Below are 41,688 nucleotides of genomic sequence, written 5' to 3'. Positions count from 1 at the left end.
TGGAGACTAGCGGGATCGAACCGCTGACCTCCTGCGTGCAAGGCAGGCGCTCTCCCAGCTGAGCTAAGCCCCCGTGTAACAATATATGGATGATAAAAATGATGCGGGTGAGAGGACTTGAACCTCCACGTCCGAAGACACTAGATCCTGATTCTAGCGCGTCTGCCAATTCCGCCACACCCGCGTTGTAAAAGTCGGGAAGACAGGATTCGAACCTGCGACCCCTTGGTCCCAAACCAAGTGCTCTACCAAGCTGAGCTACTTCCCGCTAAGTTGTTTTGACTGCCTTCAAAAAAATAAAACGGTATAACCGCTTAATGAAAATGGAGCGGAAGACGGGATTCGAACCCGCGACCCCCACCTTGGCAAGGTGATGTTCTACCACTGAACTACTTCCGCAATATGTAGATTGAATTTTAGAAATGGTGGAGAATGACGGGCTCGAACCGCCGACCCTCTGCTTGTAAGGCAGATGCTCTCCCAGCTGAGCTAATTCTCCGTTCACCGGATGATGAATACTAATACATCATAATATATCACTCGTTACAATGTCAACACTATCTTAACATTTTAAAGTGTAAAAAGGGAAAGCAGGTGAAAACACTCAATATGATTGAGGTTTTCGCCTGCTTTTGGGAGCTAATGTATTTATACAAAAATGTATAACATAATCAATGGTGCTTCTGGAGAGTCGTGTCTTACATTAAATAAAGGATAGGATCAACCGGTAAACTCTTTGTGCCAACGATTGTGAGTATTCCTGTCAACGCAATTGCAGTAATGAAACTCATTGCTCTTTTCATAATATCTCCCCCACCTCTTTGTGATGGTTTAATTGTACTACGAATATTCTGACTTCATCAAAAGTTTTCATATATGAAAATCAATATGTCTATTGTTTTCTTTTTACTTATGAAGATTCTTATAGTATGTTTAATATCAAATCGACATCAGAGGTGAGGGAAATGTCCAATCAGTCCATAGGTATGCTGATCAGGGAATTCAGACAGTCACGGAACCTTACAATGAAGGAAGTATGTGACAACGACTTGTCAATCGCCCAGTTGTCCAAATTCGAACGCGGCGTCAGCGAAATCACCATCAACAAATTGCTGATGATACTGGATAAATTGAATATCACCGTTGAAGAATTCTTCCACGCCGAAAAAGAATTTGAACTGAGCGAATTTGAACAACTTATACTGGATATGAAGGAACACTACATAAATCGTGACGTCGATAAAATTCTTGCACTCAGAGACGGTCAGTCCAGGAAATATGAAGAAAGAAACATCAAATTCTTCGAATTGAATGCGATCATGCTCTCTGCCCTGATCAAAGACCTCGACGAAGATCAATATGACTGGGAGGACCGGGAGCCCAAATTGATCGATCATCTGATGGAAGTGGATATATGGTGCAATTATGAAATCGTGCTTTTTGCCAATTCAATTTCCCTGTTCACCGTTGAGGCACTGGTCATGCTGACCAACGAGATGATCAACAATACACAATATTATCATGTGATCGGAAAGCACCGGACGATCACCATACAAACATTGACGAATGTGATACTGATTCTTCTGGAGAAAGGTGAAACCTTCCACAGTAAAATGTTTCACGATACTCTGGAAGAGCTCTTGGAAATAGACCAGTATATGCTTTATGAAAAAAACGTTTCAAAATATCTTAATGGCTTCCATCACTTTTCCACAGGGGAGGAAGCCCGTGGCATCCAGTTAATGGAGGAATCCATCCAAACATTCGATATTCTGGACCGGAAACAGCTTGCCGATAATTTTCGGGCCCATCTCAACAATCTTCAAATGCAAAAATGAGCGAAGGGTCCCTTCGCTCATTTTCATTTTAAATATCCTCGACCGGGTCCATCCATTCCACTTCACCAGCGGTCAGCGCGAGATGGACCAGTTCGCTGTCTTTCTTGGCGCCGTGCCAGTGGACGACATCCTTATCGATGTTGATGACATCCCCGGCCTTGATCGTCTGCAGCGCTTTGCCCTCTTCCTGATACCAGCCTTCACCATGGGTGACAAGCAGCACCTGCCCGATTTCATGGGAATGCCACTTCGTCCTGCCGCCTGGTTTGAATGTCACATTGGCAATCGGTGTATTCAACGGCGCATCTTCATTGAATAACACATTAAAATACACTTCCCCAGTGAAGTTATCCGTCCTCTGTTCACCCTGCGGAAAGATTTTTTCAGAAGCCATCCGACCTCTCCCCTTTCATTTAAGTGTCATCTCCAAAATACCACGTTTAATGCGGTCATTGAAATGAATGACACCACTATTCCCTGATCTGTCCCGATCCTTCGACGATATATTTATAGCTTGTGAGTGCTTCCAGGCCCATCGGCCCTCTGGCATGAAGCTTCTGGGTGCTGATGCCGATCTCGCCACCAAAGCCGAACATCTCGCCGTCCGAGAATCGTGTGGATGCATTGACGTAGACAGCCGCGGAATCCACTTCATTAAGGAAATCCTGTACGACCTGGTAATCCGTCGCTATGATTGCATCGGAGTGACCGGTTGAATATTTGTCGATATGAACGATCGCTTCTTCATATCCATCCACGACTTTGACCGCGATATCGTACCCGAGGTATTCATCGGTATAATCCGACTCTCCCGCAGCGACTGCATTTCCGATGAGACTGCAAGTCCTTGCATCACCGTGTATCGTGACACCCGCTTCTTCCAGCGCAGCAGCAAACATCGGGAGGACGTCCTCTGCAACACTTTCATCCACAAGCAGGGTTTCCAGCGCGTTGCACACCGACACCCTGTGGGTCTTCGCGTTGACGATCAGTGAAGCGGCCATTTCCATATCAGCGGATTCATGGACATACATATGACAGTTCCCCGTGCCAGTCTCTATCACCGGCACAGTCGCCTGTTTCAGCACAGCCTGGATCAATCCCGCACCGCCCCTCGGTATCAGGCAGTCCACCCCTTCATTGAACTGCATGAACTGGGTGGCGAGCGCCCTGGACGGATCTGTGATCAGCTGGATGCTTTCCTCGGGCACGTTGGTTTCCGCGAGTCCCGCCTGCAGCACTTCAACGATTGCGGCATTGCTGTTCAGCGCCTCTTTACCACCCCTTAAGATGACGGCGTTCCCCGCCTTCAGGCAAAGCCCCGAAGCATCGGCCGTCACATTCGGACGCGATTCGTAAATGATGCCGATGACCCCGAGAGGCACTCTTTTCTTGCTGATTTTAAGCCCGACATCATTGACCCACTGACCGTCACTTTTTGAAGTCGGATCTTCCAGTCCCGCCATCTTCTTCAAGCCTTCCTGCATGCCTTCAAGCCTGTCGGGATTCAAGGTCAGCCTCTCGATCAACGCATCCGACAATCCATTCTCTTTGCCGTTTTTGATATCTTCAGCGTTCGCTTTCAATATCTTCTCATGATTATCCTCAATTGCTGCACTCATTGCATACAGCGCCTCATTCTTATCACCTGCAGGCAGGTTCCTCAATACCTTCGCAGAATTTTTGGCGTTTTGTCCCATTTTCTGAAGAATACTTTGCTCTGCCATCATTGTTTCAGTCATATCATTCATCCCCCTGTATCATTAATTCCACAGATTCTTTTTTGAATAAAGTTCCGACGTCCGCACCTTCCAGTATGTCAAAGACGATTGTTGGATCTTTCGCTGAAGCGATCATCATGCTCTTACCGTTGTCCATCATACGTTTTGCCGCACCGAGCTTCGTTTCCATCCCGCCTGTAGAAAAGACAGAGCCGGCACCGCCTGCCATGTTTAATATTTCATCATCGATTTCCCCCACGAAAGGAATCAGCTTCGCATCCGCTTCCGTATGAGGGTTGGCATCAAACAGCCCGTCTATGTCGCTGAGTATAATCAACAGATCAGCATCCACGACTTCCGAAACCACAGCTGAGAGCGTATCATTCTCACCGAATTTTGAACAGTGGCCGGATTCATCGACATACACCGCATCATTCTCGTTGATGATCGGCATGATATTATTTTTGAGCAGCGAGTTTATCGCCGTCTTACAGTTCGCATATGAACTCGGATAATTGACGATGTCACGCGTCATAAGTATTTGACCCACATGCTGGTCATAATGCTGGAAGAACCGGCTGTATAGATTGATGAGTTCACCCTGGCCCATTGAAGCAAGCGCCTGCTTTTCGGCGATATCTTCAGGGTACTCATCAAGGTTCATCATGCTCGCCCCGACACCGACGGCACCGGATGCCACCAGTATGACATCACACCCCTGCTGCCGAAGGGTCGCACAAACGAATGCAAGGCGGTCCATCTTATGATAGTCGATTTCGCTTATGGATTTCATGATGGAGTTCGTTCCAATCTTAATCACGACACGATTTACATCTTTTAAAATATCACGATTCATATTCCCCACTCCTGACTTACATAATGATTGTAATTATACATGAACTCGCATATAAATAAACCCCTAAAGAGAATGAATACGTTTTCATGCATAAAAAGTGCAAAACCTGATTCTTCGGGCTTTGCACTTCCACTTCATATCATCTTTGTTTCATGTAAGGGAACAACAGGACATCGCGTATGCTCGCTGAATCCGTGAGCAGCATGACCAGTCTGTCCACACCGATTCCGAGCCCGCCTGTCGGCGGCATACCGTATTCCAGCGCTTCTATGAAGTCCTCATCCATATCATGGGCTTCATCATTACCCGCTTCTTTTTCCGCCACCTGGGATTCAAATCGGTTTCTCTGATCAATCGGGTCGTTCAACTCGGTGAACGCATTCGCATGTTCGCGTCCGACGATGAACAGCTCGAAACGGTCCGTGAATCTCGGATCATCTGCATTCTGTTTGGCAAGCGGGGATATTTCAATTGGATGACCGTACACGAAGGTCGGCTGAATCAGCGTTTCTTCAATTTTCTGTTCGAAGAATTCATTTAATATATGACCATACTTCATTGTGTCCTTCACTTCAATACCATGCGCTTTGGCAAGGGCATGGGCCTCTTCATCGGATTTGACCTCATAAAAATTGACACCTGTCGCTTCTTTGACCATATCCACCATGTGCACGCGTTTCCAGCCGGTGCCAAGGTGGATGTCTTCACCGCCGTACTGTACCGTCGTACTGCCGGTGACTTTTTCTGCAATGTATGCGATCAGTTCTTCAGTCAAGTCCATGATGTCATTGTAATCCGCATAAGCTTCATACAGTTCAATCATCGTGAACTCAGGGTTGTGCCGTGTTGATATACCTTCATTTCTGAAGACCCGGCCGATTTCATAAACCTTCTCCATACCACCGACGATCAGCCGCTTTAAATGCAGCTCTATCGCAATACGCATGAAAAGGTCGACATCGAGTGCATTATGGTGCGTGATGAACGGTTTTGCCTGGGCGCCGCCGGCAATCATATGCATCATCGGTGTCTCGACCTCAAGGAAACCGTGGTCATTCAAGTAATTCCGCATCTCCTGTATGATTCTGCTGCGCTTGATGAAAGTCTCCTTCGAATCTTCACTGGTGATCAAGTCCAGGTAACGTTTACGGTAGCGCTCCTCGATATCCTTCAGTCCGTGATATTTATCAGGCAGCGGGCGGAGTGCTTTCGTCAAAAGTTTGAAGTCCTGCACTTTGATCGACAGCTCACCGGTGTTCGTTTTGAACATGACACCTCTGACACCGATGATATCGCCGAGATCGGCCTCTTTCCATAAATTATCGAAATCCTCATCACCGATCTGGTCTTTCCTGACATAGATCTGGATTTGGCCGTTTATATCCTGGAGGTGTGCAAAGCCCGCCTTCCCTTTGCCCCGCTTCGTCATCAGGCGCCCTGCGACCACCGTCTCGGATTCACCTTCTTTTTCTTCAAGCTCATCTTTTGTATATTGGTCCCAGTCTATTTTGAGCTCGTCTGAATATGATGTACGTTCAAATTTTTCACCAAAAGGATCGATGCCGAGATCAATCAATTGCTGCATCTTTTCTCTTCTGACACTCACCTGGTCATTCATTTCTTCTGTCAACACTGAACACTCCTTAGTTTTTTTGAACTGCTGATTCTTCCTGCCGTTCTTTCAATTCCACGATGAAGTCATCTGCAATTCTTATGACTTCCTCTCTTGTCATCGCCTGGTTGATCGCTTTACGGACATGTCCGTTGCCTTTGATGCCCTTTAAATACCATGAAGCATGCTTGCGCATCTCCATTACAGCAATCTTTTCACCTTTCAGATGAATCAGCCGATCCATATGAAGCTTCATCACTTCAATCTTGCTTTCGTAATCCGGCTCATCAATCAGTTCGCCGGTCTCCAGGTAATGGACGGTCCTGTAAATGATCCAGGGGTTGCCGAGGGCGGCCCGTCCGATCATCACGGCATCGACACCCGTTTCCTCAAGCATCGCCCGGGCAAGTTCCGGACTGCTGACATCGCCGTTCCCAATGACGGGGATATCCACTGCTTCCTTGACCTGTCTGATGATTTTCCAGTCGGCTTCACCTTCATACATCTGCACTCTTGTACGGCCGTGCATGCTGATCGCCGCTGCACCGGCACGCTCAGCCATCCTGGCATTTTCAACGGCATAGATGTGGTCGTCATCCCACCCGGTCCTCATCTTGACGGTGACCGGCTTTGATACGCTGCCGGTGACCGCTTTGACCATCTCATAAATCTTTTCAGGATCGAGCAGCCATCTCGCCCCTGCTTCGCATCGTATGATTTTTGAGACGGGGCATCCCATATTGATGTCTATTATATCCGCATTCGTATTCTGATCCACATACTTCGCCGCTTCGACCAGTGTATCCTTCTCTCCACCGAATATCTGAAGGGACATGGGCCGTTCATTTTCATCAATATACAGCATCTTCATCGTTCTTTCATTGCCCGCAAGAAGCGCTTTGTCACTGATCATTTCAGCACATACCAGGCCGGCGCCGAATTCCTTCACCGTCAGCCTGAATGCAGCATTGCTCACACCGGCCATCGGGGCAAGAACGACACGGTTACTGATTTCCACATCACCTATTTTAAAGATGTCAGTCACCCCGCTCCAGATCTTCCTTCAGCTCGACGACAGTCTTTCCGAGTTTCGGATGTTTCACATGCGGTGCGATTTCAGCAAGGGGCTCCAGCACAAAACTGCGCTTCTGCATCTCTTTATGCGGAATCGAGAGGTCATCCAGTTCGATTTCCAGATCCTCATAAAGCAGAATATCGATGTCAATGATTCTCGGCCCCCACACTTCTTCCCTGATGCGTCCGAGAGAATGCTCAATGCCGAGAACCGTCTCAAGCAGGGTGAGCGGTGACATGCGTGTATCGATTTCAACACACATATTCAGGAATTCAGGCTGGTCCGTTTTCCCATAAGGTGCAGTTTCCAGAACCGATGATCGTTTCGTCACTTCAATTTCATCAAAACTGTTCAAGGCGTCGATTGCACTTTCCAGATTTTCTTCCCGGTCACCCAGGTTGCTGCCCATGCCAAGATAAACATTTGCCATCAAAATTCCCGCTTTCTGTTTATTGTGATGCTCACATCTTCATAGTGTCCGTCGATAGGCGGACTCGGTTTGGTCACTGTAACATCCATCTCTAATATTTTATCATACCGGTCAAACAAGGCCATTGAAACTTTCCCGGCCAGGTGCTCGATCAGATTGACCGGTTCGCTCTTGACGATCTGCTCTATAAGTTCGTATGCTTCCCCGTAATGCACTGTACCGTTCAAATTATCGTCCTCTGAAGCCGTCCTCAAGTCCAGATACATCGTGACATCGATGATGAAAAACTGCCCGAGCACACGCTCCGCTTCGAGGGCACCGTGGTATGCATATACTTTGATTCCATTTATTTTGATATTATCCATCCATATCTTCCCGTAGTCTGACATAGGCATCCGCCAGCTGGCGGTTGATGCCGATATTATGGACCCGTACGGCCTTCACACCTTTTTCAAGGCCGTAAATCGTGGTTGCAGCGGTCGCTGTGTCCCTCTCCCCGGCCTGCGAGTCACCATCAATCAGTTCTTTGATCATCCGCTTACGGCTGGTCGCAAGTAAAACCGGATAGCCCACGGCGACAAGCTCGTCGAGCCGCCGCATGACCTCAAGCTCTTCCCTGCGCGTCTTGGCAAAACCGATCCCCGGATCAAGCCATATATTTTCCTTTTTAACGCCATGTGATAATGCAAGCGCTGCGGATTCCGTAAGCTCTTCAATCATATCCCCGACCACATCATCATATTTTTCATGATGATTATTATGCATCAGGAAAATAGGCACATTAAATTCAGCTGCCACATCAAGAATGGCTTCATCATATGTACCCCGCCACTGGTCATTGATCATCGTTGCACCTGCCGCGATTGCCTCCCTTGCCACATTCGAACGGAACGTATCCACGGATATATCAACGCCCAAACCCCTGATTGCCTCAATGACAGGCTTCACTCGTCTGATTTCTTCCTCTTCCGTGACTTCCGAATGCCCCGGGCGCGTGGAATAACCGCCGACATCTATGATGTCCACACCCTCTTCGACCATTTCATGTGCGCGTTCAACCGCGCTTCCGGCATCATGATATTTGCCGCCATCACTGAATGAGTCCGGCGTGATGTTCAGTATTCCCATGATTTTAAGTTTTTCCATGACACATACCTCTTATATTTAGAATTTGAACAGACACATTATAACACGTTTGTGATCAACGATTCCACACTTCAAAATACGGTGATCCGGGGAAATTGCGGACATCAGGAAAGAGTAAATAAAAAATGACTGCGGGTAAGCTGCCGGGCAGCTTATTCACAGTCATTCCTGTTTGGTTTTACAGATTAATCATCGAAGTTGAACAATGCGGTGGATAGATATCTTTCGCCGTTTGAAGGCAGGACGACAATGACATTTTTACCTTTACCGAGTGCTTTCGCTAAATCGAGGCCGACTTTAACTGCAGCCCCGGAAGATATACCGCCGAGTATGCCCTCTTTTGCTGCCAGTTCACGGCCGGTTTCCATCGCTTCTTCATTCGTGACCGTCGCAACTTCGTCATAGATTTCCGTGTTCAATGTTTTCGGCACAAAGCCTGCGCCGATTCCCTGAATCTTGTGCGGCCCTGGATCTTTCCCGCTCAAAATCGCGGAATCCGTCGGTTCAACCGCCACGATCTTCACATCAGGGTGATGTGCCTTCAGTACACGGCCTGCACCTGAGACTGTGCCGCCCGTACCTATGCCGGAGATGAAGCCGTCTATGGAAAGTCCTTCCATCTGATTGACCAATTCAACACCGGTCGTTTTTTCATGGATCTCAGGGTTCGCCATGTTTTCGAACTGCTGCGGCATGAAATAACCTTCTTTTTCCGCCAGTTCGCCCGCTTTTTTAATGGCACCCTTCATGCCGTCGGCACCGGGTGTGAGAACAAGTTCCGCCCCGTATGCACGCAGCAGGTTACGTCTCTCTTTACTCATTGTATCAGGCATGACGAGGGTCGCTTTATAACCTTTGCTTGCAGCAACCATTGCAAGGCCGATACCGGTGTTGCCGCTTGTCGGTTCGACGATTGAAGTATCTTTGTCAAGCTTCCCCTCTTTTTCTGCCGCTTCGATCATCGCCAGTGCAATTCTGTCTTTTACGGAACTGCCCGGGTTCATGAATTCCAATTTCGCATATACATCTGCGCTGTTTTCATCAGTGAGGCTGTTCAGTTTTACAAGAGGTGTGTTGCCGATCGTTTCTGAAATGTTGTTATAGACTTTGCTCAAAGAAAGCCCTCCCTTTTCCTAGTTTGTCACTATGAATATAGCACGCAAACCGCTGCATTACAATAAATTAGTGCGTAATCAGTTCTTTCAGCTCTTCTTTGTCAATCCATACTTTGTTGCGGCAGAAATGGCAGTCTGCTTCAGCTCCGCCGTCTTCCTGGATCATTGACATGATTTCCGAGGGATCAAGTGCCGCGATGGCGTTCAGGAACCGCTCTTTCGAACAGCTGCATTCGAAGGAAACCGGCATTTCACCGAGCTCTCTCCAGTTCTTTTCCCCAATCGCTTCATCTATAATCTCGCGCGGGGACAGCCCCTTGTCAATCTGCTGGGATACGGGTGACATTTCCTTCGCCCGTGCGTCAAGGAACTCAAACGTCTCATCCCCCGCTTCCGGGAGGACCTGGATGATGAAGCCGCCTGCAGCTTTGATTGTATTATCCGGGTTGACCAGCACGCCGAGCCCCACGATGGAAGGCACCTGCTCACTCGCATAGAAATAGTAGGAAAAATCTTCGGCAATTTCACCAGATACTATTTCAGTGGAACCTGTGAAATGCTCTTTTAAACCTATATCTTTTACAACCCTCAGGGCCCCCTCAGTGCCGACTGCCCGTTTCACATCAAGCTTGCCTGAACTGTTCAGGTCAAAATGGACATGCGGATTGCCCAGATAGCCCCGGACCGTACCATCCGCATTGCTGTCGACCACGATTGCCCCGATCGGTCCGCCGCCTTCAATGGTGGCTGTCACCTTTTCTTCGTTCTTCAGCATTGAACCCATCAATACCGCTGCGGTCATGGCACGACCGAGCGCCGCTGCTGCCGTAGGATATGCACCGTGGCGGCTCACCGCTTCATTGATCGTTTCAGTCGTATCCACTGCCAATATACGGATTTCATCGTTCAATCCCAATCCTCTTACCAAATGATCACTCATCTTATTCCTCCTGAATCATCAAAAGTCGCCTCGCGGCGACTTTTGATGTACTTATTTTCTCTCTTATCTCCTGTTATCGTCATCCTGCTCTTCTGCATGTCTTCTCTGTTCACCAAGACGCCCGTCATCTTCACGGTCTGCCGGTTCATTGACCATGTCCGGACGTTCTTCCGGACTGCGGTCGGAATCTTCAGAAGAGCTTTCTTTATCTTCTGCTTCTTTTTTCACTTCTTCAAATGATTTGCCGATTTTCCCTTGTCCGCCGGAATCTTCAAGGCTGGAATCATCCGTATGATCTTCGTATTCCCTCACCGGCAGTTTGCCGTCGTAGAATAAACCTTCAATTTGTCCCCGGTCCAGAGTTTCGACTTCAAGCAGTGTTTCTGCAATCAAGACAAGCTGTTCCTTATGGTCGGTCAGTATCTGACGGCAGCGCTCATATTGCGTTTTGACGATGTTCTGCATTTCCTGATCGATTTCATAAGCAATCTTATCAGAATAGTTTGGATCTCCCTGCATGCTTTTACCCAGGAACACCTGGCCGTTCGATTCACCGAACTGCAACGGGCCGAGCTTGTCACTCATACCGTATTCCGTAACCATGCTACGCGCAATGCTTGTTGAACGCTGGAAGTCATTATGGGCACCCGTCGACACTTCACCGAAGTTGATCTCTTCGGAGACACGTCCGCCAAGCAGGCCGACGATTTTATCTTCGAGCTCGGGCTTGGTCATGAAGTAACGGTCTTCCTTAGGAAGCATGACAGCGTAGCCGCCTGCCTGCCCGCGGGGAACGATGGTGACTTTGTGGACCATGTCCGCATCATCCAGCACCATGCCGATGATGGTATGGCCGGCTTCATGGAATGCCACGATATTCCTCTCTTTTTCGGAAATCACTTTACTCTTCTTGGCAGGGCCTGCAATGACCCTGTCCGTCGCTTCATCAACGTCACGCATGTCGATCTTCGTCTTATTATATCTTGCTGCAACGAGCGCCGCTTCATTAAGCAGGTTTTCAAGGTCCGCTCCGGTGAAGCCCGGCGTACGCTGTGCAATTGACTTCAAGTCGACTGTATCATCCAGAGGCTTATTGCGTGAGTGGACTTTAAGCACTGCTTCACGCCCTTTGACATCCGGGCGGCCAACCTGGATCTGCCTGTCGAAACGTCCGGGACGCAGGAGCGCAGGGTCTAAAATATCCGCTCTGTTTGTTGCAGCAATCATGATGATGCCTTCGTTTTCACCGAACCCATCCATTTCGACGAGCAGCTGGTTCAAAGTCTGTTCACGCTCGTCATGACCGCCGCCTACACCGGCGCCACGCTGGCGTCCGACTGCGTCGATTTCATCGATGAAAATGATGCATGGCGCGTTCTTTTTTGCGTTTTCAAAAAGATCACGCACACGGGATGCACCGACACCGACGAACATTTCCACGAAGTCGGAACCACTGATTGAGAAGAACGGCACGCCCGCTTCCCCTGCAACGGCTCTTGCGATCAGCGTTTTACCCGTACCCGGAGGCCCCACCAAAAGCACACCTTTGGGAATACGCGCACCGATCTTGTCGAAACGCCGGTGATCTTTCAGGAAGTCCACGACTTCTATCAATTCCTGTTTCTCTTCGTCTGCACCGGCGACATCGTCAAAGCGGACCTTTTTCTTATTCTGGTCATAGAGCTTCGCTTTGGATTTGCCGAAGTTCATCATCTTGCCGCCGCCTCCGCCGCCACCCTGGGCCTGGCTCATCAGGAACAGGAAGAGGAACAGTATGAGCAGCAACGGAATGAATGTAAACAGCATCGTCGTCCATGGACTCTGCTGGTCAGCAGGCTCAACTGCGAAGTTCAGACCGTCCTGAGCCCGTGCCGTATCCAGGATGCTGTCGAGATCGTCCACACTGTTATATGGAATGACGGAGGTGAATGATTCCGCCTCTTCCTGGGTGCTCAGACGCCCCTCGATCAAATAGACATTCCTGTCCGGCTGGATAAGTAATTCTTCAACGTTGCCGGCTTCAAGTTGTTCTAAAAATTCATTGTACTGCAGCTCTTCTTCAAGGCCGCCAGTACCATTAAATTGTGAGAAAATACCAAACATGATGACAACTAATACAAGGATTAGTATCATATTACGACCTGTATTCTTCGGCATTCGTAATCCTCCATTTCTAATACACTAAAAAAAATAATATCATAATATCTTCAATTAATTCCACTTATATGTTCTATGAATAAAACTCCGGTTTAAGCAGCCCGATATAAGGCAGATTCCGGTATTTCTCATCAAAATCCAGGCCGTATCCCACGACGAAACCATCAGGAATTTCCGTTCCTATGTACTTGACGTCGACGTGCAGTTTCCTGTTCACCGGCTTATCCAGCAATGTGACGATCTCAATCGATGCAGCATTACGATATTTGATCAGATCGATGATTGAATTCAGCGTCGTTCCGGTCTCGATGATATCCTCGACGATCAGTACATGCCTGCCGTCGACCGATCCGGAGAGGTCTTTCAGGATCTGGACCTCCCCCGTCGATTTTGTACCCACGTAACTTGATACATCCATGAAGTCTATTTCCAGATGTGTATCTATCTTCTTGATCAGGTCCCCCATGAATAAAACGGAGCCTTTCAGGAGACCGACCATGATCGGTGTTTTTCCTTCGTAATCTTTTGTGAGCGTCTCGCCCAGGCGTGTCACAATCTGTTCAATATCTTCCTCCGATAAAACCACTTCACTGATATCATTCTTCAAACTCATGAGTTTTCTCCTTTGAAATAATTAAGCCATTATAATTTTCTCGTGTTTCAATTATATTATATATCGTGCCCAGTGCAATGATTTCATTGTCTTCATCAACGATCACAGGGATTTGCTCCCGGTCCTCCCGCGGGACCTTGTTATCGATGAAGATCCTCGACAGCTTCTTCCTGCCGGTATGCTTAAGCCTCATCACATCACCTTCCGCCCTCGAGCGTACGGTGAGGGGCAACATCTCTACCGGCAGGTCGACTTCGATCCGGTGATCGTTGAAGCGGTATGATCCGTTTTGGCTGATTAAAAACCCTTCATCCATTGATTTTACATGTTTTTCATCAACATTATCCACAAACAGCTCATCATACCTCACTTTGATGACTTTATCTCCAATATATAAATCACTTTGAGGTGTGTCACTGTGAATGACACCGAGCAGCTCTTCGATGAATTTCCTCCCCGGCTGGACACCGTGGAGATCGAGCCACTGCTGCACGATGAATACTTGAATGACGTGAGGCTCGTCATTCAATGCACCCCTTCCAAGCACCATACCTTCGGACCGGTTTATGAACTCGCCGGCCCTCGTGCGCGCCAGGGCCTTCAGCTCATCCATATCTTCTGCGACCCGATCAAGACTCCCTTCATGGAGGTGCGGACTGTTTCTGATCACCGGCATGAGATGGTGCCGTATATAGTTTCGGGTATAGTCATCCCCTGCATTCGTCTCGTCCTCGAAGTAATGCACGTGTTGCTTTTCCTGATAATCATCTATCATTGCACGGGATAAACCGGCAAGCGGCCTGGCCACCGGCAGGCCCTCGACCATGCCGGCCCTTTTTATACCGAGCGCAGCATTGAGGTGCCTGCCCGTCAGCAGCTGATGAAGAATCGTTTCATGGTGATCATCCCTGTGATGGGCCGTCAGAAGGACGGCTGCACCATGCGCCAGGCACTCCGTCTTGAAAAAATGGTAGCGCAGGGCCCTTGCTTTTGCCTGGGAAAAATCCGCAGCCATGGAAAGATGCTTCACTTCCACCGTATGGCCGTGCCGGGCACCGAGATCTTTTATGTATTTTTCTTCATCTGCAGCCTCAGGCCTGAGGCCGTGATTGACATGCAGCAAAATCAGCTTATCGAACGTATGTGAATAACCGGTCCGCAGCATATGATATAACACCATGGAATCGATCCCGCCCGACACTGCCAGCGCAATCATGTCGGATGGTGCCCATGTCACATGCATCAATTTTTCATTCTTCCCTGCCATTTCAGCCCCCAAATTTTTTACATAAAATAAAATAAGACGATTACTAGTAATCGTCTTGATTTTTTATTTGCGCCCTCCCCCGCCGCGACGGGATTCTGTCTGTCTTTTGATCGTGGAAAGCCGGTCTTCACTGTCTTTAAGGAAAGATGAAAGTTTCTCCTCAAAATCTTTTGGTGACGCTTCTTTGCGAGGTCTTGGTTTAGGTTTGTTCTCTTTTGCCTTTTTTATGGAAAGGCTGATTTTACCGTCATCACCGATGGACAGTACTTTGACCTCCACCTCCTGGCCGACACTCAAATGATCATTGATATCTTCTACATACTGATCGGCCACTTCACTGATGTGCACCAATCCGTTCTTCCTGTCCGGCAATTCGACGAACGCACCGAAATGTTTGATACCTGTAACTTTCCCTGTGATTTTACTGCCCACTTCTAATGACATGTTTAATTAATATCCTCCCAATTACTGTTATCTCTATACATGATACTATAAAATTGAAAAATAATCATTACATATGTAATGATTATTCTCCCGTTCCATTTTCACTTGCAACACTTTCGTCATCTTCGTCACTCGAGAGATTGAAAATGATCTCCCCCTCTTCGGACAAGAAGAACTCACTGCGCGCTATGCGCATGATGTAGTCATCATCGTTCAACTGCTTGATTTTCTGTTCCAGGTCCCGGACTTCGGTGATTTTATTTTCAAGGATCTCTTCGTTTGAGACCACTTCGTCTTTTAAAAGTGAATTTTGATGGTGTTGATGCAGGGCCATGACCAGCAGGATACCCGCAACCATCAGCATGAGACTGCTGAAAAGCAGCGTTCTTCTTCTGCTGACGCGCTGCTCACCCGTCAGCACCTTTTTCTCCGTTTCTTTTTTCCTGGTGTAGCTGTTGAGTAATTTTATAACTTTTCTGTTCACAGCACCACGTCCATTCCTCATCATCAGCTCTCACTTTTAAAATACACTATTTTCAGAATGATTTCTACAGAAATTCGTTGATTCCCTCTTCTTTTTCCTCTTTTTCGGTCCTTTCTTCGCTGATGACCCTGTACATCCTTCCCGCTTCTTCTTTTCTGGCGTGCGACTCCAGCATGAGCACTTCAACCGTCATGATTTTATTGCCGAATCTGATCTTGGCGACATCGCCAACATTCAGCACCGTTCCTGCTTTGGCTGTATATCCGTTGATTTTCACACGGCCTTCGTCGCTCACTTCTTTTGCGAGTGTCCGCCTTTTGATCAGACGTGACACTTTTAAAAATTTATCGAGTCTCATCCATATCCTCCTTTTCCTCCACTTGATCGGACAGTGTCTTCTGATTGTGGATCGTCTCCTTCATCCAACTCAGAACCTTCTCCCCGTATTCTTTTTCATATTTGACCTTTTCTTTTTTGCCCTCGGCCTTTTTGGCATTCTGCCAGACGTCATTCAAATCATCCATGTTTTCAACGACCGCATCCGAGAAGACGTGAGGATGGCGTCTGATGACTTTCTGCGTCATGCCTCCAAGGACATCCATGAAATCGAAATGGCCCCTCTTGTTCCCGATGGCGGAATGCAGTGCCACCTGAAGCAGTATATCACCCAGCTCTTCGACGATGGCATCATCATCTTCACGCTCGACCGCTTCAATCACTTCGTATGCCTCTTCGATCAGATATTTCTCAAGCGACTCATGCGTCTGGACTTTATCCCACGGGCATCCGTCCTCACCGACAAGTGTATCAAAAATCCCCATCATATGATGGATCGATTTTACCTCCTGCGTTTCAAGCGTCATTTGCGGTATGAAAAGCGCCATCAGATTGCTCGAGACTTCCAGGTGGTCGATTTCATGCAGCGGCGTTTCATAAACCATCTCGTCACTGCTCCCTGCCGCCACGATGATTTTGACCTCCGCCTCCGCCGGATAATGATCGAGCAGGGTCAGTTTGACATCACTCAGGCTGAAACGGTCATACACCTGGGTGATGATCGTATGTTTCCTGTGGGATAGATCCCGAAGCTCCAAATCCGTTGCATCGAGCAGCTGGAATCCGTCATTGACCGGCACACCGGCTGCTGTGATGACGGCATCCACGAAACTCTGCCCGCCTGTGATATTGACTCGGAACCCTTCTTCTTCTGCACGTGCCATCAAAAGTGCCGTCGTCGTTTCGTAAAATAAAGGATGCCCCGGAACGACATAGTCCACATCCGACGTCTCTGCAGCCTGCGCCAGACGATTGCATATTTCGGCGTAAGTGTCTTCAAAAGTGTCATTGCTTTCATACACTTCATCAAAGGCATGCCATTCAAGCCCTTCCGCTTTCATCGTATCCGTGACCGGATGGTCTTCGGTCCGTAAATAAAGATTCCGGGAAGCTTTTATCTCTTTCCAGATGCCGAGCGGCATGCTGTCGATGTCCGAACTCCCGAGTCCGATAATGTTAATTGTATGCATCATGCAACCTCCATCCGACTGTCTTGTATATCTTCCATGACGCTGACGAGTTTCCTGATGTCTTTGGTGGCGACGGTGATTTTGAGTTCCCCGTCCTGAACCTCCACCTGGAGCATGCGTCCGTAATCCCTTGTATCCATGAACAGTTTTTCGCCGTCCACCTGCGCCGTCGCCGCTTTGGAGACATGAAGGTGGATTTTACCGCCTGCTTCCTTGACCTGATAAATGCCGTACATCAGGGCATAGACTTTCACCCGTACAAGCTGGAGCAGGTTTTCGACCTCCCCGGGATATGACCCGAACCTGTCGATCAGTTCATCTTCTATATCCATCACCGCATCAATGGAATTCGCAGCTCTCAAGCGCTTGTATATATCGATCTTGGACTGCTCGTGGGTGATGTAAGTACCGGGTATATAAGCATCCAGGGTGATGTCGATCGGTATGTTGAGCGGCTTCTCTTCCTCTTCGATGCCGCGTTTTTCCCTGACTGCGGATTCGAGCATTTCGGAATACAGCTCATAACCGACGGAGTCGATGAAGCCGGACTGGTGTTTGCCAAGCAGATTTCCGGCGCCGCGTATATTCAAATCACGCATTGCAATTTTGAACCCGCTGCCGAGCTCTGTGTACTCCTTGATCGCTTCAAGACGCTTTTCGGCGACTTCCGTGAGCACTTTATTCGGCTGATGGAACAGATAGGCATAGCTGATGCGGTTGCTCCGGCCGACCCGGCCACGCAGCTGATAGAGCTGGCTGAGCCCGAAACGGTCTGCATCCTCGATGATCAGTGTGTTCGCATTCGGCACGTCCACACCCGTCTCTATGATCGTCGTCGTCACGATGACATCAAACTCATTATTGACGAATGCAAGCATCGTCTCCTCAATCTCTTTTTCGGTCATTTTGGCATGCATGACGCCGACATTCGCATCCGGCACCAAAGATTCGATATGGGCTTTCTTCTGATAAATTGTATCTACCCGATTATAGAGATAAAACACCTGCCCGTCCCGGGCGAGCTCCCTTTCAATCGCTTCCCGGACGAAATTGCCGTTATACTCCAGCACATAAGTCTGTACGGGGAAGCGGTTCTCAGGCGGTGTCTCTATCACCGACAAGTCCCTCACCCCGGATAAGCTCATGTGGAGCGTCCTCGGTATCGGTGTTGCCGTAAGCGTCAGCACGTCCACGTTTGTCTTAAGCTGCTTGATGCGCTCCTTATGCCGGACGCCGAAGCGCTGCTCCTCATCGACGATGAGCAGGCCGAGATCTTTGAACTCGACATCCTTGCTCAAGATTTTGTGTGTACCGACGACTATGTCCACCGTGCCCTCCTTCAGGCCCTCGCGTGTCTTCTTATTCTGCGCGGCGGTCCTGAAACGGCTCATCATCGCGACATTCACCGGGTAATCCTCGATCCTTTCGATCAGACTTTCGAAGTGCTGAGCTGCCAGTATCGTGGTCGGCACGAGGAATGCCACCTGCTTGTTATCCTGGACAGCTTTGAAGGCCGCACGGATGGCCACTTCGGTTTTACCGTAACCCACATCGCCGCACAGGAGGCGGTCCATCGGCTTGATTGCTTCCATATCGTTTTTGATTTCATTCACCGAGGCCACCTGGTCCGGGGTCGGCTCATAAGGGAACCGGTCTTCGAACGCCTGCTGCATATCATTGTCCGTAGAGTACTTGAAGCCCTGTGCCTGAGCGCGCTCCTGGTAAAGCTTCATGAGCTCATCCGCGATTTCATTGACACTCGCTTCGACTTTGGCCTTCGTCTTCTTCCATTCCGTACCGCCGAGCTTGTGCATCTTCGGCGCATTGTCCTCATTCGATACATATTTCTGGACGAGATCCATCTGATCAACCGGTATATAGAGCTGATCCGTCCCTTTGTACTGCAGCTTCATATAGTCGTTGTGGATGCCGCCGACTTCCATCGTCTCTATGCCAAGGTAACGCCCGACGCCGTGGTGCACATGAACGACGTAATCACCGGCGTTCAGGTCCTGGTAGGATTTTATCTTTTCGGCATTGGAGAGTTTCTGACGCCTTTTCTTCTTCTTGATCGTCTTATTGTAAAGTTCTTTTGAGGTCAGCACAGCCACATGCATGAACGGCAGGATGAAGCCTTTCGGCATCTCGCCCGTCGTGAGCACGATGCCGCTGTCTACGGGGATTTCATGTATATAACTGGTGATTTTAAGGTCGTCCAGCATCTGCTTGGTCTTCTGAAGCTCCTCCTCATTCCTTAAGATGATATTGATGAGGTAGTCATCCTGCAGCATCCTGTTCAGGTTTGAAGCAAGGATATCATACTGCCCGTAGTAGATTTCAGTCGGACGCACCGATATTTTGACGATCTTCCCGATTTCCACAGGCATGCTTTTAGTGAAAAGCGTGAAATATGTGCTGCCTTTCAACGACAGGAGGCGGTCAAGCTGCCTTTCAAGATAGCTGCCTCCGCCTTTGAGGATTTTCCCCGCCTCCACCATCGAACTGTAAAATTCGCTGACGGCAGATAACTCTGTTTCATATGCCGAAGTGATGTTCGTCACTTCATCGACCATCACATGATGATCATCCTCTATATAGTCGATGATTGAATTTCCCGATTCATGGAGCAGATGTGCGTACCGGGTCAGATGCTCGAAAGCGAGGTCCGGGTGCGTCACTTCTTCGAAGTGCGCGTTTAATGCTTCTTTCCCCGCTTCATCCAGATGGTCCGCATCTTGTTCATACGCTTCCCTGATCTTTTCCAGCAGCCGTTCCCTGTCACCTGCATCCAGCACATATTCAGCATACGGCTCCAGAGTGAATGCGTCTGTATTTTTTATCGAACGCTGGGTTTCCGGGTCTATGATGCGCAGGGAATCGATTTCATCGCCGAAGAGCTCCATCCGGTAAAGCGCTTCCGGGGTGTAGATATCGATGATGTCCCCGCGGACTGCAAACTCCCCGGCGTTTTGGGCCTTGGACAGCCGTTTGTAACCGATGCTGACCAGATATTCGATCAAATCATCATAATCCACCATATCCGCATTTTTAAAGGTTCGCTGGTAAGTCAGGAGCTTCTCTTTAGGCATGAGGGGTTTCATGAGCGCATGTACAGGGACGATGAACAGCCCCGGCACATTGTGTGCCAGAGCATAGGCTGCCGTCATCCTTGACTTGATGAACTCAGGACTCTGTTTCGAATGGTTTTCAATCATGATGTCCCCGACAGGAAATGTATAGACATTATCTTCCATGAGGTCCATCAGGACCGCTGCGAGTTTTTCCATCTGGTGGTTATTCTGTACAAAAACAATGTACGGCCTCTTGTTCATCTCGTAAAGCTGATAGAGGAGCGTCGCCTTGAAATCTTCATTCACACCTGTGACCAGCAGGTTCTCCTTCTTGTCATGTTTTGAAACTTCAAGAAACCTCTCGTCATTCCGTATGCGCTTGAATACTTTCTCATCCATCGACATCACCGTTGAATTTGGTCATGACTTCCTCGAAAGGTTCGCTGATGAAACTGATTGATGCCTCGCCCGTCCTTTCAACGACCTTTTCAAGCCGGGGCTGTTCTTCACTCGAGAATTTACTGAGCACATATTTCACCACCGGCATCCCTCCGGACGGACGGTCTATGCCGATGCGGATACGCTTATAATTTTCGGTCTTAAGGTGCTGGTTCAGGGATTTCATCCCGTTATGCCCGCCGCCGGTGCCTTTTTTCCTTAAGCGCAGCCTGCCCAGCGGCAGATCAAGGTCATCATAAAGGACGAGGACCTTCTCAAGATCGATATTGTAATAATCCAGCAGCGGCCTTACGCCTTCCCCGGATAAGTTCATGAATGTCTGGGGTTTCACGAGCATCACCTTGTGACCTTCATGAACGCCTATGCCATAGTTGCATTTGAATTTATGGTTGGATAGTTCAATATTCAATCCGGAAGCAATTTCATCTATTGCCATGAAGCCGACATTATGACGTGTCAGTTCATATTTCTTACCTGGATTTCCAAGCCCAATGATACATCTCATTTCCTCACCTCATACAACATTAAAAAAGGCGATGGTCGCCCACCGCCTGTTCTTTGATATATTACTCCTGTGAAGATTCTTCTTCAGTGTCTTCTGCGGATTCCTCTGTGGATTCCTCTGCAGATTCTTCTGACTCTTCGTCTTCATCCAGCTCTTCCTCTTTTTGCGGAGGTACGACTGTTACGAGCGCTTCATCATCTTCGTTTTCGATAGTGAAGTTACCCGTCGTCTTAACATCGGATACATACAGCGTATCACCGATTTCAAGTTCGCTGACATCCACTTCCAATGTCTCCGGAATGTTATCCGGTGTCGCAGTAACCTGTACTTCGAAGATCGGCTGCTCTACGATACCACCTTCTTCAACACCTTTTGCTTCGCCGGTGATGTCGATTGTAACATCAACAGTCACTTCCGTTTTCATGTTGATCGCCACAAAATCAATGTGATTGATCTGGTTTTTAAGTGAATCGAACTGATAGTCATAAACCATCACTTTCGTCGCTTCACCATTCAGGTCCAAATCGATCACACCGTTACGGCCCACTTCACGGATGACCTTGATGAATTCGACTTCATCAACTGAAACTGATGTGTTTTCAACTTGATATCCGTATACGACTGCCGGTACCTGACCGTTATTGCGCAGTTGTTTTACAGATGAACGAGTTCCTGCTTCTCTATTTGCCGAGGCTAATTTTGCCATGGTAATAATTCCACCTTTCATATAACAGACAATGTATTATGTCCAATTTAACACATAGCACAAACAATAATAACATATTACCCGCAGTTTTGTAAAAAAACTTTTAATTATCGAACAAAGTGCTGACCGATTCCTCTTTATAGACTCTCACGATGGCCTGGGCGATCAGCGCACCCACTGAGAGTTCTGTGATCCTGTCTATCTTTTTATCTTGCGCCAGCTGGATGGAGTTGGTGACCACCAATTCCTTTATGATGGAACTCTCAATTCTTTCGATGGCCGGCCCGGATAGCACAGGATGTGTACAGCAGGCATAAACCTCTTTTGCCCCCTTGTCCACCAAGGCCTGTGCCGCCTGTTTGATCGTACCGCCTGTATCGATGATGTCATCAATGATGATGGCCGTTTTTCCGTCGATATCACCCACGATGTTCATCACCTCGGAAACATTCGGTTTTGGACGCCGCTTATCAATGATCGCGATCGGTGTCTTCAGGCGGTCCGCCATTTTACGGGCACGTGTCACGCCCCCGTGATCCGGTGATACTACAACCACATCTTCAAAGTTCAGATCTTGTTTTTCCGAGAAATAATCACTCAATAAAGGCACACCCATCAGATGATCGATCGGAATATCAAAGAAACCCTGGATTTGCGGTGCATGCAGATCCAGCGAAATGACCCTGTCCGCCCCGGCGGTTTCCAGCAGGTTTGCAACGAGCTTCGCCGTAATCGGTTCACGGGAGCGGCTTTTACGGTCCTGTCTCGCATAACCATAATACGGGATGACCAGGTTGATTGTTTTGGCTGATGCACGCTTCAATGCATCCACCATGATCAGCAGTTCCATCAGATGTTCATTGACTGGCTGGGAAGTCGACTGGATGACGAATGTATCACACCCCCGGACGCTTTCTTCAATGCTGATTGAAACTTCCTCATCGGAAAAGTGGTTGACTTCGCAGGCACCGAGCGGTATTCCGATATGTCGCGAAATCTCCTCTGCAAGCGGTTCGTTGCTGGTTAGTGAAAAGAGCCTTAATTTAGAGTTTGTTACATTAGCTGATGACATGATTTGCCTCCATTATTTTGAGTTTTTATAATAGCCTTCTTTTGTCGTCTGCCTGTTCCTTGCGATCGCCAGACTGTCATCCGGCACCTCTTCGGTCACAGTTGATCCTGCTGCGATGAATGACCGGTCTCCGATCCTGACCGGCGCGACCAGGTTGGCATTGCAGCCTATGAATGAATCTTTGCCTATCTCGGTCCTGTATTTGTTCTTTCCATCGTAATTGACGGTGATGGTGCCGCATCCTATATTGGTGCGCTCCCCTATATAGGCATCTCCGATATAACTTAAATGGGAGACTTTCGATTCATCTTCAAGCTCCGATTTCTTCACTTCGACAAAATTACCGACCTTCACATTCTCTCCAAGCTTTGCACCCGGCCGGAGCTGGGCGTACGGACCGACAGTCGTCCCTTTGCCCACTCTTGCACCGGATAAGACGGATTGCTTGATGACGGCATCATCCTCTATATGAGAGTCCGTGATATGGGAGGCGGTTGTTATTGTAACATTTTCCCCGATGGTTGTATCGCCGCTTAAAACAGCCCCCGGGTAAATCAAGGTGTCCATGCCGATTTTCACCGTTGCATCGACATAAGTTGCTTTAGGATCCATAAAAGACACACCATTCTGCATGTGCCGGATGTTGATCTGCTCACGAAGAAGCTCCTCCGCCCTGGCCAGGGCCACCCTGTCATTGATGCCCATCGTCTCGTTGAAACCTGCTGTTTCATAAGCATCGATCAGCTTATGTTCCGAAAACATTATGCTGATGACATCGGGTAGGTAATATTCATTTTGGGCATTCTCGGCGGTCACCTTTTCCAGAGCTTTAAAAAGTGCCTGATTATCAAAGATGAAAGTGCCTGTACTGATTTCATGCAGTTCCCTGATTTCAGATGTGGCATCTTTTTCCTCAACGATCCTCTTCACCGAACCGTCATAATTCCTGACCACCCTGCCGTAGCCCGTCGGAATTTCCGCCTCGGCGGATAGGATGGTTGCGAGTGATTTCCTTTCACGGTGGAACTCCAGGAGGTTTTTGATCGTCAGCGGGGAGATCAGGGGTGTATCACCGCAGATGACCAGAGTATCCCCGTCCTGACCGGAGAGTGCACCACTCAGCTGGTTGACTGCATGCGCTGTGCCGAGCTGCTCTTTCTGGACGGTCTTTTCAACACTGCCGCCCAGATATTCACCGACTTCCTGACTGTCAGGCCCGATGATTGTATGTACTTCCTCAAACCCGGCCTCTTTTACGTTATTGATCACATGCTGGATCATTGGTAAACCACATAATTCATGTAAGACCTTCGCCTTCCTCGACTTCATGCGTGTTCCCTTGCCGGCCGCCAAGATTATCGCTCGTGTTTGCATAATCAACCTCCATTTAATCGATATATCAATTATATTTTACTCTATAATGACTTTCAAGACGAACCTTAAGAGTTTGTAAAAAAATTAACAATCAAATGCCAGGAACGCAAACCAAAAAATGAGCACAAAACCTGGATTCAGATTTCATGCTCATATTGGTATTTTAAACTTTGTCTTCTTCATCGTGTTCATCTTCAGTTACATCAGGTTCAGCTTCCGACTCTTCTTCGGCAATTCCGTCTTCATCTTCTTTCGGCGCAGCCGCCACATCTTCAGTGTCTTCATAAACTTTCATGATCTCTTCCTGAACATGCTGCCTCATATCCGAATGGATTGGATGGGCAATGTCCCTGAATTCACCGTCCGGTGTCCGCTTACTTGGCATTGCCACGAAAAGTCCGTTATTACCTTCAATCACCCTTAAATCATGGATGACGAACGCGTCATCGAATGTAATTGAAACCAGTGCTTTCATTCTTGTGTCCTGATTATTGACTTTACGCAGCCTGACATCTGTAATTTGCATTTCAGTTCCCCCAATACGTTGATATTGTTGGATCAAATGTGTTGCCGCTGCAGTCTGATTTATGATCACATCCAGTTATTGCGCATTGTGTTATTCCATCGATGCAACAACTTCAATTTCTACCTGAACATCTTTCGGTAGACGACTGACTTCCACACATGACCTTGCTGGTAATTTACCCTGAAAATAGGAACCATAAACCTCGTTGATATGGGGGAAGTCGTTCATATCCGCAATGAAAATCGTCGTCTTGACGATATTGTCGAAACTTAAACCTGCCGCTTCAAGTACATGGCCTACATTCCTCATCACCTGGCCGGTCTGCTCTTTGACGTCTTCGGAAATGATTTCCCCCTCCTTGGTCAGGGGTATCTGACCTGACGAGAAAAATAAATTGCCGGTTTTCACACCGTGACTATACGGGCCCAAAGCCTCAGGCGCCTTATCTGCGTTGATCGGTTGCATTCATAACACTCCTTTTATTTATTATTATCAATATACTCCAAACAATTGCCTTCTTCCACTACAAAGGACTGGTTGTATTCATCGATTTCCGAAACCTTCAACAGGGAGGTGTAGTCCTTGAACCTTCTGTTCTCCACTTCCTTGGCTTCCACCAGCACACTGACGCCGACAATCCGTGCATTGAATTCCTCCATCAGGTTCATCACGCCTGAAATGGACCCTCCCGCACGGAGGAAATCGTCCACGACGAGGACGCTCGACCCTTCTTTCAGTGTACGCTTGGAAAGCACCATCGTTTCTATCTTGCGGGTGGATCCGGATACATAGTTCACGGAAACGGTCGACCCTTCGGTCACTTTATTGTCTTTACGGATGATGGCGACCGGTGCATTCAGCTTTCCTGCCACTGCATTGGCAAGTGATATCCCCTTTGTGGCAATCGTCACTACAGCATCGATCTCTTCGTTTTTGTACATGGTTGCAATCAGTTCGCCTATGGAATTCATCAACGCCGGATTCCCCATGATATCGGACATGTACAGATAGCCACCCGGCAGCAGTCTGTCACTCGTCCCCAGGACTTCCTTGAACCCCTTGACAATATCCTCCGCATGTTTCCTGCTGATCTCCGGGTGGAAAGTGATGCCCCCGCCGGCACCTGCAGTCGTCCTGACGGCGCCTATGCCATCTTCCTCAAACACATGCTTGATGATCCGGATATCCTCACTGATTGAAGACTTTGCCTGATTGAACTGCTCCACAAAATACGTGAGCGGAATCAATTCATTCGGGTGGGAGGATAAATACTGCGTCATATATACAAGACGCTCACTACGTTTATATTTCATGATAACTCTCCAATTCCGTATTATTAAGTAAGATGTTATCATAATCGTTCGTCTTTAAGCAATTATCCGAGCAGTCTGACACGATAAACTTCGTTGCAGCATCCGCGCATCGAATTGTATACATGGATGGCCTGCCTTTCTTTCTGCACCAGTCCGACCACTGTCGGCCCGCTGCCGCTCATCATCGCCTTGTCTGCACCCGAAGCCTCCATATTCTGGATCAGCCTGGCGACTTCCGGATAATGCTCGACGGTCACTTCTTCCAGGTCATTCTTCATATGATGGATGACACCGTCATAATCACCTGCGAGCGCCGCTTCAACCACTTTTCCTGATGCAGGTTCATGCTTCCCCGGGTTCAGGTGTGAATATATCGTTTTCGTCGATACACCGATTGAAGGCTTCGCAAGTATCACCCAGGCATTCGTGGGTTTCGGGAGGAGCGAGACCTTCTCGCCTCTTCCGGTACAGAGAGCCGTACGGCCATATACGCAAAATGGTATATCGGACCCAAGTTGTGCGCTGAGGTCCGCAAGCTCTTCCAGCGGCCGCCCGAGACCGTAAAGTGCATTCATCCCCCTGAATGTCGCAGCCGCATCACTTGAACCCCCGGCGAGCCCTGCTGAAATGGGAATGTTCTTGTCGATGAAAATATTCACTCCTGCACTGATGCCGTAAGCTTCCATCATCAGTGCCGCAGCCTGGTAAGCCAGATTTTTCTTATCATTCGGCAAATACTGGTTTTCGGTCTCTATGATTATTTTATTGTCGTCACGCTTCTCGAAAGACAATTGATCATTCAGATCCACGGTCGTCATCACCATGCTGACTTCGTGAAAATTATCAGCGCGCTTAAAAAGCGTATCCAAAGTTAAATTGATTTTAGCCGGAGCTGTTTCATAATGCATAATACTGTCTCCATTTTGTCCTTATATTTTTGTCTATTTTAACATAGATCAAAGATCTATATGGTCGCAACATAAAATTAAAAAAGACGGTAAGCAGTACCGTCTTCCATTCTGTCAGTCATCTGTTTTCCACTAATGATCATTATATAAAAAATAAGACTAAAGGACCATAATAATATTGGAAACGTATTCATTTAGATTTCGAGACTTTTCCCCTTTCATTATTTGAAGACATATTGTATTATAATCACATAGCTAGTTACATTATGTAATTAAATAAATATATGTTATTCGGAGGAAAGATTTATGACTAAGATTGGTGTTATTGTAGGAAGCACACGCGAAGGCCGCGTCAGCACACAGGTTGCAGAATGGGTCAAGGACTTCGCTGAAAAGCGGAACACGGATGCAGAATTTGAACTTGTCGACATCAAGGAATACGGTCTGGACCGCTTCAATGAAAAACTGCCGCCGGCCATGGCGAATAAAGAGTATTCCAATGATAAAATTCAAGCATGGTCTGAAAAAATCGACTCATTGGACGGCTTCATTTTCGTCACGCCTGAATATAATAAAAACATCTCTTCTTCATTGAAGGACCATATCGACTACATCGCTTCCGAGTGGAACAACAAGTCCGCAGGAATCGTGTCATACGGCTCCACTTTGGGAATTGCTGCCTCAATGTCACTGCGCAGCACTTTAGCGAACCTGAAGCTCGCGATCGTCACGCCGCAGGGCGCTTTCAGCCTGTTCACTGACTTTGAAGAAATGAGCACTTTCAAACCTGCAGAAGTCCACAATGCAACGATGGAAGCAGTGGTCACGGATGTTGTGAATTGGGCAAAAGCGCTTAAGACAATCCGTTAATTTCATTATAACAATCAAGCCCGCATAAAGTCCTTTGACTTATGCGGGCTTTTTTCTGTTTAAAATCCAAATTGCGCATCTGCTTTGACCCTGATCTCCTCGTAGGTTCTTGCCAGGACCATGGTGTCATCAATCAGTCTGTCGAGGCGCAGATGCACATCATCCCCCTGCAGTGCCCCATCATGAAAGTTCGTATCCAGCATGAAGACATATCTCGGGACGATATTCGCCTTCAAGTAGCTGAGCACCGGCTTATAATTGTATTCGGGAATCAGGAAGTGTTTATCGGAGCCTGCCGTGATCAGCATGCTGACCGTCTTACCTTCCAACGCATTCCGGGGCAGAAGGTCGAATACATTCTTCAATGAGGCCGGCATGGACGCCTGGAAGATCGGACTGCCGATGAAAAGTACATCCGCCGCCATGACTTTGGTCAGTACTTCAGTGGCATCACCGCCGTAATCCATATAGTTCCTCCCATCACTGAAAGGGAGGGTCACATCCTGGAGGTTGATGTATTCGATACTTTCGGTGCTGTACTGGGTTTCCAGCTTCTCTTTGAGCAGCGTTGTGGCGATGCGTGTTTTATTCCCCGCATTCGAACCTGATAAAACCAAAATATTCATTGTCATTATTCTCCTTTAGTTCTTTTTGTGTGCTTCTTCACTTCCGGCACCACTTTTTCACCGAGAAGATCTATCGTCCGTTTGATGTTATCGAGGGACACGCCCCCAAAATCGATCTGGCCGATATAGCGATCGTGGTTGAACATTTCATGCTGATACAGCATCTTTTCGACGATGTGTTCAGGCGACCCTACATTGATGACACTTTTGACATCCTGCCCCTGTGCAAATGCCTGCTTTGGAAAGCCCTGTCCGTTTGAAAGCTTCATGCCCTCATTGATATGCGGATAATATTCTTTGTACGCATCCATCATGTTTTCCCTGATATACATGAACCCTGCTGTTGCCACAGGCAGTTCATCGGGATTGAACCCATTTTCAAAGGCCGTCTCCCTGTACAGGTCAATCCGTGATTTGAACGCTTCAGCCGGTCCGCCAAGATGGGCCTGATACATTGGTACGCCGATCCTCCCCGCTTTTTGGGCAGATGAGAGAGAACCGCCGACCGCTCTCCATATCGGCAGTCCCGCATCTTCATTTTCCGGTCTTGGAATGACTTGTGCATTGTTCAACGGTGCCCTAAATTCACCTTGCCAGTCCACCCTCTCATTTTCATTGATCTGCAATAATAATTCGAATTTCTCTTCAAATAGTGCCTCGTAATCATTCAGACTGTATCCAAGCAGTTCATAAAGGCCGACCCTAGAAGCCCTGCCGGCCACGACTTCCATTCTCCCCCCCGACAGTAAGTCGATTGTGGAGGCATCTTCAAATACCCTCACCGGGTCTGATGTACTGATTATGGTCGACCCTGATGAGATTTTTATCCTGTCTGTCGCCTGGGCGATCGACGACAGCAATATCAGATGGGCCTGGGACACAAAGTGCTCCTGATGGGATTCCCCCACCTGAAACACATCCAGCCCGGCGTCTTCCGCCATCTTCGCTGCTTCCACGATTTCCTTGAGGCGCAGGCTGGCAGGAATGCGTTCACCGGTATGCGGGTTCGGCATATGCTCCCCGAGGGAATACAGGCCGATTTCCATTCCTTTTGAACGATCTATTTCCGGCATTACATGGGGGTTTTCATTTTCCATTCGTCACACTCCAAACTTTAGTACTTTCAGTATACTTATACCATCCCTTGATTTCTAATATATTGTTTACGCACTTAGTATGAATTAAAACGAAGCATCTGATACTCATTCCAAATATAAAAATAGGGTGTAAAATCCCCATTACCGGATTTTACACCCTATTTTATATTGGCTGATACAGTCAGCCGTTCCGTTCTTATTGGATTACAAATGCTTCACTCTGCTCGTTGACGAAAGTCATTTCAACATTCGATGTCAATACATCAGTGTATGTATATGACACTCTTTCAAAATTATGTTCTTCTTGATCAAGCTCTACCACGAAAACAGAAGGATATGTTTCTCTGAGAATACCATGTCTTTCTATTAACTTCTTACGGCCTCCGTTGGCACGAAGTATTACGCGATTACCTAACTGACAATCAAGAATCTTTTTGATGTCGACTAAAGATTTTGGCATTTGGCCCACCTCACTAGGTCCATTATAACAAGTTTACATAACTTTGTCAAAAAGTTGTTATAATTATCTTACTTATTCGAATTTTAACGTCGGGAAATCTCCCAGTTTATGATAGATTGCTGCAAAATCTTCTATCGTTAGACTCTCTCCGCGGCGTACCGGATCGATGCCTGCCGCGTTCAGCAGCGCACTGATTTCCCCTTTAAGTTTCTTGCCGTCTTCAAATAAAATCAAATAATTGTTCAAAATGGTTTTTCTGCGCTGTACAAACGCACCTTTTGTCAGTTTAAAAAATACTTCTTCATCTTTTACGGAAACTTTAGGCACTTTGCGCGCCCTCATTTCCACGATGATCGAATCCACATTGGGCGCAGGCATGAAGACCGACTTAGGCACGCTTTGGACTGTTTTTGCGTCTGTATAATAGTCGATGGCAATGGAAAGTGAGCCGTATGCTTTCGTGTTCGGTTTTGCACTGATGCGTTCCCCGACTTCCTTCTGCATCATCACGTAATAACGGTCGATCGGCAGCTTCTGCATGAGAAAGTTCATCAATATCGGTGTGGTGATGTAGTAAGGCAGATTGGCGATGACGACGATTTCTTTGAAATCACTGAATTCCTCTTCAATCATCCCCCCGATATCCGCTTCAAGAATGTCTTCATTTATGACTGCGACATTGGTATAGGGTGCAAGCGTATCATTCAGCACAGGAATCAGTCTTTGGTCGATTTCATAGGCGACGACCTTCCCCGCTCTTTTAGCGATCTGTTCAGTGAGCGAACCGATGCCCGGACCGACCTCGATCACTGCCGTCCCTTCATCCACCTCCGCCTTATCAAGCACTTTATGGATGACGTTGGCATCAACCAGGAAATTCTGCCCCAGGCTTTTTTTGAACTTTACACCATGTTTATCCAATATCTCTTTTGTTCTTGATGCTGTTGCGATATCTTTCATATCAACCATCCTTTTTCAACTCTGAAAGAATTGAAGTGATTTCTTCCTTCTCAATCCGGTATCTGTTCAGTTTATTTTTCAATTGCTTTGCATTGGCATAGCCGATGTTCAGCCTGGCAGTCAAATGTTCGCGCCTGGCTTTTGAATCTTCGCTCCCACTCAGCTGCCAAAGCTGCATATCCTCTGTTGAAACCGTCTCAACCTCCACCTCATGATTGACAAGGACATTCTTAAGCGCACTGCGTATATCTTCGATCGAGGCATGTTCGATGCCGATCCCCCGCCTGCTTGTCGCTTTTTTCCGGGATATGAACGCTTCTTTTATATGGGGGAAACGCTTTAAGATCGCAGTCCTTATTTTATGGCCCGGGAAATCGGGATCCGTCAATATGATCGCGCCCCTTGTCTTTAAAGCCACTTCGATTTCCTGCATCGTCCTCTCATTGATCGCAGAGCCGTTGGTCTCGATCGTTTCACAGACCAATGCTTCTTTCAGACGTCTCGTGTCGTCCCGGCCTTCAACTATAATCACTTCATGTATCACTGGTTTATCCATTTGTTATCTCCTTTGGAGAATATCATAACATACTATTTATCCTGCACTTTTTTTTAATGCTGATGAAAAAAGCCGGGGGACCCCCCGGCTTCCTCATTTGAAATCGAACAGCGCTTCAGCGTTTTCAGTGGTCGCCTGTGCAAGCACTTCGTATGATACTCCCCGTAATTCTGCAATCTTTTCAGCCACAAGTTTCACATGAGCCGGTTCATTGCGCTTCCCTCTGTATGGATGCGGCGTCAAAAACGGGGCATCGGTTTCCACGAGGAGCCTGTTCAGCGGCACGTGTACAGCGATGTCTTTAGGCAGCTGTGCATTTTTAAACGTGACAGGGCCTCCGAGTGAGATATAAAAGTTCATGCCGATGACTTCATCCGCCGTTCTTTCATCTGCACTGAAAGCATGCATGATACCGCCTGCTTCATATGCCGCTTCTTCTTTCAGGATTTCCACACAATCTGCCGTCGAATCCCTGTTGTGGATGATGATTGGTAATTTGACCCGTTTCGCCAGGGCGATCTGACGTCTGAAGATGTCCTTTTGAATCTCCTTTGGCGATTTATCCCAGTGATAGTCCAGGCCGGTCTCACCTATTCCGACGATTTTCTCATGTTGTGACAATGCTTCTATCCACTCAAGGTCTGCCTCTGTACAGTCCACTGCATCCACCGGATGCCATCCGATGACACCATACACATCTTCATGTTCATCAATCAGTTTCATCGTGCGCTCTATCGTCTTGCGGTCAAAGCCCACAACGACCATTTTTTCAACGCCCGCAGCTCTTGCCCGCTCAATGACTTCATCCAGATCCGCGTCATAGTGATCCGCATTCAAATGCACATGTGTATCAATCAGCAAAAATCCCACTCCTTATTTTACAATGCTGCCGTTTTCTATACCATCCGGCACACTGATCAGTGTCAGGCGGCTGCCTTTTTCAGCAGTCAGTATCATACCTTCCGATAACTCCCCGCGCAGCTTCACCGGTTGGAGGTTCGTGACGACCAGAACTTTTTTGCCGATGATATCTTCGGCTTCGTATTGCTCACGGATACCGGAGACGATCTGACGCTTTTCTTCTCCGAGATCCACCTGGACCTTCAGCAGTTTATCCGCCTTTTTGACGCCTTCGGCATTGATGACCGTTCCGGCTTTAATTTCTATTTTGTCGAAATCGGCGATCGTGACCTGCCCGGAAGCAGCGTCTTCCTGTGCTTCTTCCTGTTCCTCGGCCTGTGCAGGCGGCTTCATCGAATTCTTGATATGCTCGACTTCACTTTCGACATCGAGGCGCGGATAAATCGGCTTAGGTTTTTCGATCACTCTGCCGTCCACTTTAATCGCACCGTATGTCCTGATGGATTCATATTCTTCAAGCGCTGCATCCACCATATTCAACTGCCTGAATATTTCTTTGGGACCGTGAGGCAGATATGGCTTGAGGAGGATGGCCGCAATGCGGATGTTCTCCGCAAGATGCACCATCACATTACCAAGCTCCTCTTTCCTGCCTGCATCTTTTGCAAGCACCCATGGCGTCGTCTCATCTATATATTTGTTCGTCCGGCTGATGATCGTCCATGTCGCCCTCAGTGCTTTGTTGAACTCGAGTGCTTCCATGGCCTCTTCATAGGCAGCGATATTTCCTTCGACCGTATTTTCCAGATCTGCATCAAATTCATTGACGTGTCCCCTGTAATCGGGCAGTTCACCGTCAAAGTACTTGTTGATCATCGACAGTGTACGGTTGACCAGGTTGCCGAGGTCATTGGCAAGGTCGAAATTGGTGCGGTCAACGAAGGATTCCGGCGTGAAGACACCGTCAGAGCCGAACGGCACTTCTCTCATCAAGTAGTAGCGCAGTGCATCGAGACCGTATCTCTCCACCAGTGTGCCCGGGTAGATGACATTCCCTTTGGACTTCGACATCTTACCGTCCTTCATCAACAACCAGCCGTGCCCCATGAGTTTTTTAGGCAGCGGCAGATCCAGCGCCATCAGCATCACCGGCCAGTAAATGGCATGGAACCTGACGATCTCCTTACCGATCATCTGGACGTCGGCAGGCCAGTATTTATGAAATAAAGTTTCGTCATCCGAGCCGTATCCGAGTGCAGTGATATAGTTCGTGAGAGCATCGATCCAGACATATACGACATGCTCCGGATTTGAGTTTACAGGAATACCCCAATCGAATGTCGTCCTCGAAACCGCAAGATCTTCGAGGCCCGGCTTGATGAAGTTGTTCAGCATTTCATTTTTACGTGAAGCCGGCTGTATGAACCCGGGGTTGTCTTCATAGTACTGGACAAGCCGGTCTGCATACTTGCTCATCCTGAAGAAGTAGCTTTCCTCCTTCACCAATTCCACTTCGTGACCGCTCGGAGCGATTCCGCCGATCATTTCGCCCTCGTCATCCCTGTAAACTTCGGAGAGTTGTGATTCAGTGAAGAATTCCTCATCTTCAACTGAATACCAGCCTTCATATTCGCCTAAATAAATGTCACCCTGATCCAACAATCTTTCAAAAATCTTCTGCACTGTCACTTTATGATTCTCATCCGTCGTACGTATGAACTGATCATTCGTAATTTCAAGCAGAGACCATAATGCCTTCATATCATCTGCCATATCATCGACATATTTTTGAGGTGAGACACCCATCTTTTGAGCTTTCTTCTCAATCTTCTGACCGTGTTCATCAGCCCCGGTCAGGTAGTATACGTCATATCCCCGCATACGCTTATACCTCGCCATGACATCACACGCTATTGTCGTATATGCATTTCCGATATGAAGCTGTCCACTCGGGTAATATATCGGCGTAGTTATATAAAAAGTCGGTTTTTCCATGCCACTGCCTCCTATTTGTTCATTATTTAAATATATCTAATTTAGAATCAATTTTCAATTGCTGCAGTATAAATGTTGGCAACACTGAAAGCTTTTGTGATATAATCATGTGTATCTTAAGACCATCCTTTTTTTTCCTATAATATGTGTTTTACTTCTTTTTTATTGAATTTATAGCATTCAATAGAGTCTTAACCGTCTAACCCCCAAAACAACCCAAAATTTCTTGAAGAAACATAGTTAAGGAGGAACTCCAAATGAAGTCAACTGGAATCGTACGTAAGGTCGATGAGCTTGGCCGCGTTGTCATCCCGATAGAATTACGAAGGATACTGGACATCGAAGTGAAAGATGCTTTAGAAATATATACCGACGAGGACACCATCATCCTCAAAAAGTATAAGCCATCCATGACCTGTGATATTACGGGTGATGTTTCCGATAAAAATATGAGACTTGCTGAAGGCAGGATCATTTTAAGCGAAGAAGGCGCAAAAATGCTTATGGAAGAAATCCAAAATAAAATGCCCAGGGAATAATCCAAGGGTCGCCGGAATCAATAAGATTCCGGCTTTTTTATTTTTCAGTCTCATTCATTATAGATGTCATAAACTTCCTGCTTCTTCATCCCTTTGATGTCTGCCACCATCTTCATCGCTTTCGTCGGTTTCATCCCCTGATCGATGAACTGGTTGACATGCTCCCTGATCGGGATGTCGCTGACCACAGCTTCTTCTTCATAGCCCCGTATCACAATCACAAACTCCCCTTTTAAAGGAATGGCGTCACCAAGCATGCCAAGAACCTCTTTGACGGTCCCGCGCCTGTGCTGCTCAAATCTTTTTGTGATTTCCCTTGAAATGCTGATTTCCCGCTCCGCATCCATTTCCATCATGCTTTGGATGGTCGACTTCAACTTGTGGGGCGATTCATACAGCACCGATGTATAAGGGTGATGCATGATCTGTTTCAACTTCTCGTTCTTTTTGCTGCCGGTTTTGGGGAGAAAACCGAAAAATGTGAACTCGAATGAAGGGATGCCGCTCGCCACCAGGGCAAGTGTGAATGCCGAGGCAGCGGGAATAATCGAATATTCCATTCCTTCTTCCTGCATTTTCCTGATCAGCTCATAGCCGGGGTCTGAAATTGCCGGCATCCCCGCATCACTGACCAGCGCGAAGACTTTACCGTCCCTCATATCATTGAGGATTTCTTCTTCGACCTTTTCCTTGTTGAAATCATGATAGGCGCGAAGCGGCGTTGAAATTTCAAAATGATTGGTGAGCTTCCTCGTCAGCCGGGTGTCTTCACAAAGTATGGCATCCACGTCCTTTAATGTCTTCACGGCCCGGACACTCATATCTTCCAGGTTTCCGAGCGGTGTACCTGTGACATACAGATTCATGGCGTCCTCCCTTCAATCAACTTCAGCTTCTCTGGCCGAGTCAATTTCTTTATTTGGATTTCCCTTTTCATCGCCTTACTCATGGTATCAAAAGGTTCCTGATATTTGAGCGTGACCGGCCGCCTGTTCCGTGTATACTTCGCGCCCATGCCCAGATTATGTTTTTCGATGCGGGATGCGACATCCCTGGCATAACCTGTGTACAGACTGCCATCTTTGCACTCCACAATATATACATGATATTTATCCATAATATACCTCCAGCATCTCTTTCGAGTACCGATCCTGCTCCTGGTAAATATAAAATGGCGGTAAAACATCCACATAGGCCTGGGAATGGAACAACGCTTCGATGATGACGAACATCGCATGACCCGCCGCCGGGTCATTGTAGACATACTGCTGTGTTTTGACCCTGAAACCATTATTCATCAAACAGAAGATCACTTCTGCACTGCGTTCAGCCCTGTGCACTATATACAGACGACCTTTGTTTTTGACAAGGTACCGGGCCGCCCTGACCACGCCTTCCAGGTCCACCATCACTTCGTGCCTTGCTATACTGTGCGGTCCGAGCACCTTCAAAGGCTGGTCATTTGTGAAATACGGCGGATTCACCGTGATGACATCATATGTCGAATGTTCAAAATGCTCTTTTATATTATTGATATCGATATTATATATATTCAGCTGTTCCGACTTATCGTTCATATCGTAACTTCTTTTTGCCATGCTCACAAGCTGCTCCTGGACTTCCACGGCATCAATCGGAATCTTCGTCCTGTGCGACAGCAGCATGGGTATGATGCCGTTGCCGGAACACAGATCCATTATTCTTTTATCCCGTTTGCTGATTTTAGTGAAATTGGCAAGCAGCAGAGCATCCACTGAAAATGAGAATACAGAGCTGCTTTGAATGATTTTCATACCTTCCCGGTAAAGTTCATCCAACCGTTCGTCCTCTTTCAACAATCCTTTCACCTCATTCCGGCATAAGAAAAGCGGCAGCAGCCGCTTTTGATCCTGTCATTGATTTAAAAAGCCCTGGCAGAAAAGACATTCCTCACCATGTCTGTGTGTGCCAAAGTGTATATTGCAAATATGGAATCCTTCATCATACAGATTTTTTAAAGTGTTATGTTTGAACGAAGCATCCGCTTTTTCTTCAGTGTTGTTCACAAGTGCTTCATAATGTTCATTTTCCATCTGTAAACTGACATTCTCTTCGACCAGATTTACAGCGTGCACTTTCAGTGTATCCAGATTCTCCTGCATATTCCTGAGATCGGCCTCAAGCTTGCTGATGTGGTCAAAAAGCTGTTCACGATCCATTAGGAGACACCGCCGCCGGAAGTCGTTTCTTCCAGTTCATCGTAATGGTATTCCTGGATATAGTCATCTTTGTATCTGACCTGGACAACCAGATCCAGTATATTCATCCCGATGACTTTACCCTTACCGTTCGGCGTATCGATCGTCTCACCTACATCAGGCATTTTGGTGCGGGATTCTTCATAATACTGGTCTTCATAGTTCAGGCAGCACATCAACCGGCCGCAGGCACCCGAAATCTTCGTCGGTGACAGTGACAAGTCCTGGTTTTTGGCCATCTGTATGCTGACGGGCACGAAATCCCCGAGGAAGGTCGAACAGCAATGCGAACGGCCGCATGGACCGATACCACCTAAAAACTTGGCTTCATCGCGGACGCCGACCTGCCTGAGTTCGATACGTGTCTTGAAACGTGTTGCCAGTACTCTGACGAGCGATCTGAAATCCACCCGCTCATCTGCTGTGAATTTGAAGATGAGCTTCTTCTCATCAAGTGTATACATTGCACTGACAATGTTCATATCCAGTTTTTCTTCTATCACAGATTTCTTGCAGAACTTGAGTGCTTCACGTGCCTTTGATTCGTTATGATGATACTTCTTCAGATCACCATCTTCTGCAAATCTTATGAATTGACCATCCGGTTCAACTATATTATCTTTTGAAATTTCATACGTGCCTTTCACGACACGCAGCAGTTCAATACCGCGTTTCGTCTCGGCTATAATATAATCATCTCTTTTAACAGATGCTTTACTACTATCTATATAAATATTACTAAAGTAATCTAATTGAGTCGCAGTCATGAGTTTTATCATACTTCATCAACCTTTCGAAATGATAACCAGTCCCTCAAATGCGAGCATTGGGTGTACATTGAATTGAATCATCTTGTTGGCCTGTTCTATTTCATCCAGCATTTTGGTCAGCTGATTGACACTGATCATTCTATCGACTTTCAAGTCCTCATTATAGGGCTTGAATATATCGAGTTTTAACTTCGAATGCATCGCCTGGCGGACGCAGCCGTCTATCAACTGCAGAAGCAGCAGATAATCCCGGCGTTCATCGCACCACTCCAGCATCGGCTTGATTTCCAGGAGTACCAGCGAATGCCGGTTCATCCATTTCACAGAGAATTCCAGCGCCGCCTGCCTCAGTTTGCTGAAATCCTCCCCCATATCCTTGACATGCCCGGCATTCAGCGACAAGGCATCGATCGTCTGCAAATCATCTTCCGACAGGTACTCCAGTTCCTTCAACCGGTCCGAAGAGTCCCCTCTTATAAAGATATGCTGGGCCCTCGAATGGATCGTCGGCAGAATATTGCTTTTATCAACCGTCAAAAGCAGGGCAATCGTCTTTTCAGGCGGTTCTTCCAAAAATTTCAGGAGGCTGTTTTCAGCCTGGGGCGTCAATTTATCAAAAGCTTCTATGACATATACCTTATACTCCGTCTCAGTGGGCTTGTTGTTCATCACATGCATGAGACGGGCGACTTCTTCTTTTTTGATCGTCGTCTCCTCAGTGCCCAGGTAATAAAAATCAGGATGGTTGCCCTCTTTCATCAACGCCCGGTTACGGGGGGTATCGCCAAAAATGTTCAGGGTGAAGAACGTACTGTATCTGCGGAGCGTCTCCAATGCATCGCCTTCGAACATATACGTATGGCTGAGACGGTTGTTTTGGATGGCATTCAACAGGTTCTTCTCTATCGTGTGGTTAATCTCCATTGTTGAACGCTCAGAATCTCTCAAATTGTTCAATCGGCAGTACAAATACCGTTGCGCCGCCAACTTCCACTTCGACCGGATACGGGATGTAGGAGTCGGCATTCCCACCCATCGGAGTCACAGGTGCCACAGTCTGTTCCCTGTTTCCGCAAGTGTCATCTATCAGATTAAGCAGATCATCGACCCTCTCATCATCGATACCGCAAAGGAAGGTCGTGTTGCCTGCGCGCAGGAATCCGCCTGTCGATGCAAGTTTCGTGTTCCTGAAGTTTGCTTTGGTCAAGCGGTCTGACAATCTCTGGCTATCATGATCCTGTACGATTGCTATTACCATTTTCATCATCAGTCACCTCTATGATTTAAATATTTTTCCACTATATGATATGTGTCCTTGAATACATCTTCAATTTCACGATCGGCATCAACCAATTTGATGCGTTCAGGATAATTTTCTGATAACTCATTATACCCTGAGACCACATCTTTATGGAAGGCCAGCGTTTCTTTATCCAGCCGATTACTGGTGCGGTCATTGTCCTGTATTCTTTTAAGGCCGGCTTCAGGAGCGAGCTTTAAGTATATAGTCAGGTCCGGCATCCAGTCTCCTATGGCAAATTGGTTGATCTGCATGATGCTTTCGACACCAAGGCCCCTGGCATATCCCTGATAAGCGAGGGAACTGTCGATGAAGCGGTCGCATAGAACCACCTTCCCCTCCTTCAGGGCAGGCACGACCTTCTCCACCAGGTGCTGCCTTCTTGCAGCTGCAAACAGCAATGCTTCGGTCCTTGCATCCATTTCATTATCATTGGCAAGGAGTATGTCCCTTATCTTCTCGCTGATTGGAATACCGCCGGGCTCACGTGTGACCACTACTTCATGAGTATCCTTAAGTGCTTCCGCAATCATCTGGATCATTGTCGTCTTCCCGGAACCTTCCGGTCCTTCAAAGGTAATAAATAATGTCATGAGTCCTCATCAACCTTATAGCATTCGATATTGTCTTCTATACCTTCCATTTTAACATGATAACTCTTTTTATGTATTATAGTTCTAATAACTTCTTCGGTAAAACGTTCCCCTTCATGGATGAGCGGTACGCCCGGGGGATAGGGGACTACGGAACGGACGGCAGTTTTTCCAAGCAGAAAATCCAAATCCTCAGATTTCGTCCCCCTCCTGCTTTGCGTAATTGTGAGGTTAGTCAATCGTTCCAACAATGCCTCCAGAGGATATCTGTCCCCCCGGTGGAACAAGGGCAGACACCACAAAACGCCTGCATCAGTCACCATTTCAGAATAAATCCCCGCCCGGTCCAGTGCATCGAACAACGCATAGGGGGAAAGGCCCTCCATATTGAGGGTGACCTTTGCCGGGTCATCAGTTTCAATGATTGAAAACCCGCGACCTTCCATACTTTTAATCAAAGTCTCTCTCTGGCTGAAAAACAGCTCATCATCAAATTCATTGTAAAATTGATGTGCAAGTTCTATGGAAGCGAGTATCAAGTAGGAGGGACTTGAGGTCTCAAAGTAATCGATGTATTTCATCATGCTTCTATGGACGTCTTTTTCTCTAGTGAATGCTACAGAAGCACCTGTCAGGGCCGGAAGCATCTTATGGTAGGACTGGATGACGATATCTGCACCAAACTCCAGGGCAGACTGCGGAAAATTCCCCGTGACTCCAAAATGGGCACCATGCGCCTCATCAATGATGCTTATCCCGTCTGTAGATCCGACATGCTCTATAATTTCAGCCATGCGGGGATCGACAGTACCATTGTAGGAAGGATATGTAATGATCACGGCAGAGTCACCAACGTCCATATTGTATAATTCATCGAAAGCTACAGTTACAAAAGGGGTACCTGCAATCTCAAGTCCATGGTAGACCGACTTATGGGCGTCTCCAACCACCACAAATCTGCCAATCTCCCCTCTGACAGCAAATATGGCAGACAAGATGCCTGCAGTCGTTCCATTCACCATCGCCTGCGCATGGTAGCCAGGATGCTTTCCGGAGAGGAATGCATTCAACTTGAGCAAAACACCTTCAGGGGAATGCAGATCATCCAAGCCGGTGATCTCCGTCATATCATGTGTCCATTCCAGCTGATCCAAACTTCCGATGGTCATGTTCTTATGTCCCGGAACATGCATTGATATGGCGTTCTCCTGCTTAAGCTGCTTCAATTTATCCGTCAAATACATACAATCACCTTATCCGGTATTATTGGTGCCTTCAAGACCATACCCCATACTAACACAATCCATCATCATTTTTTAAACACTTGACTATATAAGAGAAAAAAGACAATAAAAAAGACCCGATCACTGGGATCGGGTCTAAGTCTGCCTGGCGGCGTCCTACTCTAACGGGACGTCAGTCCAACTACCATCGGCGCTGGAGAGCTTAACGGCTGTGTTCGGCATGGGAACAGGTGTGGCCTCTCCGCCATTGCCACCAGACAATTTGAATGCAATGTACATTCAAAACCATATAGAAGCCAAGCAACATCGTGTAAAAAACCCTCTACACGGTACAAATCTTTGAATAAGTCATCGATCGATTAGTATTCGTCCGCTGCATGTGTCGCCACACTTACACGCCGAACCTATCCACCTCATCGTCT

At 47.4% G+C, this 41,688-nt stretch carries 45 protein-coding genes, 5 tRNA genes and 2 rRNA genes; 3 read left to right on the top strand and 49 right to left on the bottom strand.

Annotation, left to right across the window (positions count from 1 at the left end):
* The 5 genes from BUA12_RS12075 to BUA12_RS12055 all read right to left on the bottom strand — a co-directional run bounded on the left by BUA12_RS12075 (nucleotide 1) and on the right by BUA12_RS12055 (nucleotide 499).
* Nucleotides 1-73, bottom strand: a tRNA-Ala gene (locus BUA12_RS12075).
* A 29-nt stretch (nucleotides 74-102) separates the two neighbouring features.
* Nucleotides 103-184: transfer RNA gene (locus BUA12_RS12070), tRNA-Leu, on the bottom strand.
* Nucleotides 185-194: 10 nt separating this feature from the next.
* Nucleotides 195-268, bottom strand: a tRNA-Pro gene (locus BUA12_RS12065).
* A gap of 56 nt (nucleotides 269-324) precedes the next feature.
* A tRNA-Gly gene (locus BUA12_RS12060) sits at nucleotides 325-399 on the bottom strand.
* A 24-nt stretch (nucleotides 400-423) separates the two neighbouring features.
* Nucleotides 424-499, bottom strand: a tRNA-Val gene (locus BUA12_RS12055).
* A 430-nt stretch (nucleotides 500-929) separates the two neighbouring features.
* Between BUA12_RS12055 and BUA12_RS12050 the strand changes: the two genes are divergently transcribed.
* Nucleotides 930-1,838: a helix-turn-helix domain-containing protein gene (locus tag BUA12_RS12050; RefSeq protein WP_084670201.1), complete on the top strand. Its 909-nt coding sequence runs from the start codon at nucleotides 930-932 to the stop codon at nucleotides 1,836-1,838.
* 28 nt (nucleotides 1,839-1,866) lie between these two features.
* On the opposite strand, the gene BUA12_RS12045 is transcribed toward BUA12_RS12050, so the two are convergent.
* From BUA12_RS12045 to ispE, 26 genes are all read right to left on the bottom strand, one after another.
* Nucleotides 1,867-2,232 (bottom strand): cupin domain-containing protein, encoded by a 366-nt coding sequence (locus BUA12_RS12045; protein WP_072710864.1) that lies wholly within the window; start codon nucleotides 2,230-2,232, stop codon nucleotides 1,867-1,869.
* A gap of 76 nt (nucleotides 2,233-2,308) precedes the next feature.
* Complete coding sequence (locus BUA12_RS12040) at nucleotides 2,309-3,580, bottom strand: glutamate-5-semialdehyde dehydrogenase (protein WP_084670199.1); 1,272 nt, start codon at nucleotides 3,578-3,580, stop codon at nucleotides 2,309-2,311.
* A gap of 1 nt (nucleotide 3,581) precedes the next feature.
* Nucleotides 3,582-4,415 carry a glutamate 5-kinase gene (gene proB, locus BUA12_RS12035; RefSeq protein ID WP_072710863.1) on the bottom strand — a complete coding sequence of 278 codons (834 nt, stop codon included), beginning with the start codon at nucleotides 4,413-4,415 and terminating at the stop codon, nucleotides 3,582-3,584.
* 139 nt (nucleotides 4,416-4,554) lie between these two features.
* Nucleotides 4,555-6,045 (bottom strand): lysine--tRNA ligase, encoded by a 1,491-nt coding sequence (lysS, locus tag BUA12_RS12030; RefSeq protein ID WP_072710862.1) that lies wholly within the window; start codon nucleotides 6,043-6,045, stop codon nucleotides 4,555-4,557.
* A gap of 13 nt (nucleotides 6,046-6,058) precedes the next feature.
* Nucleotides 6,059-7,063, bottom strand: a complete 1,005-nt coding sequence (gene dusB / locus BUA12_RS12025; protein ID WP_072710871.1) for a tRNA dihydrouridine synthase DusB — start codon at nucleotides 7,061-7,063, stop codon at nucleotides 6,059-6,061.
* A gap of 1 nt (nucleotide 7,064) precedes the next feature.
* Nucleotides 7,065-7,532: a 2-amino-4-hydroxy-6-hydroxymethyldihydropteridine diphosphokinase gene (gene folK / locus BUA12_RS12020; RefSeq protein ID WP_072710861.1), complete on the bottom strand. Its 468-nt coding sequence runs from the start codon at nucleotides 7,530-7,532 to the stop codon at nucleotides 7,065-7,067.
* Nucleotides 7,532-7,897, bottom strand: coding sequence for a dihydroneopterin aldolase (folB, locus tag BUA12_RS12015; RefSeq protein ID WP_072710860.1), 366 nt, complete (start codon nucleotides 7,895-7,897; stop codon nucleotides 7,532-7,534). The genes folK and folB overlap by 1 nt, the downstream gene beginning before the upstream one ends.
* Nucleotides 7,890-8,678 carry a dihydropteroate synthase gene (folP, locus tag BUA12_RS12010; protein ID WP_072710859.1) on the bottom strand — a complete coding sequence of 263 codons (789 nt, stop codon included), beginning with the start codon at nucleotides 8,676-8,678 and terminating at the stop codon, nucleotides 7,890-7,892. Before folP ends, folB begins: the two co-directional genes overlap by 8 nt.
* Before the next feature lie 185 nt (nucleotides 8,679-8,863).
* Nucleotides 8,864-9,793 (bottom strand): cysteine synthase A, encoded by a 930-nt coding sequence (cysK, locus tag BUA12_RS12005; RefSeq protein WP_072710858.1) that lies wholly within the window; start codon nucleotides 9,791-9,793, stop codon nucleotides 8,864-8,866.
* Nucleotides 9,794-9,860: 67 nt separating this feature from the next.
* On the bottom strand, nucleotides 9,861-10,733 hold the full coding sequence (gene hslO / locus BUA12_RS12000) for an Hsp33 family molecular chaperone HslO (protein ID WP_072710857.1): 873 nt from the start codon (nucleotides 10,731-10,733) through the stop codon (nucleotides 9,861-9,863).
* A 63-nt stretch (nucleotides 10,734-10,796) separates the two neighbouring features.
* On the bottom strand, nucleotides 10,797-12,890 hold the full coding sequence (ftsH, locus tag BUA12_RS11995; RefSeq protein ID WP_072710856.1) for an ATP-dependent zinc metalloprotease FtsH: 2,094 nt from the start codon (nucleotides 12,888-12,890) through the stop codon (nucleotides 10,797-10,799).
* A 73-nt stretch (nucleotides 12,891-12,963) separates the two neighbouring features.
* Complete coding sequence (gene hpt / locus BUA12_RS11990) at nucleotides 12,964-13,497, bottom strand: hypoxanthine phosphoribosyltransferase (protein WP_072710869.1); 534 nt, start codon at nucleotides 13,495-13,497, stop codon at nucleotides 12,964-12,966.
* A complete protein-coding gene (gene tilS, locus BUA12_RS11985) occupies nucleotides 13,487-14,770 on the bottom strand; it encodes a tRNA lysidine(34) synthetase TilS (protein ID WP_084670197.1) in 1,284 nt (427 codons plus the stop codon). Before tilS ends, hpt begins: the two co-directional genes overlap by 11 nt.
* A gap of 63 nt (nucleotides 14,771-14,833) precedes the next feature.
* A complete protein-coding gene (locus BUA12_RS11980) occupies nucleotides 14,834-15,214 on the bottom strand; it encodes a S1 domain-containing RNA-binding protein (protein WP_072710855.1) in 381 nt (126 codons plus the stop codon).
* A gap of 82 nt (nucleotides 15,215-15,296) precedes the next feature.
* The gene (locus BUA12_RS11975; protein WP_245772817.1) at nucleotides 15,297-15,698 is read right to left on the bottom strand and encodes an FtsB family cell division protein; all 402 of its coding nucleotides are present in this window, start codon (nucleotides 15,696-15,698) and stop codon (nucleotides 15,297-15,299) included.
* A 64-nt stretch (nucleotides 15,699-15,762) separates the two neighbouring features.
* Nucleotides 15,763-16,056, bottom strand: coding sequence for an RNA-binding S4 domain-containing protein (locus tag BUA12_RS11970; RefSeq protein WP_072710854.1), 294 nt, complete (start codon nucleotides 16,054-16,056; stop codon nucleotides 15,763-15,765).
* Entirely contained in the window at nucleotides 16,043-17,224 is a 1,182-nt protein-coding gene (locus BUA12_RS11965) for a MazG nucleotide pyrophosphohydrolase domain-containing protein (RefSeq protein ID WP_084670195.1), read from the bottom strand. Before BUA12_RS11965 ends, BUA12_RS11970 begins: the two co-directional genes overlap by 14 nt.
* Complete coding sequence (gene mfd / locus BUA12_RS11960; protein ID WP_072710852.1) at nucleotides 17,224-20,694, bottom strand: transcription-repair coupling factor; 3,471 nt, start codon at nucleotides 20,692-20,694, stop codon at nucleotides 17,224-17,226. Before mfd ends, BUA12_RS11965 begins: the two co-directional genes overlap by 1 nt.
* Nucleotides 20,687-21,259 (bottom strand): aminoacyl-tRNA hydrolase, encoded by a 573-nt coding sequence (pth, locus tag BUA12_RS11955; RefSeq protein WP_072710851.1) that lies wholly within the window; start codon nucleotides 21,257-21,259, stop codon nucleotides 20,687-20,689. Before pth ends, mfd begins: the two co-directional genes overlap by 8 nt.
* Nucleotides 21,260-21,320: 61 nt before the next feature.
* Nucleotides 21,321-21,965, bottom strand: a complete 645-nt coding sequence (locus BUA12_RS11950) for a 50S ribosomal protein L25/general stress protein Ctc (RefSeq protein WP_072710850.1) — start codon at nucleotides 21,963-21,965, stop codon at nucleotides 21,321-21,323.
* A 103-nt stretch (nucleotides 21,966-22,068) separates the two neighbouring features.
* Nucleotides 22,069-23,037 (bottom strand): ribose-phosphate diphosphokinase, encoded by a 969-nt coding sequence (locus BUA12_RS11945; protein ID WP_072710849.1) that lies wholly within the window; start codon nucleotides 23,035-23,037, stop codon nucleotides 22,069-22,071.
* A gap of 12 nt (nucleotides 23,038-23,049) precedes the next feature.
* Complete coding sequence (gene glmU, locus BUA12_RS11940; RefSeq protein ID WP_072710848.1) at nucleotides 23,050-24,411, bottom strand: bifunctional UDP-N-acetylglucosamine diphosphorylase/glucosamine-1-phosphate N-acetyltransferase GlmU; 1,362 nt, start codon at nucleotides 24,409-24,411, stop codon at nucleotides 23,050-23,052.
* Nucleotides 24,412-24,574: 163 nt separating this feature from the next.
* The gene (gene spoVG / locus BUA12_RS11935; protein WP_072710847.1) at nucleotides 24,575-24,937 is read right to left on the bottom strand and encodes a septation regulator SpoVG; all 363 of its coding nucleotides are present in this window, start codon (nucleotides 24,935-24,937) and stop codon (nucleotides 24,575-24,577) included.
* 90 nt (nucleotides 24,938-25,027) lie between these two features.
* The gene (locus BUA12_RS11930) at nucleotides 25,028-25,402 is read right to left on the bottom strand and encodes a RidA family protein (protein ID WP_072710846.1); all 375 of its coding nucleotides are present in this window, start codon (nucleotides 25,400-25,402) and stop codon (nucleotides 25,028-25,030) included.
* A gap of 14 nt (nucleotides 25,403-25,416) precedes the next feature.
* A complete protein-coding gene (gene purR / locus BUA12_RS11925) occupies nucleotides 25,417-26,250 on the bottom strand; it encodes a pur operon repressor (protein WP_072710845.1) in 834 nt (277 codons plus the stop codon).
* Between the two features lie 62 nt (nucleotides 26,251-26,312).
* Complete coding sequence (ispE, locus tag BUA12_RS11920; RefSeq protein ID WP_072710844.1) at nucleotides 26,313-27,158, bottom strand: 4-(cytidine 5'-diphospho)-2-C-methyl-D-erythritol kinase; 846 nt, start codon at nucleotides 27,156-27,158, stop codon at nucleotides 26,313-26,315.
* A gap of 306 nt (nucleotides 27,159-27,464) precedes the next feature.
* Here ispE and BUA12_RS11915 point away from each other — a divergent pair, with 306 nt between their 5' ends.
* Nucleotides 27,465-28,028 (top strand): NADPH-dependent FMN reductase, encoded by a 564-nt coding sequence (locus BUA12_RS11915; protein ID WP_072710843.1) that lies wholly within the window; start codon nucleotides 27,465-27,467, stop codon nucleotides 28,026-28,028.
* 59 nt (nucleotides 28,029-28,087) lie between these two features.
* Here BUA12_RS11915 and BUA12_RS11910 read toward each other — a convergent pair whose 3' ends face one another.
* The 7 genes from BUA12_RS11910 to metG all read right to left on the bottom strand — a co-directional run bounded on the left by BUA12_RS11910 (nucleotide 28,088) and on the right by metG (nucleotide 34,583).
* Nucleotides 28,088-28,654, bottom strand: a complete 567-nt coding sequence (locus BUA12_RS11910; RefSeq protein ID WP_072710842.1) for an NADPH-dependent FMN reductase — start codon at nucleotides 28,652-28,654, stop codon at nucleotides 28,088-28,090.
* 5 nt (nucleotides 28,655-28,659) lie between these two features.
* On the bottom strand, nucleotides 28,660-29,751 hold the full coding sequence (locus BUA12_RS11905; protein WP_415735788.1) for an LLM class flavin-dependent oxidoreductase: 1,092 nt from the start codon (nucleotides 29,749-29,751) through the stop codon (nucleotides 28,660-28,662).
* Between the two features lie 196 nt (nucleotides 29,752-29,947).
* On the bottom strand, nucleotides 29,948-30,211 hold the full coding sequence (gene veg, locus BUA12_RS11900; RefSeq protein WP_072710841.1) for a biofilm formation stimulator Veg: 264 nt from the start codon (nucleotides 30,209-30,211) through the stop codon (nucleotides 29,948-29,950).
* 72 nt (nucleotides 30,212-30,283) lie between these two features.
* Nucleotides 30,284-31,180 carry a 16S rRNA (adenine(1518)-N(6)/adenine(1519)-N(6))-dimethyltransferase RsmA gene (rsmA, locus tag BUA12_RS11895; RefSeq protein WP_072710840.1) on the bottom strand — a complete coding sequence of 299 codons (897 nt, stop codon included), beginning with the start codon at nucleotides 31,178-31,180 and terminating at the stop codon, nucleotides 30,284-30,286.
* A complete protein-coding gene (gene rnmV / locus BUA12_RS11890; RefSeq protein WP_072710839.1) occupies nucleotides 31,173-31,727 on the bottom strand; it encodes a ribonuclease M5 in 555 nt (184 codons plus the stop codon). The genes rsmA and rnmV overlap by 8 nt, the downstream gene beginning before the upstream one ends.
* 93 nt (nucleotides 31,728-31,820) lie before the next feature.
* Nucleotides 31,821-32,588 carry a TatD family hydrolase gene (locus BUA12_RS11885; RefSeq protein WP_072710838.1) on the bottom strand — a complete coding sequence of 256 codons (768 nt, stop codon included), beginning with the start codon at nucleotides 32,586-32,588 and terminating at the stop codon, nucleotides 31,821-31,823.
* 12 nt (nucleotides 32,589-32,600) lie between these two features.
* On the bottom strand, nucleotides 32,601-34,583 hold the full coding sequence (gene metG, locus BUA12_RS11880; RefSeq protein WP_072710837.1) for a methionine--tRNA ligase: 1,983 nt from the start codon (nucleotides 34,581-34,583) through the stop codon (nucleotides 32,601-32,603).
* 257 nt (nucleotides 34,584-34,840) lie between these two features.
* Here metG and abrB point away from each other — a divergent pair, with 257 nt between their 5' ends.
* The gene (gene abrB / locus BUA12_RS11875; RefSeq protein ID WP_072710836.1) at nucleotides 34,841-35,122 is read left to right on the top strand and encodes a transition state genes transcriptional regulator AbrB; all 282 of its coding nucleotides are present in this window, start codon (nucleotides 34,841-34,843) and stop codon (nucleotides 35,120-35,122) included.
* Between the two features lie 50 nt (nucleotides 35,123-35,172).
* On the opposite strand, the gene rsmI is transcribed toward abrB, so the two are convergent.
* From rsmI to BUA12_RS11820, 11 genes are all read right to left on the bottom strand, one after another.
* Nucleotides 35,173-35,988, bottom strand: coding sequence for a 16S rRNA (cytidine(1402)-2'-O)-methyltransferase (gene rsmI / locus BUA12_RS11870; protein ID WP_072710835.1), 816 nt, complete (start codon nucleotides 35,986-35,988; stop codon nucleotides 35,173-35,175).
* Nucleotides 35,985-36,239, bottom strand: a complete 255-nt coding sequence (locus BUA12_RS11865) for a GIY-YIG nuclease family protein (protein ID WP_072710834.1) — start codon at nucleotides 36,237-36,239, stop codon at nucleotides 35,985-35,987. The genes rsmI and BUA12_RS11865 overlap by 4 nt, the downstream gene beginning before the upstream one ends.
* A complete protein-coding gene (locus BUA12_RS11860; protein ID WP_245772816.1) occupies nucleotides 36,232-36,969 on the bottom strand; it encodes a tRNA1(Val) (adenine(37)-N6)-methyltransferase in 738 nt (245 codons plus the stop codon). The genes BUA12_RS11865 and BUA12_RS11860 overlap by 8 nt, the downstream gene beginning before the upstream one ends.
* Nucleotides 36,970-37,014: 45 nt before the next feature.
* Nucleotides 37,015-37,320, bottom strand: a complete 306-nt coding sequence (locus BUA12_RS11855; protein ID WP_072710832.1) for an initiation-control protein YabA — start codon at nucleotides 37,318-37,320, stop codon at nucleotides 37,015-37,017.
* Nucleotides 37,320-38,138 (bottom strand): PSP1 domain-containing protein, encoded by an 819-nt coding sequence (locus BUA12_RS11850; RefSeq protein WP_072710831.1) that lies wholly within the window; start codon nucleotides 38,136-38,138, stop codon nucleotides 37,320-37,322. The genes BUA12_RS11855 and BUA12_RS11850 overlap by 1 nt, the downstream gene beginning before the upstream one ends.
* Nucleotides 38,139-38,144: 6 nt before the next feature.
* Complete coding sequence (locus BUA12_RS11845) at nucleotides 38,145-39,053, bottom strand: DNA polymerase III subunit (protein ID WP_072710830.1); 909 nt, start codon at nucleotides 39,051-39,053, stop codon at nucleotides 38,145-38,147.
* Between the two features lie 10 nt (nucleotides 39,054-39,063).
* On the bottom strand, nucleotides 39,064-39,393 hold the full coding sequence (gene darA / locus BUA12_RS11840; RefSeq protein ID WP_072710866.1) for a cyclic di-AMP receptor DarA: 330 nt from the start codon (nucleotides 39,391-39,393) through the stop codon (nucleotides 39,064-39,066).
* Between the two features lie 2 nt (nucleotides 39,394-39,395).
* On the bottom strand, nucleotides 39,396-40,022 hold the full coding sequence (gene tmk / locus BUA12_RS11835; RefSeq protein WP_072710829.1) for a dTMP kinase: 627 nt from the start codon (nucleotides 40,020-40,022) through the stop codon (nucleotides 39,396-39,398).
* Nucleotides 40,019-41,260, bottom strand: coding sequence for an Orn/Lys/Arg family decarboxylase (locus tag BUA12_RS11830; RefSeq protein WP_178138271.1), 1,242 nt, complete (start codon nucleotides 41,258-41,260; stop codon nucleotides 40,019-40,021). The genes tmk and BUA12_RS11830 overlap by 4 nt, the downstream gene beginning before the upstream one ends.
* A 149-nt stretch (nucleotides 41,261-41,409) precedes the next feature.
* Nucleotides 41,410-41,524, bottom strand: a 5S ribosomal RNA gene (gene rrf, locus BUA12_RS11825).
* An 81-nt stretch (nucleotides 41,525-41,605) separates the two neighbouring features.
* Nucleotides 41,606-41,688, bottom strand: a 23S ribosomal RNA gene (locus tag BUA12_RS11820); the annotation flags it as partial.

It is taken from the genome of Lacicoccus alkaliphilus DSM 16010, assembly GCF_900142805.1.
Lineage (GTDB): Bacteria > Bacillota > Bacilli > Staphylococcales > Salinicoccaceae > Lacicoccus > Lacicoccus alkaliphilus.
Note: the sequence above shows the minus strand (reverse complement) of the source record. Positions and strands in the feature narration are given on the sequence as shown.

Coding starts and splice junctions, on each gene's coding strand:
- BUA12_RS11855 (WP_072710832.1), bottom strand. CDS start 37,320: ATGGATCGTGAACAGCTTTTTGACCACATCAGCAAGCTTGAGGCCGAT.
- BUA12_RS11930 (WP_072710846.1), bottom strand. CDS start 25,402: ATGCAACCGATCAACGCAGATAAGGCGCCTGAGGCTTTGGGCCCGTAT.
- BUA12_RS12045 (WP_072710864.1), bottom strand. CDS start 2,232: ATGGCTTCTGAAAAAATCTTTCCGCAGGGTGAACAGAGGACGGATAAC.
- BUA12_RS11865 (WP_072710834.1), bottom strand. CDS start 36,239: ATGGATAAATATCATGTATATATTGTGGAGTGCAAAGATGGCAGTCTG.
- proB (WP_072710863.1), bottom strand. CDS start 4,415: ATGAATCGTGATATTTTAAAAGATGTAAATCGTGTCGTGATTAAGATT.
- pth (WP_072710851.1), bottom strand. CDS start 21,259: ATGAGATGTATCATTGGGCTTGGAAATCCAGGTAAGAAATATGAACTG.
- BUA12_RS11980 (WP_072710855.1), bottom strand. CDS start 15,214: ATGTCATTAGAAGTGGGCAGTAAAATCACAGGGAAAGTTACAGGTATC.
- BUA12_RS11905 (WP_415735788.1), bottom strand. CDS start 29,751: ATGGAAAATGAAAACCCCCATGTAATGCCGGAAATAGATCGTTCAAAA.
- veg (WP_072710841.1), bottom strand. CDS start 30,211: ATGCCAAAATCTTTAGTCGACATCAAAAAGATTCTTGATTGTCAGTTA.
- BUA12_RS11950 (WP_072710850.1), bottom strand. CDS start 21,965: ATGGCAAAATTAGCCTCGGCAAATAGAGAAGCAGGAACTCGTTCATCT.
- folP (WP_072710859.1), bottom strand. CDS start 8,678: ATGGAAAAACTTAAAATCATGGGAATACTGAACATCACGCCGGACTCA.
- BUA12_RS11965 (WP_084670195.1), bottom strand. CDS start 17,224: ATGCATACAATTAACATTATCGGACTCGGGAGTTCGGACATCGACAGC.
- BUA12_RS11915 (WP_072710843.1), top strand. CDS start 27,465: ATGACTAAGATTGGTGTTATTGTAGGAAGCACACGCGAAGGCCGCGTC.
- purR (WP_072710845.1), bottom strand. CDS start 26,250: ATGAAATATAAACGTAGTGAGCGTCTTGTATATATGACGCAGTATTTA.
- ftsH (WP_072710856.1), bottom strand. CDS start 12,890: ATGCCGAAGAATACAGGTCGTAATATGATACTAATCCTTGTATTAGTT.
- folB (WP_072710860.1), bottom strand. CDS start 7,897: ATGGATAATATCAAAATAAATGGAATCAAAGTATATGCATACCACGGT.
- tilS (WP_084670197.1), bottom strand. CDS start 14,770: ATGGCAGGGAAGAATGAAAAATTGATGCATGTGACATGGGCACCATCC.
- glmU (WP_072710848.1), bottom strand. CDS start 24,411: ATGCAAACACGAGCGATAATCTTGGCGGCCGGCAAGGGAACACGCATG.
- spoVG (WP_072710847.1), bottom strand. CDS start 24,937: ATGCAAATTACAGATGTCAGGCTGCGTAAAGTCAATAATCAGGACACA.
- BUA12_RS11850 (WP_072710831.1), bottom strand. CDS start 38,138: ATGATAAAACTCATGACTGCGACTCAATTAGATTACTTTAGTAATATT.
- darA (WP_072710866.1), bottom strand. CDS start 39,393: ATGAAAATGGTAATAGCAATCGTACAGGATCATGATAGCCAGAGATTG.
- rsmI (WP_072710835.1), bottom strand. CDS start 35,988: ATGAATCTGTATGTCACAGGTACACCGCTCGGAAACCTGGAAGATATG.
- mfd (WP_072710852.1), bottom strand. CDS start 20,694: ATGGATGAGAAAGTATTCAAGCGCATACGGAATGACGAGAGGTTTCTT.
- ispE (WP_072710844.1), bottom strand. CDS start 27,158: ATGCATTATGAAACAGCTCCGGCTAAAATCAATTTAACTTTGGATACG.
- abrB (WP_072710836.1), top strand. CDS start 34,841: ATGAAGTCAACTGGAATCGTACGTAAGGTCGATGAGCTTGGCCGCGTT.
- hslO (WP_072710857.1), bottom strand. CDS start 10,733: ATGAGTGATCATTTGGTAAGAGGATTGGGATTGAACGATGAAATCCGT.
- rnmV (WP_072710839.1), bottom strand. CDS start 31,727: ATGGATAAACCAGTGATACATGAAGTGATTATAGTTGAAGGCCGGGAC.
- metG (WP_072710837.1), bottom strand. CDS start 34,583: ATGGAAAAACCGACTTTTTATATAACTACGCCGATATATTACCCGAGT.
- rsmA (WP_072710840.1), bottom strand. CDS start 31,180: ATGGTTGATATGAAAGATATCGCAACAGCATCAAGAACAAAAGAGATA.
- BUA12_RS12040 (WP_084670199.1), bottom strand. CDS start 3,580: ATGACTGAAACAATGATGGCAGAGCAAAGTATTCTTCAGAAAATGGGA.
- tmk (WP_072710829.1), bottom strand. CDS start 40,022: ATGACATTATTTATTACCTTTGAAGGACCGGAAGGTTCCGGGAAGACG.
- BUA12_RS12050 (WP_084670201.1), top strand. CDS start 930: ATGTTTAATATCAAATCGACATCAGAGGTGAGGGAAATGTCCAATCAG.
- BUA12_RS11970 (WP_072710854.1), bottom strand. CDS start 16,056: ATGAGACTCGATAAATTTTTAAAAGTGTCACGTCTGATCAAAAGGCGG.
- BUA12_RS11945 (WP_072710849.1), bottom strand. CDS start 23,037: ATGTCATCAGCTAATGTAACAAACTCTAAATTAAGGCTCTTTTCACTA.
- BUA12_RS11845 (WP_072710830.1), bottom strand. CDS start 39,053: ATGGAGATTAACCACACGATAGAGAAGAACCTGTTGAATGCCATCCAA.
- BUA12_RS11910 (WP_072710842.1), bottom strand. CDS start 28,654: ATGAATATTTTGGTTTTATCAGGTTCGAATGCGGGGAATAAAACACGC.
- folK (WP_072710861.1), bottom strand. CDS start 7,532: ATGGCAAATGTTTATCTTGGCATGGGCAGCAACCTGGGTGACCGGGAA.